Source organism: Pseudarthrobacter sp. NamB4 (assembly GCF_005796185.1).
Taxonomy (GTDB): domain Bacteria; phylum Actinomycetota; class Actinomycetes; order Actinomycetales; family Micrococcaceae; genus Arthrobacter.
Genome location: NZ_VAHM01000012.1, coordinates 57,672 through 113,354, shown reverse-complemented (window position 1 = coordinate 113,354; position 55,683 = coordinate 57,672). Strand labels below are relative to the sequence as shown.

52 protein-coding genes, 7 tRNA genes and 1 riboswitch (2 of these 60 running past the window's edge) are annotated in these 55,683 nt (G+C 65.9%); of the genes, 23 read left to right on the top strand and 36 right to left on the bottom strand.

What is annotated here, in order from left to right; genetic code table 11:
* The 4 genes from FDW81_RS12725 to FDW81_RS12715 form a co-directional block, all read right to left on the bottom strand.
* Positions 1 to 622, bottom strand: the 5' portion of a protein-coding gene (locus tag FDW81_RS12725) for a succinate dehydrogenase iron-sulfur subunit (RefSeq protein WP_138134552.1). The gene continues 155 nt to the left of window position 1, outside the view; 622 of the gene's 777 nt are visible here — the first part of the coding sequence; it begins with the start codon at positions 620 to 622; its stop codon lies off the left edge, out of view.
* A gap of 96 nt (positions 623 to 718) precedes the next feature.
* Positions 719 to 907 carry a hypothetical protein gene (locus FDW81_RS18140; protein ID WP_171027201.1) on the bottom strand — a complete coding sequence of 63 codons (189 nt, stop codon included), beginning with the start codon at positions 905 to 907 and terminating at the stop codon, positions 719 to 721.
* A gap of 727 nt (positions 908 to 1,634) precedes the next feature.
* Entirely contained in the window at positions 1,635 to 2,753 is a 1,119-nt protein-coding gene (locus tag FDW81_RS12720; protein ID WP_138134551.1) for a glutamate--cysteine ligase, read from the bottom strand.
* 287 nt (positions 2,754 to 3,040) lie between these two features.
* Positions 3,041 to 3,631, bottom strand: coding sequence for an alpha/beta hydrolase (locus FDW81_RS12715; protein ID WP_138134550.1), 591 nt, complete (start codon positions 3,629 to 3,631; stop codon positions 3,041 to 3,043).
* Positions 3,632 to 3,819: 188 nt separating this feature from the next.
* Here FDW81_RS12715 and FDW81_RS18135 point away from each other — a divergent pair, with 188 nt between their 5' ends.
* A complete protein-coding gene (locus tag FDW81_RS18135) occupies positions 3,820 to 3,966 on the top strand; it encodes a hypothetical protein (protein ID WP_171027200.1) in 147 nt (48 codons plus the stop codon).
* 11 nt (positions 3,967 to 3,977) lie between these two features.
* Here the strand turns inward: FDW81_RS18135 and FDW81_RS18220 are convergent, their stop codons facing one another.
* Complete coding sequence (locus tag FDW81_RS18220) at positions 3,978 to 4,169, bottom strand: hypothetical protein (protein ID WP_138134549.1); 192 nt, start codon at positions 4,167 to 4,169, stop codon at positions 3,978 to 3,980.
* Between the two features lie 1,131 nt (positions 4,170 to 5,300).
* Here FDW81_RS18220 and FDW81_RS12705 point away from each other — a divergent pair.
* Positions 5,301 to 5,849, top strand: coding sequence for a hypothetical protein (locus FDW81_RS12705; protein ID WP_138134548.1), 549 nt, complete (start codon positions 5,301 to 5,303; stop codon positions 5,847 to 5,849).
* A 215-nt stretch (positions 5,850 to 6,064) separates the two neighbouring features.
* Here the strand turns inward: FDW81_RS12705 and FDW81_RS12700 are convergent, their stop codons facing one another.
* Positions 6,065 to 6,409: a hypothetical protein gene (locus FDW81_RS12700; RefSeq protein WP_138134547.1), complete on the bottom strand. Its 345-nt coding sequence runs from the start codon at positions 6,407 to 6,409 to the stop codon at positions 6,065 to 6,067.
* 1,068 nt (positions 6,410 to 7,477) lie between these two features.
* A tRNA-Leu gene (locus FDW81_RS12695) sits at positions 7,478 to 7,559 on the bottom strand.
* 204 nt (positions 7,560 to 7,763) lie between these two features.
* On the opposite strand from FDW81_RS12695, the gene FDW81_RS12690 reads away from it, so the two are divergent.
* Positions 7,764 to 8,369 carry an ANTAR domain-containing response regulator gene (locus tag FDW81_RS12690; protein ID WP_138134546.1) on the top strand — a complete coding sequence of 202 codons (606 nt, stop codon included), beginning with the start codon at positions 7,764 to 7,766 and terminating at the stop codon, positions 8,367 to 8,369.
* A gap of 128 nt (positions 8,370 to 8,497) precedes the next feature.
* Here the strand turns inward: FDW81_RS12690 and pyk are convergent, their stop codons facing one another.
* From pyk to hisI, 11 genes are all read right to left on the bottom strand, one after another.
* Positions 8,498 to 10,000 (bottom strand): pyruvate kinase, encoded by a 1,503-nt coding sequence (pyk, locus tag FDW81_RS12685; protein ID WP_138134545.1) that lies wholly within the window; start codon positions 9,998 to 10,000, stop codon positions 8,498 to 8,500.
* Between the two features lie 64 nt (positions 10,001 to 10,064).
* Positions 10,065 to 11,522, bottom strand: coding sequence for a glutamate synthase subunit beta (locus FDW81_RS12680; RefSeq protein WP_138134544.1), 1,458 nt, complete (start codon positions 11,520 to 11,522; stop codon positions 10,065 to 10,067).
* Positions 11,515 to 16,128, bottom strand: coding sequence for a glutamate synthase large subunit (gene gltB / locus FDW81_RS12675; protein ID WP_138134543.1), 4,614 nt, complete (start codon positions 16,126 to 16,128; stop codon positions 11,515 to 11,517). The genes FDW81_RS12680 and gltB overlap by 8 nt, the downstream gene beginning before the upstream one ends.
* A 263-nt stretch (positions 16,129 to 16,391) precedes the next feature.
* Complete coding sequence (lgt, locus tag FDW81_RS12670) at positions 16,392 to 17,558, bottom strand: prolipoprotein diacylglyceryl transferase (protein WP_138134542.1); 1,167 nt, start codon at positions 17,556 to 17,558, stop codon at positions 16,392 to 16,394.
* A 4-nt stretch (positions 17,559 to 17,562) separates the two neighbouring features.
* On the bottom strand, positions 17,563 to 18,372 hold the full coding sequence (trpA, locus tag FDW81_RS12665; RefSeq protein ID WP_138134541.1) for a tryptophan synthase subunit alpha: 810 nt from the start codon (positions 18,370 to 18,372) through the stop codon (positions 17,563 to 17,565).
* Positions 18,369 to 19,688, bottom strand: coding sequence for a tryptophan synthase subunit beta (trpB, locus tag FDW81_RS12660; protein ID WP_138134540.1), 1,320 nt, complete (start codon positions 19,686 to 19,688; stop codon positions 18,369 to 18,371). The genes trpA and trpB overlap by 4 nt, the downstream gene beginning before the upstream one ends.
* A 152-nt stretch (positions 19,689 to 19,840) precedes the next feature.
* The gene (gene trpC / locus FDW81_RS12655) at positions 19,841 to 20,662 is read right to left on the bottom strand and encodes an indole-3-glycerol phosphate synthase TrpC (RefSeq protein WP_138134539.1); all 822 of its coding nucleotides are present in this window, start codon (positions 20,660 to 20,662) and stop codon (positions 19,841 to 19,843) included.
* Complete coding sequence (locus tag FDW81_RS12650) at positions 20,662 to 20,949, bottom strand: HGxxPAAW family protein (RefSeq protein WP_138134538.1); 288 nt, start codon at positions 20,947 to 20,949, stop codon at positions 20,662 to 20,664. Before FDW81_RS12650 ends, trpC begins: the two co-directional genes overlap by 1 nt.
* A 106-nt stretch (positions 20,950 to 21,055) precedes the next feature.
* Positions 21,056 to 21,691, bottom strand: a complete 636-nt coding sequence (locus FDW81_RS12645; protein ID WP_138134537.1) for a Trp biosynthesis-associated membrane protein — start codon at positions 21,689 to 21,691, stop codon at positions 21,056 to 21,058.
* On the bottom strand, positions 21,691 to 23,253 hold the full coding sequence (locus FDW81_RS12640; RefSeq protein WP_138134574.1) for an anthranilate synthase component I: 1,563 nt from the start codon (positions 23,251 to 23,253) through the stop codon (positions 21,691 to 21,693). Before FDW81_RS12640 ends, FDW81_RS12645 begins: the two co-directional genes overlap by 1 nt.
* 135 nt (positions 23,254 to 23,388) lie before the next feature.
* Positions 23,389 to 23,829 carry a phosphoribosyl-AMP cyclohydrolase gene (hisI, locus tag FDW81_RS12635; RefSeq protein ID WP_138134536.1) on the bottom strand — a complete coding sequence of 147 codons (441 nt, stop codon included), beginning with the start codon at positions 23,827 to 23,829 and terminating at the stop codon, positions 23,389 to 23,391.
* Positions 23,830 to 23,940: 111 nt separating this feature from the next.
* On the opposite strand from hisI, the gene FDW81_RS12630 reads away from it, so the two are divergent.
* A complete protein-coding gene (locus FDW81_RS12630; RefSeq protein ID WP_138134535.1) occupies positions 23,941 to 24,585 on the top strand; it encodes a TIGR03085 family metal-binding protein in 645 nt (214 codons plus the stop codon).
* 25 nt (positions 24,586 to 24,610) lie between these two features.
* Here FDW81_RS12630 and hisF read toward each other — a convergent pair whose 3' ends face one another.
* The 14 genes from hisF to FDW81_RS12560 all read right to left on the bottom strand — a co-directional run bounded on the left by hisF (position 24,611) and on the right by FDW81_RS12560 (position 35,827).
* Complete coding sequence (gene hisF / locus FDW81_RS12625) at positions 24,611 to 25,387, bottom strand: imidazole glycerol phosphate synthase subunit HisF (protein ID WP_138134534.1); 777 nt, start codon at positions 25,385 to 25,387, stop codon at positions 24,611 to 24,613.
* A gap of 44 nt (positions 25,388 to 25,431) precedes the next feature.
* The gene (gene hisG, locus FDW81_RS12620) at positions 25,432 to 26,292 is read right to left on the bottom strand and encodes an ATP phosphoribosyltransferase (RefSeq protein WP_138134533.1); all 861 of its coding nucleotides are present in this window, start codon (positions 26,290 to 26,292) and stop codon (positions 25,432 to 25,434) included.
* A gap of 89 nt (positions 26,293 to 26,381) precedes the next feature.
* Positions 26,382 to 26,645, bottom strand: coding sequence for a phosphoribosyl-ATP diphosphatase (locus FDW81_RS12615; RefSeq protein WP_009358176.1), 264 nt, complete (start codon positions 26,643 to 26,645; stop codon positions 26,382 to 26,384).
* A gap of 104 nt (positions 26,646 to 26,749) precedes the next feature.
* A complete protein-coding gene (ribH, locus tag FDW81_RS12610) occupies positions 26,750 to 27,238 on the bottom strand; it encodes a 6,7-dimethyl-8-ribityllumazine synthase (protein ID WP_138134532.1) in 489 nt (162 codons plus the stop codon).
* A 16-nt stretch (positions 27,239 to 27,254) separates the two neighbouring features.
* The gene (ribA, locus tag FDW81_RS12605; protein WP_138134531.1) at positions 27,255 to 27,986 is read right to left on the bottom strand and encodes a GTP cyclohydrolase II; all 732 of its coding nucleotides are present in this window, start codon (positions 27,984 to 27,986) and stop codon (positions 27,255 to 27,257) included.
* Positions 27,983 to 28,660: a 3,4-dihydroxy-2-butanone-4-phosphate synthase gene (gene ribB / locus FDW81_RS12600; protein WP_138134530.1), complete on the bottom strand. Its 678-nt coding sequence runs from the start codon at positions 28,658 to 28,660 to the stop codon at positions 27,983 to 27,985. The genes ribA and ribB overlap by 4 nt, the downstream gene beginning before the upstream one ends.
* Complete coding sequence (locus tag FDW81_RS12595) at positions 28,657 to 29,298, bottom strand: riboflavin synthase (RefSeq protein ID WP_138134529.1); 642 nt, start codon at positions 29,296 to 29,298, stop codon at positions 28,657 to 28,659. The genes ribB and FDW81_RS12595 overlap by 4 nt, the downstream gene beginning before the upstream one ends.
* On the bottom strand, positions 29,298 to 30,467 hold the full coding sequence (gene ribD / locus FDW81_RS12590) for a bifunctional diaminohydroxyphosphoribosylaminopyrimidine deaminase/5-amino-6-(5-phosphoribosylamino)uracil reductase RibD (RefSeq protein ID WP_138134528.1): 1,170 nt from the start codon (positions 30,465 to 30,467) through the stop codon (positions 29,298 to 29,300). Before ribD ends, FDW81_RS12595 begins: the two co-directional genes overlap by 1 nt.
* A gap of 189 nt (positions 30,468 to 30,656) precedes the next feature.
* A riboswitch (FMN riboswitch) is annotated at positions 30,657 to 30,804 on the bottom strand.
* Positions 30,805 to 30,843: 39 nt separating this feature from the next.
* A complete protein-coding gene (gene rpe / locus FDW81_RS12585; RefSeq protein ID WP_138134527.1) occupies positions 30,844 to 31,524 on the bottom strand; it encodes a ribulose-phosphate 3-epimerase in 681 nt (226 codons plus the stop codon).
* A gap of 88 nt (positions 31,525 to 31,612) precedes the next feature.
* Entirely contained in the window at positions 31,613 to 33,214 is a 1,602-nt protein-coding gene (locus FDW81_RS12580; protein ID WP_138134526.1) for an RsmB/NOP family class I SAM-dependent RNA methyltransferase, read from the bottom strand.
* Positions 33,211 to 34,131 (bottom strand): methionyl-tRNA formyltransferase, encoded by a 921-nt coding sequence (gene fmt, locus FDW81_RS12575; RefSeq protein WP_138134525.1) that lies wholly within the window; start codon positions 34,129 to 34,131, stop codon positions 33,211 to 33,213. Before fmt ends, FDW81_RS12580 begins: the two co-directional genes overlap by 4 nt.
* Entirely contained in the window at positions 34,128 to 34,727 is a 600-nt protein-coding gene (gene def, locus FDW81_RS12570; protein WP_138134524.1) for a peptide deformylase, read from the bottom strand. Before def ends, fmt begins: the two co-directional genes overlap by 4 nt.
* Positions 34,728 to 34,789: 62 nt before the next feature.
* Positions 34,790 to 35,650: a cytochrome gene (locus FDW81_RS12565; protein WP_138134523.1), complete on the bottom strand. Its 861-nt coding sequence runs from the start codon at positions 35,648 to 35,650 to the stop codon at positions 34,790 to 34,792.
* Between the two features lie 105 nt (positions 35,651 to 35,755).
* A tRNA-Val gene (locus FDW81_RS12560) sits at positions 35,756 to 35,827 on the bottom strand.
* 341 nt (positions 35,828 to 36,168) lie between these two features.
* Here FDW81_RS12560 and FDW81_RS12555 point away from each other — a divergent pair.
* The 7 genes from FDW81_RS12555 (at position 36,169) to FDW81_RS12525 (ending at position 38,598) form a co-directional block, all read left to right on the top strand.
* Positions 36,169 to 36,241: transfer RNA gene (locus tag FDW81_RS12555), tRNA-Gly, on the top strand.
* 47 nt (positions 36,242 to 36,288) lie between these two features.
* Positions 36,289 to 36,359, top strand: a tRNA-Cys gene (locus tag FDW81_RS12550).
* Positions 36,360 to 36,396: 37 nt separating this feature from the next.
* Positions 36,397 to 36,471: transfer RNA gene (locus FDW81_RS12545), tRNA-Val, on the top strand.
* A gap of 57 nt (positions 36,472 to 36,528) precedes the next feature.
* A tRNA-Gly gene (locus FDW81_RS12540) sits at positions 36,529 to 36,601 on the top strand.
* Positions 36,602 to 36,641: 40 nt separating this feature from the next.
* Positions 36,642 to 36,713 (top strand) — tRNA-Val (locus FDW81_RS12535).
* Positions 36,714 to 36,949: 236 nt separating this feature from the next.
* The gene (locus tag FDW81_RS12530; protein WP_138134522.1) at positions 36,950 to 37,213 is read left to right on the top strand and encodes an antitoxin; all 264 of its coding nucleotides are present in this window, start codon (positions 36,950 to 36,952) and stop codon (positions 37,211 to 37,213) included.
* Between the two features lie 161 nt (positions 37,214 to 37,374).
* The gene (locus FDW81_RS12525; RefSeq protein WP_138134521.1) at positions 37,375 to 38,598 is read left to right on the top strand and encodes a benzoate/H(+) symporter BenE family transporter; all 1,224 of its coding nucleotides are present in this window, start codon (positions 37,375 to 37,377) and stop codon (positions 38,596 to 38,598) included.
* Between the two features lie 12 nt (positions 38,599 to 38,610).
* On the opposite strand, the gene zapE is transcribed toward FDW81_RS12525, so the two are convergent.
* On the bottom strand, positions 38,611 to 39,648 hold the full coding sequence (gene zapE / locus FDW81_RS12520) for a cell division protein ZapE (protein ID WP_138134520.1): 1,038 nt from the start codon (positions 39,646 to 39,648) through the stop codon (positions 38,611 to 38,613).
* A 215-nt stretch (positions 39,649 to 39,863) separates the two neighbouring features.
* Here zapE and FDW81_RS12515 point away from each other — a divergent pair, with 215 nt between their 5' ends.
* The 3 genes from FDW81_RS12515 to ybaK are packed head-to-tail and all read left to right on the top strand — an operon-like array spanning position 39,864 to position 41,801.
* Complete coding sequence (locus tag FDW81_RS12515) at positions 39,864 to 40,790, top strand: sulfurtransferase (RefSeq protein ID WP_138134519.1); 927 nt, start codon at positions 39,864 to 39,866, stop codon at positions 40,788 to 40,790.
* A gap of 31 nt (positions 40,791 to 40,821) precedes the next feature.
* Positions 40,822 to 41,283 (top strand): SufE family protein, encoded by a 462-nt coding sequence (locus FDW81_RS12510; protein ID WP_138134518.1) that lies wholly within the window; start codon positions 40,822 to 40,824, stop codon positions 41,281 to 41,283.
* 11 nt (positions 41,284 to 41,294) lie between these two features.
* The gene (gene ybaK, locus FDW81_RS12505) at positions 41,295 to 41,801 is read left to right on the top strand and encodes a Cys-tRNA(Pro) deacylase (RefSeq protein ID WP_138134517.1); all 507 of its coding nucleotides are present in this window, start codon (positions 41,295 to 41,297) and stop codon (positions 41,799 to 41,801) included.
* Here ybaK and FDW81_RS12500 read toward each other — a convergent pair.
* A complete protein-coding gene (locus FDW81_RS12500) occupies positions 41,778 to 43,064 on the bottom strand; it encodes a S9 family peptidase (protein ID WP_138134516.1) in 1,287 nt (428 codons plus the stop codon). The genes ybaK and FDW81_RS12500 overlap by 24 nt on opposite strands.
* 116 nt (positions 43,065 to 43,180) lie before the next feature.
* On the opposite strand from FDW81_RS12500, the gene FDW81_RS12495 reads away from it, so the two are divergent.
* From FDW81_RS12495 to FDW81_RS12455, 9 genes are all read left to right on the top strand, one after another.
* The gene (locus FDW81_RS12495; protein ID WP_138134515.1) at positions 43,181 to 43,672 is read left to right on the top strand and encodes a hypothetical protein; all 492 of its coding nucleotides are present in this window, start codon (positions 43,181 to 43,183) and stop codon (positions 43,670 to 43,672) included.
* Between the two features lie 14 nt (positions 43,673 to 43,686).
* Positions 43,687 to 44,226, top strand: coding sequence for a peptide-methionine (R)-S-oxide reductase MsrB (msrB, locus tag FDW81_RS12490; RefSeq protein ID WP_138134514.1), 540 nt, complete (start codon positions 43,687 to 43,689; stop codon positions 44,224 to 44,226).
* Positions 44,227 to 44,369: 143 nt separating this feature from the next.
* Positions 44,370 to 45,737 (top strand): DUF6421 family protein, encoded by a 1,368-nt coding sequence (locus tag FDW81_RS12485; RefSeq protein ID WP_138134513.1) that lies wholly within the window; start codon positions 44,370 to 44,372, stop codon positions 45,735 to 45,737.
* The gene (locus FDW81_RS12480) at positions 45,734 to 46,450 is read left to right on the top strand and encodes an SDR family oxidoreductase (protein ID WP_138134512.1); all 717 of its coding nucleotides are present in this window, start codon (positions 45,734 to 45,736) and stop codon (positions 46,448 to 46,450) included. The genes FDW81_RS12485 and FDW81_RS12480 overlap by 4 nt, the downstream gene beginning before the upstream one ends.
* 70 nt (positions 46,451 to 46,520) lie before the next feature.
* Positions 46,521 to 47,642: a low specificity L-threonine aldolase gene (locus FDW81_RS12475; RefSeq protein ID WP_138134573.1), complete on the top strand. Its 1,122-nt coding sequence runs from the start codon at positions 46,521 to 46,523 to the stop codon at positions 47,640 to 47,642.
* Between the two features lie 55 nt (positions 47,643 to 47,697).
* Positions 47,698 to 48,348: a DUF3000 domain-containing protein gene (locus tag FDW81_RS12470; protein ID WP_138134511.1), complete on the top strand. Its 651-nt coding sequence runs from the start codon at positions 47,698 to 47,700 to the stop codon at positions 48,346 to 48,348.
* Between the two features lie 78 nt (positions 48,349 to 48,426).
* Positions 48,427 to 49,761 carry an HRDC domain-containing protein gene (locus FDW81_RS12465; protein WP_138134510.1) on the top strand — a complete coding sequence of 445 codons (1,335 nt, stop codon included), beginning with the start codon at positions 48,427 to 48,429 and terminating at the stop codon, positions 49,759 to 49,761.
* A 262-nt stretch (positions 49,762 to 50,023) separates the two neighbouring features.
* Positions 50,024 to 51,304: an acetyl-CoA C-acyltransferase gene (locus FDW81_RS12460; protein WP_138134509.1), complete on the top strand. Its 1,281-nt coding sequence runs from the start codon at positions 50,024 to 50,026 to the stop codon at positions 51,302 to 51,304.
* A complete protein-coding gene (locus FDW81_RS12455; protein ID WP_138134508.1) occupies positions 51,301 to 53,460 on the top strand; it encodes a 3-hydroxyacyl-CoA dehydrogenase NAD-binding domain-containing protein in 2,160 nt (719 codons plus the stop codon). Before FDW81_RS12460 ends, FDW81_RS12455 begins: the two co-directional genes overlap by 4 nt.
* Positions 53,461 to 53,478: 18 nt before the next feature.
* On the opposite strand, the gene FDW81_RS12450 is transcribed toward FDW81_RS12455, so the two are convergent.
* Both FDW81_RS12450 and FDW81_RS12445 read right to left on the bottom strand, forming a co-directional pair.
* Entirely contained in the window at positions 53,479 to 55,128 is a 1,650-nt protein-coding gene (locus FDW81_RS12450; RefSeq protein ID WP_240720251.1) for an ABC transporter ATP-binding protein, read from the bottom strand.
* A 2-nt stretch (positions 55,129 to 55,130) separates the two neighbouring features.
* Positions 55,131 to 55,683, bottom strand: partial view of an energy-coupling factor transporter transmembrane protein EcfT gene (locus FDW81_RS12445; RefSeq protein ID WP_138134507.1) — the 3' portion only. Its footprint extends 191 nt past the window's final position; the window shows 553 of its 744 coding nt (coding positions 192-744); its start codon lies beyond the right edge, outside the window; the stop codon is at positions 55,131 to 55,133.

Genomic DNA, 55,683 nt, shown 5'->3' with positions numbered 1-55,683 from the left:
CGTCTCGGGAGTCGAAAATGAACCGGTGGGCGTTCACGATCGCTGCTGGCCCGAAATATTGCCCGTCGTTCCAGAAAACCGGGCACGACGAGGTGCACGCTGCACAAAGGATGCATTTAGTTGTGTCGTCGAAACGTTCCCGTTCTGCAGGGGACTGCAGCCGTTCCCGGGTTGGTGCATGTCCTGTGCTGATGAGGAAGGGAACGATCTCTCGGTAGGACTGGAAGAACGGTTCCATATCGACGATCAGGTCTTTCTCCACCGGCAAACCCTGCAACGGCTCGACCGTGATGGGTTGGGCTGGATTCAGGTCTTTCAGCAGGGCTTTGCAGGCCAGCCTGTTCCTGCCATTGATCCTCATCGCGTCCGAACCGCACACTCCGTGGGCGCAGGACCGGCGGAAAGAAAGGGACCCGTCGATTTCCCACTTGACCCGGTGCAAGGCGTCAAGGACACGGTCAGTGGACAGCATCCTCAATGGGTAGTCTTCCCATCGGGCGGCCGGCGAGACTTCCGGGTCATAGCGACGGATTCTGACGGTAACGTCCAGGGTCGGAACCTCCTCGGTAACCGACTGCGGGAGATCCACTTTTGAGGCAGGTTCATTGGATTCAAACTCCATAGCAAGGACAACTCCTCGTTTTAAACAGATAAATGAGGCGGCGGGCCGGCAAAGCGGCGCGGTGTGTGCTGGGCCTGGGTGGGATGACGACTGCGCTTATTCGGGCAGTTCCATCTGGAAGCCGCACCGGCAGCGCAGTACCCGCGTCGTCATGTAGACATCCAGGGTTTCCGTTTCCTTCTGGTCACCGTCGGTGAAGGCAGGTGCGCTCAGCCGCCGGAGTTCAGAGCCTATCTTCTCCATGGGGTGGCCGCAGTGGATGTAGTGCCCGCCAAAGGCGAGCACATTGGTAGGGCTGCCGTCAGGAGATCGATTGGCGGGTTCAGGGTCTCGATGGAGTGCAGCCCGAGGTTCTGATCGGTGCCGCAAGCCCTGCACCCGACGGCTTGATCTTCGTCCGACTCTCCGAAAGGGAGGGTCAACGCTCCGGCGCCTCCGGCCCTGAATGTCCAGCCCGGCCCGCCGCCCCGCCCCACAGACACTACGGTTCTGAGGCACCTCCATGCCTTGGCGCGTACAGCAGCAACGGTACATGCCGGAGAGGGATCCAGCGGATTTAGGGGAATTAGTATCAGAGCTCTGAATCGTAGCTTCAGGAGGAAATTTTTTGGGATGCGAGGTGGCCATCATGGCTCGCTTTCGCTGTCGTGCATCCAGCCGCCGTCTTGCTACAGCGGGTCTCCTGCCGGCCCTGCACATGACCGGAAAAGGGGAAGCACCACAAGATGTGATGCCTGCCACTACGGAATTTACGCATAACCTGTGCGACTGTCCAGCCGTATCCGGGCCGAAGGCGTTCTCGGCTGGTTTTCCTGGAATGCCTGTTTCGGTGCTTGAGGACAACAGGGGATGAGGTGGGCGTTCTTTATTTTCACAGAAGTTGATCGGTCAGTGGGGGCATCAGCACTGCCTATGCGGGTCTTGGGCGCCTGCCCAAGCTACGGCGCGGCGATCCCTTCCGGAGGGATCTTCGAGCCGCTGGGTCGGACCGGTCGCCCGAGCTGAGGTCTATTCAGATGGTGCTCCGTTCTGCAGCATCCAAGATGACTTTGCGGAGGTTACCGCCGCTGTTCATGATGGTTCTCTGCCTGCTCGCCCCTGTCCCGCTGGCCAGGATTTGCCGAACAGTTCTCTCCACCAGCGTCCGGTCCCCGGTCTCCGAGAGTGCCGGCTCGACGTGATTCAGGAGAGCTTCCACGCTTTCTTTCGCCGGGCGGGGCCGGTTCAGCTCAGGATGGATGAGGTCATCCTCAATGCCGTACCTACTGGCCCGCCAAGAGGCCAGGCGCAGCATCTCGGCAGGAACCGCAGGAGGTTGCTTTCCCTCGGCCCAGTCTTGAGCTGCCGTCTCGACCAAGGCCCGGACAATGGCAGCCAGGGCTACGGCATGGGCAGGATCGGTGCATACGTCCGGGACGCGGATTTCGACCGTTGGGTAGGTTGCTGAAAGGCGGGCATCGAAATAGATCTGACCACGGTCCAGGAGGACGTTGCAGGAGAGCAGCATTTCCACCAGGTCCTGGTACGCCCGTGCCGAACCAAATATCTCGGTCGGTCCTGCTGTTGGCCACCGTCTCCACACCTGATAGCGGAAACTTGCATAACCGGTATCCTTGCCCTGCCAATAAGGGGAATTCGCCGAAAGGGCGATCAGGGTGGGCAGCCAAATTCTGATCCTGTCCAGGACCGCTACGCCCTCATCGGGCGAATCGACGGCGACATGCACGTGGAAACCACACATCAGTTGTTCCCGAAGCGCTACGCCATAGCGGTCTTCCATGGCGCGATAGCGTGAAGTCTGGACCAGATGAGGCAACGCAGGAAGCGGTGAAGTTCCCAAAGCCGCGACTCTCGCTCCGAAGACCATTGCCTGGCGATTCGCTTCGGCCCGGCCTTCGTTAAGGGCGGTAGCAAGATCAGACAGACAGGTGAAAGGTGCGGTAACCGCTTCAACCTGCTCGCGCTGTACTTCCGTGGTCAGGAAGTTGCCTCGCGTTGCCGCTGGACGGCCGCCTCGCCTTGTGGCGCTCCTGTCGTTCTGGGCGGCGATCAGGTCTTCACCGACTGCCGCGTGATTTCCAGTTTGGGCGTCAACGAGCAAAAACTCCTCTTCCACCCCGAAGCTTCGCATAACGCAAGTCTGCCGGGTCACTGAAAATTAGCCAATGAGCGGGGTATCGCCAGATACTTTCCGCATTCTTCGCCCTGCAGTGCAGGACAGGTGAGGGGCATGAGGCGGCCGTGGTGGCCCTGGCGATTCCCTTCCCCGAAGGAGCCTACAGCTCGCCCTGAATGTACGCCGGCGCCACCGCCACCCCAGGGCTGATGAGCGCATTTTGGGCCAGGGGCATCCCCCGCCGCTCCCGGCAAACGCAGCTCAATGACGGAGCCATCCTCTACGTCATGGATGAACTCCTTTCAATAGCGCGACCGCAGCAGGTCGAACACAGCCGGAAATGTCGTCACCCCATCTTTTGCCATGAAGTGTCCGGCTTCTGGATGGACCTGCAGCTGTGCATCGAGGCGTTTGGCGAGGTCATCCGATGCTGCTGGCGGAACAAAGGGGTCCGTTTCGGAGCGGATCACTGTTCGCGTTCGGATGTTCCTTGCCAGGCGTTCAACGTCAACGTCACTTGCCAGGTATCGGTCCAGTTCCGGCAATGCCTCCAGTGGTTCAACGAAGCCGGCCACCAAGACAACGCCGCCCAGCTCCCATGGCTCCGGCAGGGCCGCGAGCACCCGCAATGCAGTGACGGCACCGAGAGAATGGGCCACGATGACCGTCCTCCCATCGGGCACACCAAGCGCGGAACTGACAGCGTTTTCCCACGGTGCCCTTGCAGGATCGTCCGGGGCCGGGAGGGGAACAACCGTGACGTCGATGCCTTCGGCTTGAAGTTCTCCTTGTAGCCAGGGGAACCAGTTCGCGTCCGGCGAGGCCTCGTATCCGTGGACAATAATGACGTGCTGGACAAATCGAGTGGGGCCCGTGTTGGTTTCTTTGCTCATAGGCAAAGACCCTATGGGGTCACGACAGCCTGCGGGTTGAATAGGGCAAATGCACGGCCTGGAACAAATCCTCGGAGCCCCGCCAGCCCGTCCGCCGCAGCAACGTCATCGTTGACCCTGTGCATATTGGCCCGTTTGTGGTGGGATTGCCGGGCACGGCGCGAAAAGTAACTAGCAGGAGGAATATCGTGAGCAATCCCGGGAATGAAGAACAGCCCCTTGGCAAGCCCAAGGATGACCCTCAAACCGACAACCCGACCACGAAACCCGAAGATGACCGCCCCATCACGGAAGACACGGACGGCACGCCAGTTGAGAACCCCTCGGGAGGCTAAAAGGTCCCAAATCACATCGCTCTGGAGTTTTTATCACTGGCGCTGGCTGCTTCCACCAGAGCATGGACTCGGGCCATGAAGACCGGATGGCGGATCCTGGGAATCGCCGCACTGGTGGCACTCATGTTGCCGGCCGCGGGCTGCAGCACTGCCTGCCCGCCATCGGCTATGTCAGCGGCCTTGAGGTGAGACCAGAGTGACACAGCTGCCCGGCGGAGGCTTCTCCCCAGCGCCCCGGGCTGGTGAGCACTTCCCCCGCCGTCTTCCTGGTAGGTGAACAGTGAGGAGTTGTATCGTTAGCCGCCGGCGGTCCGGAGCTGCGACAATCTGCACCGCCATGCTTGTCGCGGCATTGACAGCCTGCGGGAGTCGGCCGGGGCCTCCTCCCGATGGTTCCAGCCCACCCACAGGGGTGGCCGTACTGCCCATCAAAACAGTCTCGCCACAGTACGGCGAACTCCCCGTTGACCCCACAACAGACCCTGTACCGACCGTGCCCTGGCAGTTGGTCAGGGTAGACCGTCCGGAGAGCCGGATTTACGTTTCGGCGTCCAGCTCGGGCTGCAGGCATCCGGGTAAAATCAGAGTCAACGAAACCGCCTCATTCATCCAAATCACCGTCACCGGCACAGGCGGCGGTGACCCCTGCAGTATGCAGCACGTCACCTTGATCGGCTATGTGCAGCTCGATTCGATTGGGGACCGGGAGATCACCGGCGCTGGCTGAGGGCCGAAACCATGCATACGAGTACGCCCGATTGCACGCTAGTTTGGCCGATGCAGGCCAAGATCGGTATGGTCCGGTGCACAGCAGTAGGAAATCTGATGAATGAATTGACCATTTCACGGCTCGAAAAGTGAACCGGGCATCGCAAATTCTTGGCGGTCTTAGCCGCGTAGCGTCCAAGGACTGCAACTGGCTGCGGTCCAATGCCGAATTGCACGCGGAAATATTAGGCCTTCAAAGCGAGCTAAGGGCAGCTGCTGCCCGTGTCACCGGGGACACCGATATGAGCGCGGACTTCCAAGACGCGCAGCAGGTGGGTAACCGCTTATGCGGACTGTTCCAAGCCGAGAAGAACCCTGAGTCCTAGCGGCTGCCTGGGACCGCTTTGTCTGTCCCGGCGTCGTTACCCGGCATCACGGTGGGGTTCAGAAACGGCACCGAAACGATTGCAGAGGGCGGCCAAAGGCCCTCGGATGCACTGGCGCGTGATCCGCCCGGGGCCTTCCTTACGGTTCCGCCCCGATGCGGTAACAACCCTCGTTTTTGGTGCCTGACACTCCCTAATCTTGAGCTGTCCCACCGCACCACCTCTCTGAATGGCACCCCAATGAAAAAACTCCTAGTCTGGCTGACGGCGCTTCTAGCGGCCGTTGGGCTGGGCATCCTGGCTCCGGGGCCCGCTTCGGCAGCCACTTCCTATTGCGGTCTCGCATGGGGATCTCAGGACAAGACCGCTCCCGAGATGAGCTCAGCATCCGTCGCCAACGTCCGGACTGGGCAGCAGTCCTGCTTCGACCGGATGGTGGTCGACCTCAGTGGCCCTGTGAAGGGTTACACGGTCCGGTACGTCCCGGAGATCATCCAGGACGGCACCGGCTTCAGGATCCCGGTCTACGGCAAGGCACGCCTGCAGGTCGTCGTGAACGCACCCTCCTATGACAGCCATGGCAACGTCACCTACAACCCGGCCGCGAAGGCCGAGCTGTCCAACGTGGCCGGCTACCAGACCTTCCGGCAAGTGGTCTATGCGAATAGCTTCGAGGGTTCCACGAGCATCGGCCTCGGTGTCCGCGCCCGGCTGCCCTTCCGGGTCTTCACCCTGGACGGGCCCGGGTCCGGTTCCCGGCTGATAGTGGACGTGGCCCACTTCTGGTGATGGAACAGAAAGGTGCCGCACACCGGTGATCCGGGGTGCGGCACCATTCTGTGTGCTGGGCTCAGTCCGCCACTGCCGTCAACGGTCCAGCGAGCGGGCGGCGGCGGTCAAGGCCAGAGCCAGACACGGATGAATGGTGGACCTTCAGTCAGACGGAGCGGGTAGTCGTATCCGGACCGTAGTGCGGGAAGGTCCGTTGGTGAGCCCTTCCAGCTTCAGGAATCACCGTTGTCTGGCCGGGTGCCTTTGTTTTCCGTCTCTGCGATGGCCTGGTTGGCAATCAGATCGACGCGGTCTGCCTGGGTGATGCTGTCATCGTTTTGGATAGCGGCAACGTCAGCGGCATCCACCACCCCGTCAGAAGCCTTCCCGGTATTTGTCTCTGGCTCATTCGGGTGGTGTTCATTCTTGTGGCGCGCTTCATCGAGGTGATGTTCCAGTTTTTGCTCTGCGTCGCGCCGGCGTTGGCCGACGGTTCGCATTTGCTGCGTGCTCGGTGCAGCGTCCCTGCGCTGTTGCGGGTTGGGGTCCCTCTGGTCCGAATTGGGATTGTCACTCATATCAGCATGGTCCCATCTGACACACGTCCCAGGAAGGCCACGACCGGCTTCCGGACGAATTGCGGTCCTGCCTCCCCTGGGGGCGAAACTCAAGATGGACACAATAAATCCCAAAGATGGACAAACTCGCTTCCGCTTTATCCCCTAAATTCGTAGAGTGTCCTGCAGGCAGCAGAAATGACTACGTCTGGGGGACGTACGAGCATGAGCAGTATCCCGTTCACGAAGGAACAGCAGGCTTCACCCGCGCCTGTCCCTGCTCCGCCAAGGACGCCGTTGGCCAGGCCGCGGCCGGTACAAAAAGCTCCCAGGGCTCGGGAGCACGAGGTGCAGCGGCTGATCCGCGACCTCGCTGCCCTGGCCGCCAGTCGTCGTGGGATCACGACATGACCGCCGGCATCTATACGTCCCCGGCACAATAGGAACAACCCATCGGCCTACCCGTCACCGGTTCATTGCGGTGCAGGTCAGGGGCCTCCGTGCAAGGTCATCGAGGTATTCTGCCGGCGGGCGGCAATTCCCCATCACCTACCTACCGACCCGCCACGGCCGGACCAAGGATCTGGATAAGGACCGTCCATGCAGGGCACACCTCGTCCTGGCCGCGGATGCCTTGGTGTAAAGAGCGTCCGACTGGGCTCGGTTTCTTCCTGTCTGACACTTGCGCCGGGAACCCATACATCCAAACGTGACTGAAGCCGGTCCATAATGCCACTCCAATACAAGCAGACGTAAGTGTGGACACAGTCCGCACCGCCTTCGACAAGACAAACTCACGACCACGACTCCCCCCGAGCCAACCAAACCCGACCCTCCAGGACCTTTCCGCGCCCGAATTCAGCCAGTCATGTCGCTCCCGCTCCCCTGGCCCATGAACAGGTGTAGGCCACCCCGGCCTACCCGACAGAAGCGGACCCACCAGCCAGGGCACTGAGCCCGCCACCCCACACACCTGCATAGGCTCCGCGGCAGCCAGGCCAAAGCCCGCACCAATATTGTCAGACGCGCATCAGCGCAAGCTTTGTACCTTGGTTAAAGCAAAAATCCCTCTGACGAGGGAATATGCTGTGCCCGAGGTGGGACTCGAACCCACACACCTTTCGATACCGCATTTTGAGTGCGGCGCGTCTGCCAATTCCGCCACTCGGGCGCGGAATACATGGAGCGACACAGTACGCCCACAGCTAATTGTGAGCAACGCGATCGCTTCACGTACGCGGAATTACTCTACATCCAGATAGGCTGAATTCCAGAATCGCGCCGCCGACGCCGCAAACCGACCATGCAGATCAAGTACAGCAGCGGGCGCACCTAAGATAGTGATGTCCCCGCCGTACCTTTCCAAGGAGATCCCGTGACTGAACAGACGGAGTCAAAACCAACGTCCCAGCCGGCGCGCCGCGTCATTGTGGCCGAGGATGAAACCCTCATCCGCCTCGACATCATCGAAATCCTGCGCGGCGAAGGCTATGAAGTTGTGGGCGAAGCGGACAACGGCGAGAAGGCCGTCCAGCTCGCCGAGGAACTGAAGCCGGACCTGGTCCTGATGGACGTCAAGATGCCCGTGACGGACGGCATTTCGGCAGCCGAAAAGATCGTCAAGGCCCGCATCGCCCCCGTTGTGCTGCTGACCGCCTTCAGCCAGAAGGAACTCGTGGAGCGTGCCCGTGACGCCGGTGCCATGGCCTACGTCGTGAAGCCCTTCACCCCCGCTGACCTCATCCCGGCGCTGGAGATTGCCCTGTCCCGGCACGAGGAGATTAAGGCCCTCGAAAGCGAGGTCTCCGACCTCCAGGAGCAGTTCGCCACGCGCAAGCTGGTTGAGCGCGCGAAGAGCCTGCTGACCACCAAGATGGGCCTGACGGAACCGGAAGCTTTCCGCTGGATCCAGAAGACCTCCATGGACCGCCGCCTAAGCATGCGTGAAGTGGCAGAAACCATTATCAACCAGGTCAACTAGCGCAGCTGGGCCCGGAAAGATTACGACGACGGGCCGGGCCTTGGACGGGTGAGTCGCCAGACCAGCCCAGTCACCACAGCGAAAAGGACCCCTGCCGGCCGGCAGGGGTCCTTCGCTTTGTCTGAAGACTAGGCCTGGACGGCCTGGTTCTTCTTCTTCTTTTCCGGCCAGGGGCCAAGCTTCTCCCTGTTGCTGGCCGTTTCGCCGCGCGTGGAGTCGGCGAGGTCGCCCACCTTGTGCACCTTGAGCGAGTTTGTGGAGCCGGCCTTTCCGGGAGGGGAACCGGCTGCGATGACCACAAGGTCCCCGTCGTCCACCAGCTGCATCTCCAGGAGGCTGCGGTCCACCTGCGCGGTCATTTCATCAGTGTGGTCAACCATCTGCACCAGCACCGGCTGGATGCCCCAGGTGAGCGCCAGCTGGTTCCAGACCTGCTCCACCGGGGTGAAGGCGAAGACCGGCTTGATGGGGCGCAGGCGGGACAGGCGGCGGGCGGAGTCGCCGGACTGGGTGAAAGCACAGATGTACTTGGCGTCCAGCTGGTCGGCGATTTCGACGGCGGCACGGGTGATGGCGCCGCCACGGGTCTTGGGCTTGGTGCCCAGCGGGGGGACGCGCTCCAGGCCGTGGACCTCGGTGGATTCGATGATCCGGGCCATGGTCTTGACCGTGTCGATGGGGTACTTGCCCACGCTGGTCTCACCGGACAGCATCACGGCGTCCGCACCGTCCAGCACGGCGTTGGCGCAGTCTGATGCCTCCGCGCGGGTGGGGCGCGGGTTGTCGATCATCGACTCAAGCACCTGGGTGGCCACGATGACGGGCTTCGCCCAGCGGCGGGCCAGTTCGATGGCGCGCTTCTGGACAATCGGCACTTCCTCCAGCGGAAGCTCCACGCCGAGGTCGCCACGAGCCACCATGATCGCGTCGAACGCGTCGATGATCTCCGGCAGCTGCTCAACCGCCTGCGGCTTCTCGATCTTGGCGATGACAGGCACGCGCCGGCCTTCCTCATCCATAATCTCGTGCACCCGGGTGATGTCCGAGGCATCACGGACGAAGGACAGGGCCACCAAGTCCACGCCGCGGCGCATTGCCCAACGCAGATCGTCCTCATCCTTTTCGCTCAGGGCGGGAACGTTGACGGCAACGCCGGGAAGGTTGATGCCCTTGTTGTTGGACACCATGCCGCCAACGGTCACCTCGGCAACGACCTTGACGTCGTCGACCGCCGTGGCACGCAGCGCAACCTTGCCGTCGTCGATCAGAAGGGCGTCGCCGACGTTGACGTCCTCGGTGAGGCTCTTCAGCGTGGTGGAGCAGATGTCCTTGGTGCCGGGAACGTCTTCCGTGGTGATGGTGAAGGTGTCGCCCACGGCGAGGGCGTGCGGTCCGTCGACGAAGCGGCCCAGGCGGATCTTGGGGCCCTGCAGGTCCGCCATGATGGCCACGGCCTTGCCCAGGTCGGCTGCTGCCTTCCGGACGTTTTCGTAGGTGTTGTCATGCACGGTGTAGTCGCCGTGGCTCATGTTCATGCGGGCGACGTCAACGCCGGCTTCCAGCACCGCGAGGGTGTTTTCGTAGCTGGCGATGGCCGGGCCGAACGTAGCCACAATTTTTGCGCGTCTCATATACCTACCCTATTGGTCTCTTGCATTGGTTAAGTTGTCGTGGAGGTAAACCCTCGATGCATGCCTAGAGCACGGCGATGGCGCGGTCCGTGGGGGCCACGGGAGCGGGAAGGATGGTGCTTCCCATCAGGTACTTGTCCACTGCTGCAGCCGCGGCGCGTCCTTCGGCAATGGCCCACACGATGAGTGACTGGCCGCGGCCGGCGTCGCCGGCAACGAAGACACCCTCGGTGTTGGTCATGTAGTAGCCATCGCGGGAGACGTTCCCGCGGCCGTCGAATTCCGCCTTCACCTGTTCGGTGATGCCTGCGGGTTCCGCACCGGTGAAGCCCAGGGAGAGGAACACCAGGTCGGCCGGAATGATGCGTTCCGTTCCAGCCTTGGGCAGGCGCCTGCCGTCGACAAATTCGGTCTCCGCAACCTTGACGCCGGTCAGCTTGCCGTTTTCGCCCACGAACTCAACGGTGGAGGCGAGGTAAGTACGCTCACCGCCTTCCTCATGGGCGCTGGCGACCTCGAAGAGGGTGGGGAACGTCGGCCACGGCTGGTGGCTGGCACGCTCGGCCGGCGGCTGCTTGCCGATGGCCAGGGTGGTGACGGACGCAGCACCGTGGCGGTGGGCGGTGCCGAGGCAGTCCGCGCCGGTGTCACCGCCACCGAGGATCACTACGTGCTTGCCCTGGGCGTTGATCTGGTTCTCAATCTGCTCCCCGGCGACAGCGCGGTTTGCCGGGACGAGGTAATCCATGGCGAAGTGCACGCCGTCGAGGTTCCGGCCCGGGATGGGCAGGTCGCGCGGAACGGTGGCGCCGGTGCAGATCACCACGGCGTCGTAGCGCCGCCGCAGCTGCTCCCAGGTCACGTCGGTGCCTACGGCGACTCCGGTACGGAAGCGCGTTCCCTCCGCCTTCATCTGCTCGATGCGGCGGTCAACCTGCTCTTTTTCCATCTTGAAGTCGGGGATGCCGTACCGCAGCAGGCCGCCGATCTTGTCATCACGCTCATAGACAGCCACGGTGTGGCCCACCCGGGTCAGCTGCTGCGCGACCGCCAGGCCGGCAGGGCCGGAGCCGACGACGGCGACGGTCTTGCCGGTCAGGCGCGCCGGCGGCAGGGGCTCAACCCAGCCGTTGTCCCAGGCTTCGTCGATGATGGAGACCTCAACCTGCTTGATGGTGACTGCGGGCTGGTTGATCCCCAGCACACAGGACGCCTCGCATGGGGCAGGGCACAGCCGGCCGGTGAACTCCGGGAAGTTGTTCGTCGCGTGCAGGCGCTCGATTGCTTCCTCGCCCTTGTCCCGCCACATCAGGTCATTCCACTCGGGAATGAGGTTGCCCAGCGGGCAGCCCTGGTGGCAGAACGGGATGCCGCAGTCCATGCAGCGTCCGGCCTGCGCCTTCAGGGTGCCCTTCTCCTGCGCCTCGTACACTTCCTTCCAGTCCATAATGCGAACGGGAACGGGACGGCGCGGCTGGGTTTCACGCTGGCGTACTTTCAGAAATCCGCGTGGATCAGCCACCGGTTACCTCCAGGATCCGAGACCATACTTCTTCGCCGTCAGGGTCAAGGCCCTCTTCGATGGCGTCGAGACGGGTCTGCAGCACGGCCGCGTAATCGCGCGGCAGCACCTTGGTAATGCGGGCGGCGGTGTCATCGAAGTTCTCGAGGAGGCGCGCAGCCAGCTGGGAATCAGTTTCTTCGACGTGCTTGACCAGCAGGCCGTGCACGATGTCGCGGTCCTCGGCGTCCAGCTCGCGGAGCTGGAGTTCGCCGGACTGCAGGGCTTCCTTGTTGACCCGGGCGGCGTCCAGGTCAAGGACGTAGGCGGTGCCGCCGGACATGCCGGCGCCGAAGTTCCGCCCGGTGCGGCCAATGATGAGCGTCTGGCCGCCCGTCATGTACTCGCAGCCGTGGTCGCCGATGCCCTCGACGACGGCGGTGGCGCCTGAGTTGCGGACCAGGAAGCGTTCGCCCACCTGGCCGCGCAGGAACATCTCGCCGCTGGTGGCACCGTAACCGATCACGTTGCCGGCGACGACGTTCGTTTCCGCCTTGAAGACGTTGGTCCGGTCCGGGCGGACGATGATCCGGCCGCCGGAAAGGCCCTTGCCCACGTAGTCGTTCGAGTCGCCGAACAGCCGCAGGGTGATGCCCGCGGGCAGGAAGGCGCCCAGCGATTGGCCTGCCGTTCCGTTCAGGGTGACGTCGATCGTGTCCGTTGCCAGCACGTCCGTACCGAAGGTCTTGGTGACCATGTGGCCGAGCATCGTGCCGACGGAGCGGTCCGTGTTGATCACGTCCACCGAGATCTTCACCGGGCTGCGGTCAGTCAGCGCTTCGGTGGCCATGGTGATCAGCCGCTGGTCGAAGTGCTTGTCCAACTCATGGTTCTGTCCGGTCATGTTCCGCAGCGGGGCGTCGTCGTCGAACTCCAGCCCGTGCAGGATCGGATCCAGGTCCAGGCCGTCGGCCTTCCAGTGGTCGATGGCCTCCTTGGCGTCGAGGACTTCGGCGTGGCCGATGGCCTCCTCCAGGCTGCGGAAGCCCAGTTCAGCCAGGATTTCGCGGACTTCCTCAGCAAGGAATTCGAAGAAGTTGACCACGAATTCGGGCTTGCCGCTGAAGCGGGCACGCAGCTCGGGGTTCTGGGTTGCAACGCCCACCGGGCAGGTGTCCAGGTGGCAGACGCGCATCATGATGCAGCCTTCCACCACCAGCGGAGCGGTGGCGAAGCCGAATTCCTCACCGCCCAGCAGCGCGGCAATCACCACGTCGCGGCCGGTCTTGAGCTGGCCGTCCACCTGCACCACCACGCGGTCGCGCAGGCCGTTGAGCATCAGGGTCTGCTGCGTCTCGGCAAGGCCGAGCTCCCACGGGACACCGGCGTGCTTGAGCGAGTTCAGCGGGGAGGCGCCGGTTCCGCCGTCGTGGCCGGAAACAAGTACGACGTCGGCCTTCGCCTTCGTGACACCGGCGGCAACCGTGCCGATGCCCACCTCAGAGACGAGCTTGACGTGCACCCGGGCTGAGGGGTTGGCGCGCTTGGCGTCATAGATCAGCTGCGCGAGGTCCTCGATCGAATAGATGTCGTGGTGCGGCGGCGGGGAAATGAGCCCGACGCCGGGGGTCGAGTGGCGCGTGCGGGCCACCCACGGGTACACCTTCTGTGCCATCAGCTGGCCGCCCTCGCCTGGCTTGGCGCCCTGGGCCATCTTGATCTGGATGTCGTCGGCATTGGTCAGGTACAGGCTGGTCACACCGAAACGGCCGGAGGCGATCTGCTTGACTGCGGAGCGGCGCTCCGGATCCATCAGGCGCTCCACGTCCTCACCGCCCTCACCGGTGTTGGACTTGCCGCCCAGCCGGTTCATGGCGATGGCCAGCGTCTCGTGGGCCTCCTGGGAGATGGAACCGTAGCTCATGGCACCCGTGGAGAACCGCTTGACGATGCTGGAGACGGGCTCCACTTCCTCGAGCGGAACCGGCGGACGCTCATTCTTGAACTTAAGCAGCCCGCGGAGGGTCATCAGGTTCTGTGACTGGTCGTCCACGCCCTTGGTGTAGGCCTTGAAGATGTCGTAGCGGCGCTCACGCGTGGCGTGCTGCAGCCGGAAGACCGTCTCCGGGTTGAACAGGTGCGGCTCGCCGTCGCGGCGCCACTGGTATTCGCCGCCGCCCAGCAGCGGGCGGTGCGGCTGCTCGATGCCGCCCTCGGGGTACGCCATCTGGTGCCGGGCCGAGACCTCGGCCGCGATGACGTCCAGGCCCACGCCGCCAAGCTGGGAATGGGTGCCGGCGAAGAATTCGTCTACCAGGTCCTGGCCCAGGCCCAGCGCCTCGAAGGTCTGCGCGCCGGTGTAGGAGGCCACAGTGGAGATGCCCATCTTGGACATGATCTTCAGGACGCCCTTGCCCAGGCCCTTGATCAGGTTGTACACGCCGTCCTGCGGGGTGACCCCCGTGACGTCGCCGGCAGCAATGAGCTGCTCCACCGACTCCATGGCCAGGTAGGGGTTGACGGCGGAGGCGCCGTAGCCGATCAGGACTGCCACATGGTGCGTCTCGCGGACGTCGCCGGCCTCGACCACCAGCGCCGTCTTGGTGCGGTTGGCGCTGCGGAGGAGGTGGTGGTGCACGGCGCTGACCAGCAGCAGCGACGGAATGGGTGCCCACTGGGCGTTGGAGTCGCGGTCGGACAGCACGATGTACTGCACACCACGGTTGATCGCGCCGGAGACCTGCTCACAGATTTCGGTGAGCCGGGCGCGCAGCGCGTTCTCGCCGCCCTCGGGGCGGTAGAGGCCGCGGACCTTCATGGCCACGCGGTTGCCCTCGGCGTCCTCGATGTTGGCGATCTTGGCGAGCTGGTCGTTGTTAATCACCGGGAACGGCAGCTGGACCTGCGGCTGGCGGACCTGCTTGGTGTCCAGGAGATTGCCGTTGGGCCCGATGGCACATGTCAGCGACGTCACCAGTTCTTCGCGGATGGCGTCCAGCGGCGGGTTGGTCACCTGCGCGAAGGACTGCACAAAGTAGTCGAAGAGGAGGCGGGGGCGCTTGGACAGTACAGCCACCGGAGTGTCGGATCCCATGGCGCCAAGAGGCTCGGCACCGGTGCGGGCCATGGGCCCAAGCAGGATCTTCAGCTCTTCAGTGGTGTAGCCGAAGGTGCGCTGGCGGATGTTCACGGACGCAGCAGTGTGGACCACGTGCTCACGCTCGGGGAGGTCGTTCAGGTCGATCAGGTTGTCCTTGACCCACTCCGCCCACGGGTTGGCGGCGGCCACCTCAGCCTTGACCTCTTCATCGTCGATGATGCGCCCGGCCTCGGTGTCCACCAGGAACATCTTGCCCGGAGACACGCGGCCCTTCTTGACCACCTTGGAGGGTTCGACGTCGATGACGCCCACCTCGGAGGCGAAGACGACCAGGCCGTCCTCGGTGATCCAGAAACGGCCTGGACGCAGGCCGTTGCGGTCCAGAGTGGCGCCCACGAGGTTGCCGTCGGTGAAGGAGACAGCCGCGGGGCCGTCCCACGGCTCCATCAGGAGGGAGTGGTACTCGTAGAACGCGCGGCGGGCCGGATCCATGGTGGCGTGGTTTTCCCAGGCCTCCGGGATCATCATCATGATCGAGTGCGTGATGGGCCGCCCGGAGAGCCACAGCAGCTCGGCCACCTCGTCGAAGGAGGCGGAGTCCGAGGCACCAGGGGTGCAGATGGGGTACAGCTCTTCAGGGGTGTCGCCCAGCAGCGGGTTGGCGAGCTGCGACTGGCGGGCACGCATCCAGTTCCGGTTGCCCTTGACAGTGTTGATTTCACCGTTGTGGGCGATGGTGCGGAACGGCTGGGCCAGCGGCCAGGACGGGAAGGTGTTGGTGGAGAAGCGCGAGTGGACGATCGCCAGCTTGGTCTTGAAGCGCTTGTCCGAAAGGTCCGGGTAGAACGGCTCCAGCTGGGCAGTGGTGAGCATGCCCTTGTAGACGATGGTCCGGGAGGACAGCGACGGGAAGTAGACGCCGAACTTGTTCTGGGCGCGCTTGCGGATCCGCCAGGCACGGGAATCCAGCTCATTGCGGGACAGTTCCTCACCCGTGGCCGAGGCCAGGAACGGCTGGGAGAAGTAGGGCATGCAGGCGCGGGCCATGGCGCCGACGAGGTCGGCGACCACCGGCACTTCACGCCAGCCGAGGACCTTCAGCCCCTCGTCAGCTGCCAGGCCCTCAATACCTGCCTTGGCGGCGTCGGCCTCACGCTGTTCAGCGGGGAGGAAAGCGGTGCCGGCAACGTACTGGCCGGGCGCGGGCAGTTCGAACTCCGTGACGGCACGGAAGAACTCGTCCGGGATCTGCATGAGCAGGCCTGCGCCGTCACCGGTGCCCTCGTCCGCACCCACGGCACCGCGGTGCTCAAGGTTGCGCAGGGCGGTGAGGGCGGCGTCGACAATGTCGTAGCCTGGCTCACCGCGGAGGGTGGCGATAATCGCAAGACCGCAGGCGTCCTTCTCCTGCTCCGGGTTGTAGAGCCCGGCGGCCTCCGGCAGGGCTGCGAAGCGCTTGAACGGCGACATGGCAGCCCCAGGCTGATCCGGTTCAGACCAGCTGGGAGTGTGAAGAGTTTGGGTCATGGGAGACGTCCTTCCTCCTGATCGTGCGTATGGAAGGGACACCGTTGGCCCCACTCGTCAGCGCCGCACTGCTGGGCACAACAAAGTGTTATTTACAGGAAATTGTAGGTCAGCGTGGCCTGCTGAACTAACAGTTACGCAGGCCCCTGCCCCGGACAACACCGGCCAGCAGCTCTAAGCTGGCCAGGGCGGCCCCGATGCCACGACGCTGTGGTGATTGGGCGCATCGAGCGGTGGCTCTGCTGCCCTGCCTGGCCTGCGCGCTACCTGGTAGTGCCGGCTTCCGGCGCGGTTCCTGTGGCTGTGCTGCCGGACTTTCCGGCAGCCGTTGCGTCCGGTCCGGGCGTGGGGCCCGCCGGCGCAGCCGAGGCGTCTTCCGTGGGGACGGAAACACGCCGGGAACCGCTTTGGTTATCAGGGAGATTATCACGGGATTCACTATCTGAGACAGCGGGGTCCGGATCACGGACCTCATCGGTCTCCGTGGCGATAGCCTTCGTTCCTTCTTCCTTCGCCGGTTCCCGGCCTGGAAGATACACGCTGTCCTGGCCGTTCCCCTTCTTCAGTCCCAGCAGGATGAACGCCGCAAGCGCTGCGAGGAACACGAAGATGCTGGTCCAGACGTTCAGGCGGGTAGTGATGCCGAACAGTGCGATCTGCTCCGCGTCGTCGATCCGCATTGCCTCGATCCAGACCCTGCCCAGCGTGTAATACATGGCGTAAAGCCAGAACAACCTGCCGCGGCGGAAGTTGAACCTCCGGTCCAGGGCCAGCAGGATGACGACGCCGGCCAGGTTCCACAGCGATTCGTACAGGAACGTCGGGTGGAACAGGGTGCCGGCCGGCGTACCGGCCGGGAAGTTGGGATTGTCCGCGTCGATTTGCAGTCCCCACGGCAGATCGGTGGGGCCGCCGAAGAGTTCCTGGTTGAACCAGTTGCCCCAGCGGCCAACCGCCTGGGCCAGCAGGAGCCCCGGTGCCGCAGCGTCCACGAAGGCGCTGAGCTTGACTCCGCTGCGGCGGCAGCCGATCCAGGCGCCCAAGGCTCCCAGAACCACGGCACCCCAGATACCCAGGCCGCCGCGCTGGATTTGCGGAATCAGGGACAGGTCCCCGGTGCCGTCGAAACCGGGGCCGAAGTAGGCGTCCGGCGAAGAGACCACGTGGTAGAGCCGGCCGCCGATGATTCCGAACGGAATCGCCCAGACGACGATGTCCCAGACACTGCCTTCAGGCGCTCCGCGCTTTGCCCAGCGGACCGACGTCAGCCACAGGCCAACCACAATGCCTGCCAGGATGCACAGGGCATAGGCGTGGATGCGCAGCGTTCCCCAGGGCAGTGGAATGTCGAAACCGGACCAGTCCGGGCTCGGGATGCTGGCGGGCACCAAGGCAGGAACCAGCGTGGCTGCCTGAAGGAGTGTCTGCATCGGATTAGGCCTCTTCCCGGGAGAGTCCGGTGCTCAGGTCCTTGGTGAGGGCTGCGACAGCGTCCACACCGCCCTCACCAAGGGTTTTCACCAGTGCGGTGCCCACGATGACGCCTTCGGCGTAGGCAGCGATTTCGCGGACCTGGCCGGCATTGGAGACGCCCAGCCCGACGCAGACGCGCTCGGCGCCGGCATTGTGGGCGGCTGCCACGACGTCCTTGGCGGCTGTGCTGACGGAGCTCCGGGCACCCGTGACGCCCATGATCGACACGGCGTAGACGAAGCCGCGGCTGGCGTCCACCGTCCGCTGCATCCGCTCGGCAGTGGAGGAGGGAGCTACCAGGAACACGCGGTCCAGGCCGTATTTGTCGGATGCTTCCATCCACTCGGCCGCCTCGTCCGGAATGAGGTCCGGGGTGATGAGCCCTGCTCCCCCGGCTTCGGACAACCGGCGCGAGAACTCATCCACGCCCATCCGGACCACAGGGTTCCAGTAGGTCATGACCAGGACTGCGGCATCGGTCTGGCTGGTGATGCCGCGCACCACGTCGAACACCTGGCTGACAGAGAAGCCCTTGGCCAGTGCCTCCGTGGTGGCAGCCTGGATGACCTGGCCGTCCATGACCGGATCGGAGTACGGGATTCCGATCTCAATCAGGTCGGCACCGTTGCGGGCCGCTGCGATGCCGGCGGCAATGGAGTCTTCAACGCTGGGGTATCCGGCCGGCAGGTACGCGATGAGGGCGGCGCGGCCTTCAGCGCGGGCCTTGTCGATGGCTGCCGCTGACTTGCTGATGGTCTGTGCAGTGCTCACAGCTGCTCCCCCTCTTTGCCGATTTCCGACTCTGCTGAGCCCTTGTCCAACAGATCGAACCATTCCGCTGCCGTGGCTACGTCCTTGTCGCCGCGGCCGGAGAGGTTGACGATCACGATTTTGTCCCTGACAGCCCCGGCGTCTTCAGCCGCGAGCCGCTGGCCCACCTTGACCGCGCCGGCCAGGGCGTGCGAAGACTCGATGGCGGGAATAATGCCCTCGGTGCGGCACAGCAGCCGGAATGCCTCCATCGCCTCGCTGTCGGTGATGGGCTCGTAGCTGACGCGGCCGATGTCCGCCAGGTAGGAGTGCTCAGGACCGACGCCGGGGTAGTCGAGGCCGGCCGAGATCGAGTGCGATTCGATGGTCTGGCCGTCATCATCCTGCATGAGGTACGAGCGCGCCCCGTGGAGGACACCCGGCTTGCCCAGGGTGATGGTGGCGGCATGGCGTCCCGTCTCCACGCCGTCGCCGCCGGCTTCGAAGCCATAGATCTTCACCGACGGGTCATCCAGGAAGCCGTGGAAGATGCCGATGGCGTTGGAGCCGCCGCCGATGCAGGCGCAGACTGCGTCCGGCAGGCGGCCTTCCTGCTCCAGGATCTGGGCGCGGGCTTCCTCCCCGATGACCTCGTGGAAATAGCGCACCATGGCCGGGAAGGGGTGGGCGCCGGCCGCCGTGCCCAGCAGGTAGTGGGTGTTGTCAACGTTGGCAACCCAGTCGCGCAGGGCGTCATTGATGGCGTCCTTGAGGGTCTGCGAGCCGCTGGTCACCGGGATAACGGTGGCGCCCAGCAGTTCCATCCGGGCGACGTTCAGCGCCTGGCGGCGGCAGTCTTCCGCACCCATGTACACCACGCACTCGAGGCCCATCAGGGCTGCGGCGGTGGCGCTGGCCACGCCGTGCTGTCCGGCGCCGGTTTCGGCAATGACACGCGTCTTGCCCATGCGCTTGGCAAGCAGCGCCTGGCCCAGCACGTTGTTGATCTTGTGTGAACCGGTGTGGTTGAGGTCCTCGCGCTTCAGGAAGACGCGCACTCCCCCGGCATGCTGCGAGAAACGCTTCGCTTCGGTCAGCAGTGAGGGCCGGCCGGAGTAGTTTTTGTTCAGGTCAGCGATCTGGGCCCGGAATTCGGGGTCGTCCTTGGCCTTGTTGAACGTTTCCTCGAGCTCGTCCAGGGCGGCGATCAGGGATTCGGGCATCCAGCGTCCGCCGTAGCTGCCGAAGTACGGCCCCGGGGCATGCTTCAGGGAGCCGCCCTGCAGGAATGCTTCCGCGGCGTAGTTGTCAGCGTTTCCTGAGGGTGCTTCAGCCATCAGTCCCGTCCTGTTCCAGTTGGTCGTTTCAAAAGAGTGTGGTGGTCCGGCAGGTGCCGGGCCTGCCCTGCAGGGGGCAGCAGCCCTGCCGCCAAGCCGGTCCGACAGCCGGCCCTGCAGGACAGCCAATCCTGCCGGACGGGCGGGCCGCATCAGCGCTGTGCAGCGATGGCGGCCGCGCCTGCGGCCTTGAATTCCGTGATCCGCTCCCGGGGAGTCGAGTGGCTGACCAGCGCTTCCCCCACGAGCACCGCGTGGGCGCCGCTGGCGGCATAGTGCGTGACGTCGTCGGCGTCCCGGACGCCGGATTCGGCGACCACCAGTGCCCCCGCCGGAATCCGTCCGGCCAGGGACGCAAACACTGAACGGTCGACGTCGAGCGTTTTCAGGTTCCGGACGTTGACGCCGATGATGCGCGCCTCTGCCGCTGCCGCGCGTTCGATTTCCTCTTCCGTGTGCGTCTCCACGAGCACGTTCATGCCAAGTTCGTGGCTGAGTGCGCTGAAGTCCGAGAGCTGGGCGTCGGAGAGCGCCGCGACGATGAGCAGGATCAGGTCCGCCCCATGGGCGCGGGCCTCCCAGATCTGGTACTCGTCCAGCGTGAAGTCTTTCCGCAGGAGCGGAACGTCGACGGCGGCGCGCACCGCGTCAAGGTCCGCCAGGGACCCGTTGAAGCGGCGCTGCTCCGTTAGGACGCTGATCACGGAGGCACCGCCGTCGGCATACTGCCTGGCGAGGGACGCAGGATCGCCGATGGCGGCGAGGTCACCCTTGGAAGGGCTGCGCCGCTTGATCTCCGCGATGACTTTCAGTTCATCACGTGTTGCCGAGAGGCCGCCGAGTGCTGCCCAGGCGTCACGGGCAGGGGCCGCTGCCTGGGCCAGGTCCTGCAGTTCCGCCAGCGAAACGAGCCGCTTCCTGGCCTCCATATCCTCCCTGACACCGGCATTGATGTCATCGAGAACAGTGGACATCAGTGGCCGGAGTTCTTCAGCTTGCTGCCGTCAACACCGTAGCCGGCCTTGCGCATGATGTAGCCGAGGATCAGGCCGAGCACCATCACGCCGGCACCGGCGATGAAGATCGGGGTGCTGGCGATGACGAAGGCGATCGACGCGATGAGCGCACCCACCAGCATGACGATGACGCAGGTCCAGGCTGCGGGGCTGTTGCCGTGGCCGAGTTCCTGGCTGTGGTCGATGGCGCCGGGGGCTACCTGGCGGGTGCCGGACTTGGAAACGGACGCAGGTGCTTTGCTCATGGAAAATCTCCTCAGGATGGATTCTGGTTTACATTCTGCCATTTTTTGGCGGTCGACCCGTTATCCGGGGACCCGCCGCCGGGCCCGCGCCCGAGCCCTGGCCGGTTCAGGTGGGGTCGTCACCCCGGGACAGCCGGTCCCAGCTGTCGATCTCATCAACGGGACCCGCGGCCGCAGCCCTGCCGGCCGCTCCGGGCGCGTCATATTTCGTGCGGGCTTTCCAGTGCCGGCCGGCAAGGGGGATGGCCAGGGCGGCCAGGGCCAACAGGCACCCGGCGGCGACGGCGAGTAGCGGGAAAGCGGTGACGGCAACCTGCGCCTGGCTGCCGGAGATGCCGGTGGCTTCAGCGATGGACCCCTGGGCGGCAGCCAGCGGGTTGGCCAGTACCGTTGCAGCCGCGACAACGATCCCTGCCGAGGCGAGGACGATGATGGCCGTGACGACCCACCGGGCGATCCTGCCTGCGATCGCTGCCGCCAGCCCGCCGGCGAGGGCCACCAGCGCAAGGGCAGTGACGGTGGTGGCCGCTTTGCTGCCCTGTACCTGAAGCGCCTCCGGCCCGGCGCCCACCTGGCCCGCCTGGCTGGGATCAAGAGTGACGGTCAACCACGTCTGGGTGGTGGTGCCGAAGACCGCCAGCGCCAAAACGGCAATGAGCAGTACCAGGGTGGACTTGCGGGCCCAGGCCGGTGTACCCGGCTTCTTCACTGCTCCCGCCTGCCCGGCTGCCGGTCCCGGCATCAGGAGCCCGTCCCGCCGGGCAGCGAGTCCGCGGAGATATTCTGCAGAGAACCGGCGGTGTGCACGGCACGGAGCGGAGCAGCGGCCTTGTTGACGGTTTCGAGTGCTTCGGTCGGGTTAACCGAGTCAGCCACAATGCCGCCGCCGGCCTGGACGTAGGCCCGGCCGTCCCTGAGCAGCGCGGAACGGATGGCGATGGCCATGTCCATGTCGCCGGCGAAATCGAGGTAGCCCACCACGCCGCCGTAGATGCCGCGGCGGTGCGGTTCCAGTTCGTCGAGGAGGCGCAGCGCCCGCGGCTTCGGGGCACCGGAGAGGGTGCCGGCCGGAAAGGTCGCCTTCAGGACGTCATACGCCTTGGCGTGCGGCGAGAGCCGGCCCACCACTGTGGATACGAGGTGCATGATGTGGCTGAAACGCTCCACCTCCATGAACTGGGTGACGTCCACTGTTCCCGCCACGCACACCTTGGACAGGTCATTGCGGCTGAGATCGACCAGCATGAGGTGCTCGGCGCGTTCCTTCTGGTCCGCCAGGAGCTCCTCGGCCAGGGCCTTGTCCGCCTCCACCGTTTTGCCGCGCGGACGCGACCCGGCGATCGGGTGGGTGATGACTTCTTCGCCGGTCACCGTGACCAGGGCCTCCGGTGAGGACCCGACAATGGAGTATTCCCGGCCCTCGGCATCCTCGAGGCTGAAGATGTACATGTACGGGCTGGGGTTGGTGTTCCGCAGGACCCGGTAGACATCCAGCGCTGAAGCCTTGCACTCCATCTCGAAGCGGCGCGAGATGACCACCTGGAACACTTCGCCGTCCACGATGGCTTCCTTGCCGCGGTCCAGGGCAGCCAGGTAGTCGGCCTCGTCCCAGCGCTCCTGGACACTGGAGGCGAAGTCCAGGGCGGCCGGCGCCAGCACCGAGACCGGCTGCGCGATGGGAGCGCTGACCTTGGCAAGGAGTGCTTTGACCCTGGCAACAGCGTCGTGCCATGCCTCGTCCACCCGCTCGGAACTGTCGTCAAAATTGATGGCGTTGGCAATCAGCAGCACCGTGCCGTCCACATTGTCGTGGACGGCCATGTCCGTCACCAGGTTCAGGGCCATTTCCGGCAGCTGCAGGTCGTCCTCCGGCGGGCTGACCAGGCGTTCCCAGTGCCTCACCGTTTCCCAGCCCAGGAAACCTACCAGGCCGGAGGTGAAGGGGGGCAGGCCCTCGAACCTGTCGGTCCGCAGGGCGTCGATCGTGTCGCGGATGGCGTCCACCGGGCTGCCCCCCACCGGGACCCCAACCGGCGGCTCCCCCAGCCAGTGGGCGTTCCCGTCCTTGGTGGTCAGCGTTGCCCGGGATTTGGCGCCGATGAAGGAGTAGCGGGACCAGGCTCCGCCCACGGCCGCAGACTCCATCAGGAAGGTGCCGGGCTGGCCCTGGGCCAGCTTGCGGTAGAGGCCGATGGGGGTCTCGGCATCCGCAAGCACCTTGAGCCGGACCGGAATGACGCGGCTGTGCCGGGCGAGCTCCCGGAATTCCTCGAGGCCCGGGGTAATGGTTCCAAGGTCCTGCATGGCTATGCTTTTCCGCCTGTTCTGATGAGGGCCGGCCATGCCGGACGCCTTGGGTGTGCGTGAAAACTTGAGTGGGCCTTACTGGCTTTCCGGACTGCAGGGGAACAACCGCCCCGTACCTGCGTCCGGCGGGACTCAGCCCGCCTGGACCGTGCTGATGTCCAGTTCCCTGCCGTCGAAGCAGGTGCGGGTGCCCGTGTGGCATGCGGCGCCCACCTGGTCAACCCTCACCAGCAGAGCATCGCCGTCGCAGTCCAGTGCCACTGACTTAACCCACTGGACGTGGCCGGAGGTGTCGCCCTTGCGCCAGTACTCCTGGCGGGAACGCGAGTAGAAGGTAACCCTGCCGGTGGTCATGGTCCGGTGCAGCGCCTCGTCATCCATCCAGCCAAGCATGAGCACCTCGTTGGTGTCGTACTGCTGCACGACGGCGGCCACCAGGCCAGCGGGGTCGCGCTTCAAGGCGGCTGCCACTTCGGCGGGAAGGGGACCCGGAGCGGAGGCGGCAGGACCGGGCGAAGGCGCCACAGGCGCGGTTGAACCCGGGTTTTGGACGGGGGCAGGCTGCTCAGACATCAGGTCAAGTCTAGTGCCTGCTGCACGCCCGGATCATGTGTGAACGACGGCACGCCAGCGGTGGCGGGCGTGCTGCCCAACTCTGCGCGTGTCGTGCTAGTTTCACAAGTGATGCATTTCGTCGAACCGTCCCGAGAAGTCCTGGCCGAGACCCTGCTTGCGGCCGGTCCTGATGCGCCCACGCTGTGCAAGGGCTGGCGTACCAGGGACCTTGCGGCACACCTTTACCTGCGCGAACGGAAAGCAGCCGTGGGGCTGGGCCTGCTCATCAAGCGGCTGGCCAAGGCCTCCGACCAGGCCACCGCCAGGCTGGCGGCGAAGCTGACCACTCCAGAGGAATACGCAAAGCTCGTCAACACCTTCCGGGCGGGGCCACCGGCATTGTCGCCGATGAACATCAAGGCCCTGGACGAGAGCTCCAACCTCATCGAGTACTTCGTGCACACGGAGGATGTGCGCCGGGCAGTGGACCGCTGGGCTCCCCGTGCACTGGACGAGGCCTACTCGGAAGCGCTGTGGGATGAACTCGTCAAGCGCGCCGCCATCCTTTACCGCGGCGTCGACCTGGGCATTGTCCTGGTGCGCCCGTCCGGGCCCCGGCATGTCGCCAAGCGCGCTCCCGTTTCGGTGGCGATCGTGGGCGAGCCGGGCGAGCTGCTGATGCACGGCCACGGCCGGACCCGGCACGCGCTGGTGACCTTCGAAGGCCAGCCCGACGCCGTCGCGCTTCTCCAGTCCGCCGAAGTAGGGCTGTAGCAACCGCCCGCTATGCGGGTGGCGTTCAACGGACCTCGAAGCCTGCGTCCCGGATGGCGTCCTTCACCTGCGACATCATATTGTCCGGCCCCCAGTGGAAGATGGACGCGGCCAACACGGCATCGGCGCCGGCGGCAACGGCGGGCGGAAAGTGTGCCGGCTCCCCCGCACCTCCCGAAGCGATGATGGGGACTTTCACGGCGGCCCGGACCATTTTGATCATTTCGAGGTCGAAGCCGTCCTTGGTGCCGTCGGCATCAATGGAGTTGAGCAGGATCTCCCCTACGCCACGGTCGGCCGCTTCCCTGGCCCACTCGATCGCGTCGATTCCGGTCCCGGTGCGGCCGCCGTGGGTGGTGACTTCAAACCCCGACGGCGTGGGCTGGGAACCCGGGCGGGTGCGGCGGGCATCAACGGACAGGACGAGGACCTGGGAACCAAAGTGCCGGGTAATTTCGTCAATGACGTCGGGACGCGCCACGGCAGCGGTGTTGATGGCCGCCTTGTCGGCGCCGTAGCGCAGGAGCTTGTCCACCTCGGCCACGCCGCGCACGCCGCCGCCGACACACAAGGGGATGAACACTTCCTCCGCCGTGCGGCGGACCACGTCGAAGGTGGTTTCGCGGTTGCCGGAGGATGCTGTGACGTCGAGGAAGGTCAGTTCATCAGCGCCGGCGTTGTCGTAGCGGTGTGCCAGCTCCACGGGGTCGCCGGCATCGCGGAGGCCCTCGAAGTTAACGCCTTTGACGACGCGCCCCGCGTCCACGTCGAGGCAGGGGATGACGCGTACTGCTACTGCCATGGAAGCTCCTGGATTCTTCGTTTGTTGCTGCTGCGCGGGCTGGATCAGATGCGGCAGGCGTGGATGCTGCTGACCAGGATGGCCCGGGCGCCGAGGTCGTACAGCTCGTCCATAATGCGGTTGGTTTCCTTCTTGGGGACCATGGACCTGACGGCCACCCAGTCGGAGTCGCGCAGCGGGGAGACGGTGGGAGATTCCAGGCCCGGCGTCAGTGCAGCGGCCTGTTCCACCAGTTCCTTGCGGATGTCGTAGTCCATGAGGACGTACTGGCGCGCCACCAGGACGCCCTGCAGGCGGCGGATCAGGACCTCGATCTCCTTGGCTGTGCCGTTGGCTGCGCCGCCCTTGCCGGTGCGGCGGATCAGTACAGCCTCGGACTTCAGGATCGGCTCGCCGAAGATTTCCATCCCGGCGGCCTTCAGCGTGTTGCCGGTTTCCACGACGTCCGCAATGGCGTCGGCAACGCCCAGGCGGACAGAAGATTCCACCGCGCCGTCCAGGCGTACCACCCTTGCGCTGATGCCGCGTTCGGCAAGGTAGCCGCGGAGGAGGCCGTCATAGCTGGTGGCGAGCCGCTTGCCCTCAAGCTCCTCCACCTTGGCGAAGTCCCCCACTGGGCCGGCGAAACGGAACGTGGAGGCGGCGAATCCCAAGGGAAGCAGTTCCTCCGCCTCCACCTCCGCATCCAGCAGCAAATCGCGGCCGGTGATGCCGACGTCGAGCGTTCCCTGGCCGACGTACACCGCAATGTCGCGGGGGCGGAGGAAGAAGAACTCGATGTCGTTGTCCGGGTCCACCATGACCAGCTCGCGGGAATCGCGGCGCTGGCGGTAGCCCGCCTCGGACAGCATGGCGGACGCGGCTTCGGACAGGGAGCCCTTGTTGGGGACGGCTACTCGCAGCATGGGGAAATCTTTCTTACTGGTGAAGGTCTAAATATCAGGCAGTGCAGGCCACGGCGGGCACGGCGGCAGGATACGCGCCGGACCGGTGGCTACAGATGCTTGTAGACGTCTTCCAGGGTGAGGCCTTTGGCGAGCATCAGGACCTGCAGGTGGTACAGCAGCTGGGAGATTTCCTCGGCCGCGGCTTCATCGGATTCATATTCGGCAGCCATCCATACCTCGGCTGCTTCCTCAACGACTTTCTTGCCGATGCCGTGGACACCGGACTCCAATTCAGCGACGGTGCGGGAGCCTTCCGGACGGGTGGCTGCCTTCTCGCTGAGCTCAGCGAACAGCGTCTCGAAATTCTTCACGCCCTCCAGCCTACTTGCTGCGGCCCGAAGGGCGCCTGTCGGGCCCTTGCGTGACGGGCGCGATGTGAGTGAACACACACCGCGCCCCGACCTCCTGCGGGTTGCTAGCTCCGGTACTGCTTGAGCGCGACGGCCGTGGCCAGCGCCGCAGTGACGGCCTCATGGCCCTTGTCTTCCTTTGAGCCGGGGAGGCCGGCGCGGTCCAGGCCCTGCTGTTCGTTGTCGCAGGTGAGCACACCGAAGCCCACCGGCACACCGGTGGACACGCTGACGTCGGTGAGTCCCGACGTCGCGGCCTGGCACACGTAGTCGAAGTGCGGGGTCCCGCCGCGGATCACGACGCCGAGCGCCACCACCGCGTCAAAGTGCGGTGCCAGCCGCGCGGCAGCCACCGGAAGCTCGAAGCTGCCGGGGACGCGCAGGACGGTGGGATCGCTGATGCCGGCGTCCTTGGCGGCGCGCAGGGCCCCGTCCAGGAGCCCGTCCATGATCTGGGTGTGCCAGCTGGCCGCAACGATGACCAGCCGCAGCTGCGACATTCCCGCCGGGTTGAGGGTGCTGAGGTCGATGTCGGGGGCGCCGTGTCCGCTCATAGGTTTGGTGTTCCGTTCAGTCTTGTTCGTGGATGAAGGTGTCGGGGGTGGTGACGGGCACAGGTGCCACGTGTGTGGTCAGGAGGAGGCGGTGCTCCATCCGGTCCTTCTTGGTCTGCAGGTAGCGGATGTTCTGGTCGCGGGACGGTACTTCAGTGGGGACCATCTCCACCACTTTCACGCCTGCCCTGGCCAGCCTGTTCTGCTTGTCCGGGTTGTTGCTCAGGAGGCGGACCTCATGGAGGCCCATCTCGGCGAGCACCTGGGCGGCGGCGTTGTAGGAGCGGGCGTCAACGGGCAGCCCCAGCTGCTCGTTGGCCTCGACAGTGTCGAAACCTGCCTCCTGGAGCGCGTACGCCTTGATTTTGTTGGCGAGGCCGATGCCGCGGCCTTCCTGCCCGCGCAGGTACAGCAGGGTTCCGCCCTGCTCCTGGATCAGTTCGAGTGCGTAGGCCAGCTGTTCACCGCAGTCGCAGCGGTAGGACCCGAAAACATCACCCGTGAGGCACTCCGAGTGCAGGCGGACCAGCGGCGCCCTCCCGTCCTGGGGCGGGTTGGGGGAACTAACGGCCAGGTGCTCCACCCCGGTGACCTGGTCGGTCCAGGCCTGCGCCACGAAGTCCCCGAAGGCGGTGGGCAGCTGCACCACCGGGCCCCCGCTGACCGGATGGGGAACCACGCCACTGCCGGTGCGTTCCGGGCGTTGGCCTTCCTGGTGGTGGCCATTGCCGGCTACGGACGCCGTCATCGTTTCTCCTTCTCCGTGACGTAGGCGACCAGGTCTTCGATGGAGACCAGCGGGCAGCCGTGCTCCGCCGCGAACGTCCGGAGTCCGTCCAGGCGCATCATCTCGCCGTCGTCGTACACCACTTCAGCGATCACGCCCACGGGTTCCAGGCCCGCGAGCCGGCACAGGTCAACCGCGGCTTCGGTATGGCCGGGACGTTCCCGCACACCTCCGTCAACTGCTCGGAGCGGGAAAATATGCCCGGGGCGGGTTACGTCCGCCGGACCTGCCTGCGGATCAGCCAGCACCCGGGCGGTCAGGGCGCGGTCGGTGGCTGAGATGCCGGTGCTGACGCCCACGGCCGCATCACAGGAAACCGTGTAGGCCGTGCCTTTGGCATCTTCGTTGACCGCCACCATGGGAGGCAACGCAAGGGCGTCGGCGCGCTCCCCGGACAACGGGACGCAGATGACGCCGGAGCTGTACCTGATGGTCCAGCCCATCAGCGCCGGTGTGGCGTGCTGGGCCGCAAAGATAATGTCCCCTTCGTTTTCGCGGTCCTCGTTGTCCACCACCAGGACCGGCCTGCCGGCGGCCATGGCGCGCACCGCCTCTTCGATGGGATCCAGGACCTGCCCCTGGGCTGCGGGAGTCACAGCAGCGGTCTCCGGTTCCACGCTGACGGCGGCGTTCATCGTGCATCTCCTGCCGCGGCGGGCGCTGCCGCGCGGAACGCCAGCAGGCGTTCGGTGTACTTGGCCAGGACGTCAACTTCCAGGTTGACCCGGCTGCCCGTGGCCTTGGCGCCGAGCCCGGTTTCGGCCAGGGTGGTGGGGATGAGCCCCACCTCAAACCAGGGCTCCTGCTCCGTGGCCGCACTGACTGCCGTGACCGTCAGCGAGACGCCGTCGATGGCGATGGAGCCCTTTTCCGCAATGTAGCGGGCAAGGTTGGCGGGGACACCGAAGCGGAGGCGCTCCCAGTTTCCCAGGGCCTCGCGTTCCAGCAGCACGCCGACGCCGTCCACGTGCCCCTGCACCACGTGGCCGTCCAGCCGGCCGCCTGCGGGGACGCAGCGCTCAAGGTTCACGGAGTCGCCCGGGACCAGTTCCCCGATGGTGCTGCGGACCAGGGTCTCCCCCATGACGTCCACGCTGAAGTCCTTGCCGTCGATTCCGGTTGCCGTGAGGCAAACCCCGTTGACGGCGATGGACCCGCCCAGGGCGAGGCCTTCGGTGCTGTGGGGCGCGTACAGGCGGACGGTGGCACTGGCGTCCCCGTCCCTTTCGACGGACAGAACGTGCCCTTGTTCGGCGATTATTCCGGTAAACATCAGTGGCCTCCCTGGGCTTGCTTCGCGCTGGCGCTGTTTGGTTTGGGGTCTAGGGCAACGGTCCGTTGCGGTCTTAGGTGGAGTCTGAGGTCCCGGCCCAGCGTGCGCACGGCGCCGCCGTCGGATCCGTCCCACTCCCATTGCTGGGCGTCGGAAAGGGTGGCGACGCCAAGGCCGTCCAAGGACGGGGTGCCGGAACCGAGAAGGGTGGGTGCCAGGTAGACGATCAGTTCGTCCACAAGGCCAGCCGTGAGGAACGCGCTCAGGATTCTTGAGCCTCCCTCCACCATGAGGTGGCGGATGCCGCTTCCGTACAGCAGTGACAGCGCCTCCCGGGGATCGCGCGTGCGAAGGTGGGTGATCAGTCCGTCACTGCCCCGGACGGCGGCATCGGCGGGGACATCCCGCAGCCCCATGACTGCCCGCAGGGGCTGCTTCGCTGCCGGCGCCCCCTGGGGACCGCGCGCAGTAAGCCGCGGGTTGTCCACCAGGACTGTCTGGGTTCCTACCAGGATGGCGTCGATTCGGGCCCGGATGGCGTGGTTGTCCGCGAGGGATTCAGGGCTGGAAATCCACTGGCTGGTGCCGTCTTCCGCCGCAATCCGGGCGTCCAGCGTTTGTGCGATGTGAAGGGTAACGAACGGCCTTCTTGCCGCCACCGCCTCAAACCATTGGCGGTTCAGCTCCAGGGATTCAGCGGCTCCAAGCCCGCTGCGGACGCGGATCCCGGCTGCGCGCAGGGTTGCTGCCCCACCCGCTGCCGGGTCATGGGGATCATCAACTGCGTAGACGACGTCGGTGATTCCGGCGGCGATGATCGCCCCGGCGCAGGGACCGGTCCGCCCCACATGGTTGCAGGGCTCCAGCGTGACCATCATGGTGCAGCCGGAAAGGTCCATGCCGGCGGCTGTTGCCTGGGCGATCGCGTCCGCCTCTGCATGCGCTGTGCCGGCCCCGCGGTGGAAACCGGTGACGAGGCGCCTGCCCTCAGGATCAATGACGACGGCGCCCACCAGCGGATTTGCGCCCCGTGGCCCGCGCAGGGCTGCTTCCAGGGCAACCTCCATGGCCTCGGTTTCGGCCGGGGCAAAAGCGGTGGTCACTCCCGTCGCGGGCCGGAGCGGGTGGTCCTGGTGGAGGGCAGCGCCGGCTCTGCCGGCAGAAGTCATGCGGCCCGCCGTCATGCCGCAACCACTGCGGCAGGTGTGCCCCCCGCTGAAGCGGCAGGGCATTCGGCATTGAAGAGCCATCGCTTGGGGTTCATTCCCGTGTCGTTCCTTCCCTCTCGAACCGCGATGGCTCCGGGGATCTACGACAGCAGAAGGCTGCGGAGCCGGGACGGCCCCACAGATACAGCTGTACGTGCTTCTCTCATCCAGACTTTAACTGTCGGTACCGGAATTCCACCGGTTCAACCGTCCGCCGGGGCTTCCAGGGAAACCACCGGCTCGCGGGTCGCGGACTGTCACCGCCGGTTCGGACTTACACCGACCCCGGAGCACGTATGTGTGTTGTTATTGTGCCACAACCGGCACTGGCACCCGGTTATTCCGCCGACGCCGGACGTAACGTCCGGCTCCCCTCCGCGCGCAGCCGCTTGATGGCGGCCTCCGGATCCTCCGCACCGTAGACGGCCGAGCCGGCAACAAAGACGTTGGCCCCGGCTTCGGCGGCGCGGACGATGGTCTCCTCGGTGATGCCGCCGTCAACCTGGAGGGCAACGTTGATCCCTGAGCCGTCGATGGCGGCGCGCGCCCGGCGGATCTTGGGCAGGGTGAGGTCAAGGAATGCCTGGCCCCCGAACCCGGGCTCAACAGTCATGATGAGCAGCATGTCCAGTTCGGACAGCATGTCCAGGTAGGGGTCAACGGGAGTTGCAGGACGAAGGGCCATGCCTGCTTTTGCTCCCCTGCTGCGAAGTTCCCGGGCGAGCTTGACGGGGGCGATGGACGCCTCCGCGTGGAATGTCACCGAGGACAGGCCTGCGTCGGCGAAGCCGGGGGCCCACCGGTCGGCGTCGGCGATCATGAGGTGCGCATCGAGGGGGACGGGGCTCACGGCCTGGATCCGCTGCACCACGGGCAGCCCGATGGTCAGGTTGGGGACGAAGTGGTTGTCCATGACATCCACGTGCACTGCGTCAGCGGTGCTGATGCGCTGCAGCTCGGCCTCAAGGTTCACGAAGTCGGCGGAGAGGATGCTCGGGTTGATGCAGCATTGCGTCACGGGACTGCCTTTCTCTGATTGCGGAAGCGGGTTTTTGAAGCGCAGTACGGCCGCCGCCACGGGTGCGGCGGTTTCGGGCCTGCTTCGTTCAGGCCTTCTTGCGGATGAGCGCGAGGAACATGGCGTCGGTTCCGTGGACATGCGGCCAGAGCTGGGCAGTGGAATCGTGGCCGGCGTCCAGCTTCCCAGGCAGGCTGACGGCATCCAGCGCAGCGCCGGCGTCGAGGAGTTCAAGATCGTCACGCTTGCGAAGGGCGTCTGACACGACGGCGGTGGTCTCGGCAGGATGCGGCGAACATGTCACGTACGCCACCACTCCCCCGGGCCGCACGGCAGCCAGGGCCGAAGCGAGGAGTTCGCGCTGCAGCGGACCCAGGTCCGCCAGGTCCTTGGGCGAACGGCGCCAGCGGGACTCCGGCCGGCGGCGCAACGCACCCAGGCCGCTGCACGGAACGTCCACCAGGACACGGTCAAAGGCTTCCGGCTGTTCCGAACCCACCTCGCGCCCGTCCCCCGTCCGGACCTGCCACGTTTCCCGCGGCACCGCCGCGAGGGCCTGGGTTACCAGCCTGGCCCGGTGGGGTGCCATCTCGTTGGCCAGCAGAGTGGCGCCCCGCTGCCTGGCCAGGGCGCCCAGCAGCGCGGCCTTGCCGCCGGGACCGGCGCACAAGTCCAGCCAGGTTTCGGGCCGGCCACTGTCCGGCCCGTCCGCACCGTGGTGAAGGTCGACGGCCGCCATGGCCCGGGCCACCAGCTGGGAACCGACGTCCTGGACGCGCATGGTCCCTTCCCGGACGGAGGGGAACCGCCCCAGGTCCCCGCCGCTGGAGAGGGCCGAATCTTCGACCAGTTGGCCGGGCACGGCGCCGTGTTCCAGCGCCTCATTCAGGTTCCCCAGGCCCGGAAGGGCTACGAGGTTCACCACGGGGGCTGCGTTGTCCGCCTCCAGAAGTTCGTGAATTTCTGCAGCCGACCGCCCGTGCGCCACCAGCGACTGGCGCATGGCGCGGACTATCCATTCCGGGTGGGCATGGCGCAGTGCGGCGACTTTGGTTTCGTCTGTTTCCCCGGAGACCAGCAGCTCCAGCCACTTGTCAAGGGTGTGGGCGGCGACTTTGCGCAGCACCGCGTTGATGAGGGCTGAGGGGCCGGCGCCGATGACGGCGCGTGCCAGGCCGACAGTCTGGTCGAGCGCGGCATGTGCCGGGACGCGCATGGCCAGCAGCTGGTGGACTCCGATGCGGAGTGCGTCCAGGACGGCAGGTTCAAGCTGGTCCAGCGGCCGGTCCACGCAGCGGGCGAGGATAGCATCATAGGTGCCTTGGCCGCGAAGGGCCCCGTAGGTGAGCTCGGTGGCGAAACCGGCGTCGCGTTTGTCCAGTCCGTGATGTCGGATCCGGGCAGGGAGCGCCAGGTTCGCATAGGCGTCCTCGGATGCAACTGCGCGCAGGACCTCGAAGGCCACCAGCCTGGCGGGATCAGCCCGGCGGGTTCGCTGGGATGGCGCATTCTCCGTATAGCTGCGCTGCGGACCGCGGTTGCGTTCGCGGCCCTTGGCATCGCGCCGGCTGTTGTCCCGGGGCCCTCCCTTGCCACGGCCGCCGCCCTGTCCGGCGTTGCCGCCGGCATTGCCTGGTCCCCCGCGTCCGGCGTTGCTGCGCCCGCCTGAATTTCCGCCGGACCCGCTCATTCGAACACCACGCTTTCAAGGGAAGCCATGCCGCGTGCCCAGTCGGCAGCAGCCATCATCTTTTTGCCCGCAGGCTGGATCCTGGTCAGTTCCACCGCGTGCGAGCCCGTGCCCACCAATACACTTTTGCCATTGACGGAGACGGCTCCGGGTGCAAGGCTGCTGATGTCGGGCCGGAGCCGGACCGGTTCCAGCTTCACGCGCTGCCCGTCCAGCAGAGTCCACGCACCGGGTTCCGGGGTGACGCCCCGGGCCTGCCGCCCGATGGCCAGCGCAGGATGGCGCCAGTTGAGGCGGCCGTCCTCCAGGGTCAGTTTCGGCGCCAGCGATACCTCACCGGACTGCGGCTGGGGCGAGGCCTTGCCCGCCTCTATGGCGGACAGTGTCTGCGCCAGGAGGACCGCGCCGCTGTGGGACAGCCGTTCCAGGAGTTGCCCGGCAGTATCCTCGGGTCCCACAGATTCAGTCACCGTTCCGAAGACCGGCCCCGTGTCCAGCCCTTCTTCGAGCAGGAAGGTGACTGCCCCGGTGACATCGTCCCCTGCCATGATGGACCGCTGCACGGGCGCAGCTCCGCGCCACGCAGGGAGCAGGGAGAAGTGCAGGTTGATCCAGCCGTGCCGGGGTACGCCCAGTGCAGCGGCGGGGACCAGCCCGCCGTAGGCAACGATGGCAGCGACGTCCGGCTCAACTGCCGAGATCTTCGCAGTTGTATCGGCGTCGATGCGGGCCGCGTGGATGACCTCAATCCCCAGTTCCGCAGCGCGTGCGGCCACGGGCGACGGCGTAAGCACGCGTTTCCGCCCCACCGGCGCGTCAGGACGCGTCAGCACCGCAGCAATGTCGAAGCCGGCTTTCGCCAGCGCGTCAAGGGAGGGGACGGCGACCCCGGGCGTCCCCGCAAACAGGACCCTCACCCTGCGGTACCGGCCGTCCCGGCACCGAAGCTGGAGCCGGGTGCGGAGCCGCCGAAACTGGAGCCGACCGTCTTGGCGCGCTTCGCCGTGGTCCGCTCAGTGATCGAATCGTAGTTGGCGTTGCGGATGGAGCGCAGGGCAGCCTTCCGGTCCTCGCCTTCGAGCCGATCGGTATAGAGGATGCCGTCCAGATGGTCATTTTCATGCTGGAAGCAGCGTGCCAGCAACCCTTCCCCCTCGACAGTGACCGGGTTTCCGTGGAGGTCCACCCCCGTGACACGGGTGGCACGGAAGCGCCGCACGGGAAAGCCAAGGCCGGGGATGGACAGGCAGCCTTCCACCTGGTCCGGCTGGAAGTCCTCGCTGTTCTCCAGCACAGGGTTGATTATGTGGCCTTCGACGCCGTCGATGCGGTACGTGAAGACCCGCTGGCTCACGCCTACCTGCGGCGCTGCCAGGCCCGCACCGTCCACGTCCTCCATGGTTTCGGTCATGTCCGCTACCAGCTTGGCCAGTTCAGGCCCGAAATCCGTCACGGGATCGGCCACTGTTCGGAGCACAGGATCGCCGATGATGCGGATATTCAGGATCGCCATGGACAGTATTTCCTCACGGTTGACGGCAAAGGGGGACAGTCCAGTTTAGGCGCAGCCCGGCGTTAGGCGGACTTCGCCTGTGCCAGCGGCGGCGGTGCGATGGGAAGCAGTGCAGCGCCGGCACTGATCGTGTCTGCCGAGAGCTCCCACACCCGCCGGAGCGCACAGAACTTCCACCAGTGATGCTTCAGGACTTCCGGGTTGGCCCGGACGGGACGGACTTCGGTTTCCCCGATGGCGACAGCCAGCAGGACAGGGTTCTCACCGTACTTCCACGGCTCCCAGCTTCCGGCCACCGGATCCACCAGGCTCTCCTCGGCCTTCATGCCGGCGACCAGCTGCATCACCACCTTGTCATCGAGCGGCTTGACCAGGCCGTCGCGGGTGGTTCCCTTGGTCTTGTAATCGATCAGGCAGATGCGCCCATTGATGCGGGCCACCAGATCGAGCGTTCCGGCGTAGCCCACGGCATTGTTCCAGACAGTGATTTCGGGCGCGATGGGTTCCACCCTGAACAGTTCCCACCATTCGTCGAACCGCACAGCGAACGCTTCCTCACCATTGGCTGCCAGGGCCTCCCGGGCTTCCTTCATGCTGTGCGGGCGGCCCAACGCGCGCAGTGCGACCTGCTCACAGTAGGTATGCACGCGGTCTCCGCGCTTCGCTGCCTCATCCCGGTAAGTCTCGGCGGCTTTGGCGGCACGGTTGACGGCCTGCTTGATCTTGGCGGGGCTCCCCAGGCAGTCCGACAGCAGGGGATCGTTGGCCAGGCTGCTCGCACCCATGTAGCCGAACCACCCGTCCAGCCCGTGCGGCTGCTGGCTGATAACGGTAGTGATGGACGGCACCGAAAACTGCTCCGACGTGGACCGGGCGTACATCCTGCCGTATTCGGTGGCATGGGCAAGAAGTGGATCAGTCATACAAAAGACTCTTTCACAGGGGGCCGACAAAATCTCCAGGCACAGGTCCGCATACAAAAAAGGTCCGTCTCCGCTGCGAACAAGCGGAAACGGACCTCTGTGCGGTGGGCGATACTGGGTTCGAACCAGTGACCTCTTCGGTGTGAACGAAGCGCGCTACCACTGCGCCAATCGCCCTGATGCATTTGAATGCTAGCGGACTCTGCACCCATTTCAAAAATCGGCCCGCCAGGCCCTGCAGGGCTTGCCCCGCCAGTGGCAAGGCAGGGCAGCAAGGCCGCCGGACGATACAGCCGGAAGCCGCAGGCAGACCTGCCAGCCACTCCTCAAGGTGCCATCCCGGCGTCGTGAATTACACAGCTGTAACTCCGCTGATTCCGCGCCAATGCTGGGAAGCAGGGTCCTGTCCCGCGGCACTGTTGCAGGCGATTTGGAGAATCCCTGAACCTCCTATATTGTTTTTACTCGTTGGAACGCGAGGAAATGCCGGGAACGGCAGGGAATCCGGCCTCCAAAATGCGGACGTAGCTCAGCTGGTAGAGCACCACCTTGCCAAGGTGGATGTCGCGAGTTCGAATCTCGTCGTCCGCTCGCAGGACACTGTCGCAGCAAAAGTTCTTCGGAACCGACGCTTACACGGTGGGTTGGCCGAGAGGCGAGGCAGCGGCCTGCAAAGCCGTATACACGGGTTCGAATCCCGTACCCACCTCGGTGAAAACCATGGTTTCCGGTCAACCGGATGCAATGGGCGATTGGCGCAGCGGTAGCGCGCTTCCCTGACACGGAAGAGGTCACTGGTTCGATCCCAGTATCGCCCACCAAGCAAGGAAACTTGCTTCATGCAGTACGCCCGGCCCCGGCCGGAACGCACTTCATACGCGGACGTAGCTCAGCTGGTAGAGCACCACCTTGCCAAGGTGGATGTCGCGAGTTCGAATCTCGTCGTCCGCTCTCTTACTTCTTACAATCCCAACAGCCGGTCTTCCGGTCCGGGCGATTGGCGCAGCGGTAGCGCGCTTCCCTGACACGGAAGAGGTCACTGGTTCGATCCCAGTATCGCCCACATCAAGCAGCTCCCCGGAGCTGCTTTTTTCGTGCCCAGACCCTCCCGGTGCAGTGTCACTCCTGGTCCCCAAACAGCGCCATGACAACCAGGACTGACAGGGCAAGCCCAACCCGGAGAGTGCATCCGCTGCTGGCGAACGCCCAAAGCCGCTGATTTCCTTGGCAGGCCATTCCCGCAGGCTTAAGATCGAATGCGGAGGAGCGACCTGGCTCCGCGATTGAAGGGAGGTGCTCGTGGGACTATTTGACGGCCTAAAGGGCAAAGCTCAGGGTCTCATCCACGGCAACGAGCAGGCCATCAAGAACGGCATCAGCAAGGCCGGCGATCTCGTCGATGCCAAGACCGGACGCAAGTACTCCGGTCACATCGACAAGATCCAGCACGGCGCTTCCAAGCTCATTGACAAGAACGGAACGCCGGGCCAGGCACCTGCCGCCGGGCAGGTTCCGCCGGTCCCTCCCGTCAACCCGGTTCCGCCGGCTGACAGGACTCCGTAAAGGATCAGTCCAGGGCTTTGCCCCCAGTGCGTCAACAGGGCGCGGGTCCCGCCGGGAGGCGGCACCCGCGCCCTTTGCGTTTAATCTGTCCCGCGGGCCGGCAGCGCCTTGAGTATCCACCCAATTGAAGGTTCGCCCGGCCGTGCCGGTAATCTGCCCGTATGGCGAAGTCCCCCGCACTCCTGAAGGCGCAGCAGTCCCCTGGGCAGCCAAAGCTTGACAGCAGGCCCATAGTGGCGGGCATCGTAACCGCCCTGGTTGGCTTTACCTCTTCCTTCGCAGTGGTCCTGGCAGGCCTGCAGGCAGTGGGCGCCGATCCGGCGCAGGCGGCGTCCGGGCTGCTGGCGCTGACGTTGGCAGTGGGACTTGGTGTGCTTTGGCTTTCCTGGCGGTCCAAGGTCCCGGTGACGCTGGCGTGGTCAACTCCCGGCGCTGCTTTGCTGGCAACGTCGGGAACGGCCGACGGCGGGTGGCCGGCTGCCGTCGGAGCTTTCCTGGCCGCCGGGGTACTCATTGCGATGACCGGCCTGGTCCCTGCGCTGGGGCGCCAGATGGCCGGGATTCCGGTGACCCTTGCCCAGGCGATGCTGGCCGGTGTGCTGCTGCAGCTCTGCCTCGCACCATTCAAGGCGCTGGGCAGCGTTCCGCTGTTCGTGGCGCCGGTCATCATCTCCTGGTTGCTGATGATGAAGTTCGCGCCCCGCTGGTCCGTGCCCACAGCCCTTTTGGTGGCACTGGCTGTGATCGGAATATCCCTTGCTGCCGGCGGCACAGCCCTGGACGCGGCCGGATTCCTCCCCGCCCTGGCCTGGACCGTACCGGCCTTCAGCCTCCAGGCGATGGCGGGCATCGCCCTTCCCCTTTTTGTGGTGACCATGGCGTCCCAGAACGTTCCCGGCGTGGCCGTCCTTCGTTCCTTCGGCTATAAAAGCCCATGGCGAGCGTCCATGCTGGTCACCGGCGCCGGAACAGCACTTGCTGCCCCGCTTGGCGGCCACGCGATCAATCTCGCCGCGCTCAGCGCCGCCCTGGCAGCAGGTGAAGAAGCGGGGCCGGAAAGGAACTGCCGCTGGGTTGCCGGCTTCACGTCCGGGCTTGCCTACCTGGTACTGGCCGGGTTCTCCGCGGCGCTGGTGACGCTGGTAGCAGCAGCGCCGGCAGGCATGCTGGAAGCTGTGGCCGGCCTGGCGCTCCTGGGGACATTGGCGGGCTCAGTTTCGGCCGCACTGGCGGACCCGGAGGACAGGATCGCCCCGGCCGTCACCTTCCTGATGGCGGCCTCCGGGCTTGCCTTCTTCAGCATCGGCTCCGCATTCTGGGCCCTGGCCGCCGGCCTGTTGGTCCGTGCGGTCCTGAAGCCGCGCCACCCCCGGCCCGGAGCCTGAACGGAACAGTTGCTAGGAAGGTTCGTGGTTCTGGCCTTCACGGGCCAGCGCGGTGAGGCGGGAGACGGCACGGAAGTACTTCTTCATGTAGCCCCCGGTCATCATTTCCTCGGTGAACAGGTGGTCGAAGGGGACGCCGCTGGCGAGGATGGGCACGTCCTTGTCATAGAGCCTGTCGGCGAGCACCACAAACCTCAGGGCGACCGCCTGCTCGGTGATGGTCTCAACATTGCGCCACACCACGCCGTCGATCCCGTCAATCAGCTGCCGGTAGCGGCTGGGGTGGACGCCTGCCAGGTGGTGGATGAGTGTGGAGAATTCATCCTGGGCAACCGTCTTGCCGTCGAACTCCGCCTTCATGTGCGAGGAAAGCTCACTGTTCTTGAGCGGCGCCGGGGCCGCGGGCAGTCCACGGTGGCGGAAGTCCTCGCCGTCGATCCGGATCACGTCGAACTGGTCCGCGAGCACCTGGATTTCCCGCTGGAAGTCAACGGCGGCAAAGCGGCCGTCGCCAAGGGAACCCGGCAAGGTGTTGGACGTGGCAGCAAGCTTGACGCCGGCGTCGGCCAGTTCGCGCATGAGCCGGGACATCAGGACGGTGTCGCCCGGATCATCCAGTTCAAACTCGTCGATGCACACGAGCTTGTAGCCGCTCAGGGCATCCACGGTCTTGCGGAACGACAGGGCACCCACCAGGTTGGTGTACTCCACGAAGGTGCCAAAGGCCTTGGGGCCCGGGGCAGCGTGCCACAACGAGGCAAGCAGGTGGGTCTTGCCCACGCCGAAACCGCCGTCCAGGTAGATGCCGGCACGGCTTTCATCCTTCTTGCCAAACAGCTTCTTGAAGAGCCCCCCGCCGTCACCGGATCCCACGCCCTCCGCGAAACCTTGGAGAGCCCGCACGGCGTGGGCCTGGCTGGGCTGCCTGGGATCGGGCCGGTAGCTGGCAAAGGAAACCTGGCCAAACCTCGGCGAAGGGTAGAAGCCCTGGAGGAGTTCATCCACCGAAACTGCCGGGGTGCGGGCGGCAAGCTGTTCGATCTGTACCAAGGTGGTCCGTTCTGCTGGTAGGAGGTCCCCAGAAAGGATACCGGCAATAAGAAGCCGTCCCCGGTTCCGCTGGCCATTGGCTGCCCGGCGTGATGAAGCCAACATTTCGTCCTGTTAACGGAATACGGACAGGGCCGGGGGGCGCTGGCTAGTGTGGGAGCAGGTCCCTATGCCGGTCCCGCGGATACCCGTGTTCTCAATGAAAGGCCAACATCATGCCCTACCCCGTTGAACAGAATGAGAAGTTCGCAGCCTACGCGCACCCGGAACGGCTCGTTTCCACCGAGTGGCTGGCTGCGGCAATCGAAAGCGGCGCCGCTGCCAACGGCGACCTGGTTGTTGTGGAGTCCGATGAGGACGTCCTGCTCTACGAAATCGGCCACATCCCCGGCGCCGTGAAGATTGACTGGCACACGGACCTGAATGACGAAGTAACCCGCGACTATGTGGACGGAGCCGCCTTCGCTCAACTCGCGGCCTCGAAGGGCATCTCCCGGGACAGCACCGTGGTGATCTACGGCGACAAGTCCAACTGGTGGGCCGCATACGCCCTGTGGGTCTTCACGCTCTTCGGCCACCAGGACGTGCGCCTGCTCGACGGCGGCCGGGACAAATGGCTTGCCGAGGGCCGGGAACTCACCAAGGACAAGCCGGCGCCAGCGCCCGGCAACTACCCCGTAGTGGAGCGGGACGACGCCCCCATCCGCGCTTTCAAGGAGGACGTCCTGGCGCACCTGGGCACGGGCCCGCTCATCGATGTCCGCTCCCCCGAGGAATACACGGGCCAGCGCACCCACATGCCGGCCTACCCCGAGGAGGGCGCACTGCGCGGCGGCCACATCCCCACTGCCGCTTCTGTGCCCTGGGCACGGGCAGCCAACGCCGACGGAACGTACAAGAGCCGTGAGGAACTCGAAGCCATTTACCTGGGCGAGGCAGGCCTCAGCGCGGGCGACGACGTGGTGGCCTACTGCCGGATTGGCGAGCGTTCCAGCCACACCTGGTTCGCCCTGAAGTACCTGCTGGGCTTCGAATCGGTCCGCAACTACGACGGTTCCTGGACCGAGTGGGGCAACGCGGTCCGTGTTCCCATCGTGAAGGGCGCGGAGCGCGGTTCCTTTCCCGTTGCGGTAGGAGTCTGACGCGGACTGCGTCCCGCGTAAACTTGTACTGATGACTACTCAAGCCTTGCCTTCCGCCCTGGCGGAGATCGTGGACGACTTTCAGGCCCTGAGCGAGCCCGAGCGGCTGCAGCTGCTGCTGGAATTCTCTGAAGGACTGCCGGAGCTGCCGGAGCGGCTCACCGACCATCCCGAGCTGCTCGAGCAGGTGGTGGAGTGCCAGTCGCCGTTGTTCCTTACTATCGAAACGGAAAAGAACGACGGCGGCCGGCCGGCTGCGGTGCGCCTCTTCTTCAAAGCCCCGGCCGAGGCACCCACCACGCGGGGTTTCGCCGGTGTGCTGCATGAGGGGCTCGACGGGCTCTCGCCCGAGGAGATCCTGTCCGTACCGGACGACATGCCCGAACTGCTCGGCCTCACCAGGGCGATCACGCCGCTGCGCATGCGGGGCATGACCGCGATGCTAGGGCGGATCAAGCGCAAGGTGGCTGCGGCCTCCGGCGTCCGCGCCTGACCCGGCACGGCGTGGCACGGAGGAGCACTGCCCAGGGAACCCCGGCCACAGCGGCACTTGCGGCGGCCGGGATTCCCTTTGTGCTGCATCCCTATGCCCACGATCCTGCCGCGGCAAGCTATGGTGCGGAGGCGGCGGAAGTCCTCGGCATCAACCCCGAGCGGGTCTTCAAAACGCTGATTGTGGAGGTGGAAGGCAGGCTGGCGGTAGGTGTTGTGCCGGTCAGCGGCAGCCTGGACCTGAAGGCGTTCGCAGCAGCGATGGGAGCGAAGAAAGCCGCAATGGCGGACCCTGCCGCAGCACAGCGGCGAACCGGCTACGTGCTCGGCGGGATTTCGCCGCTTGGTCAGCGGCTGCCCTCGCCCACGGTGCTGGATGCGAGCGCACTGGCACTGGAGACGCTGCTGGTCTCCGGCGGCAGGCGCGGGCTGGACATTGAACTCGCGCCCGCGGACCTGCTCCGCCTCACGGACGCCCTCACAGCACCGATCAGCTCATTGGTTCCGGGCGGCAAGTGAGCCGCCCAGCGCGCCGGGGTTCAGCCTGGGCGCCAGCTGCCGCCGCAGCCATGCTTTGACCCTGCCCTCCCATCGTTCCCGGTCAACATTCCATTCCTTGGTGTGCCGCGCCTGATGGAAGGGCTCGAAGGTCACCATCTCCGGGTTGCGCTCGGCGAGCATGGCGGAGGGTTCGTACGGCACGTATTCGTCATCGACGCTGTGCAGGATCAGGGTGGGAGTGCGCAGTTCAACCGCCCGGGACACCCAGTCCATCACCTTCAGGTCCACCGGGGCCGACAGACCCGTGAGCCGCCGCCCCAGCGGGTGGCCCAGCATAAGCTGCCCGTACCTGCCCACCAGGGAAGGAATCCGGTTCAGCTGCGCGTGGTGGGCAAGGACGTTGACCCAGTCCGTGACTGGAGCATCGAGCACCATCGCCCGGATCAGGTGACGGTAACGGGACAGGTCAGCGGTCTGCAGGCAGATGGCACCGCCCATCGACCACCCGAACAGCACGATCTCCTCCGCACCGTGGGCCAGGGCATATTCGATGGCTGCTTCGATGTCGCGCCACTCGGTGGTGCCCAGGCCATAACGTCCATCGTCTGCGGAGGGAGCCAGGCCGTCGTTTCGGTAGGAGACCAAGAGGCTGGTAAGCCCGAGTTCCAGGGCAGGGCCCACTGCACGCAGCGCCTCCTGGCGGGTGGCGCCGCGTCCATGGACCATCACTGCCCACGTGCGCGCTGTCCCCCCGGCCCTGACCAACCAGGCCGGGGCCTGTCCGCGCTCCACGTCGATCAGCACGTCCTCGTGGGGAATCCCGACGGCGGCAGGGTCAGGATAGACAGCGCCGCTCCACCAGCCGCGGCGGGCCGTGGAGAGGTCTCCGGCGTACACCGCCTCAACCTCACGGAGCACTGTCCGGTCCGCAGGCGAGTAGGAGACGATGCGGCCGATCCTCGCGTGCCCCTGGCCGCCGTCGAAAAAGAATCCGTACACACCGTCCACGGTGGTGTCGTCAGTAGCGGCAAAAATCGCCTGCTGCCGCTGGCCGTCCCGGATCAGGGCCAGCATCTCCTGGTCAGCAGCCCGCTGTCGGGCAGGGGTAATGACCCGCCTGGCGAAATAAACGGCAAGCGCCGACGAACCCGTTGCCAGGACGCCCGCCAGGCCGCCCCCTCCGATGGCACCGGCCAGCGCCCACTTTGCCTGCAGGGACATTCCGCCGGAATCCGAAGCGGTGGTGGCGGGGGCGGGGCGGGAGCGTTGGAAAGGTGCCATGAGACTATTCTTACCGCCCCGCCACCCAAGCCCGCATTCGGCGGCGGACACCCGGCCCGGTCAAACAGGTGAGCCGACCCATGCGCTGTGCTGCGCTGCAGGGCTAGGCTAGGCCCATGAGTGAACCCATCGTCATCCTGACCGAAGAGCCCCTGGGGGCGGACGACCGCCGGAACATCGAACGCCTCGTGGATGGGGCGGATACACGCCTGGTGGTGCTGGTGCCCGCCAACACGGAGCGGCACCTGCTGGTGGACTTCCTCGAAAACCTTTCCCTGCTCGACATCGCCAAGGCATTCCGCGAGCTGACCGCCCACGCACCGGATCCCAGCCAGGAGCGGGCGCAGGCGGCCGAGACCCTGGCCGTGTCACTGGCGGCACTGGAGGGACTCGGATCCGGTGTGACCGGGGAAGTGGTGGACGGCGGGGCAGTGAACGGGCTGGTGTCCAAGGTCCGTGAGACCGGCGCATCCCAGGCAGTGGTCATTACCCGGCCCCACGCCGTGGCGGACACCTTCCACACGGACTGGGCGAACAAGGCCCAGGACCAGCTGGGCGTACCCGTCCTGCATCTGTACGCAGGATCGGGATTTATCGGTGACTCGTGAGCGTTGGGGAGACTATGAGCATCTTCGGAAACAGCATTTTCGGAAACAATACCGCCGATACCTCCACCCCCGCTGAGGAAGCAGTGGCCGCTGATTCCTCCCCCGATTCCGCCGCAACGGCCAACAATGTTGCGAAGACCGATGAGCAGTGGCGCCAGGAACTGACGCCGGAGGAGTACTACGTGCTCCGCCAGGCTGGAACCGAACGTCCCTACACGGGCGAGTACTGGGACACCCATACTGCCGGTGTCTACCAGTGCCGCGCCTGCGGAACGGAACTTTTCACGAGCAACGAAAAGTTTGATTCCCACTGCGGCTGGCCGTCCTTTTGGGCTCCGCTGGCGGAGGGGAACGTCCGCTACATCCACGACCGCACCCTGGGGATGGACCGGATAGAGGTCCGTTGCGCCGCATGCGACTCCCACCTAGGGCACGTCTTTGAGGGTGAGGGCTACGGTACCCCCACTGACCAGCGCTACTGCATCAATTCAATCTCCATCCGGCTCGTCCCAACAGAAGAACCGCAGGTCAAGGAAACGCTGCCGGAGGCCTGATCCGCCAGGGAAGGACTCGCTCGTGCTTCCCTTCACAGTGCTGAGCCCAAGAATCTCTTAGGCTGGGCCCTTTCTGTCATTAGCCATTCTAATTGCTTGCTACGCTCCCCATAGTTAGCAAGCAACCAGAAAGGCAGGCGACGATGACCGAAACTTTGACTACCGCAGTGACCGGGATTTCGGCAGGAAACAAGGACTGGATGCGGCTCAAGGCCGCTGCCACCGGGCTCCAGGCCCTCCAGGTGCAGGACGGCTCCATCCCTGAGGCAGCAAACCATGCAGAAGCCACTGCCCTCGTCGGGACCATTATCGACGCCATCCGTGCCCTCACTCCCGCATTCCCGCATGACTCCGCCTATCTCGAGGCGGTCTGCACCGATTTCTCCACCTGGGCTGGTGCAGGATTCCCCGCACCGGATTTCCTGGCATCCCTCCTCGCGTTCCAGCCACAGGAACAGCGCCACGACGGACTCCAGCACCTGGTGGTCTTTCCCATGTACACCCAGAACGGCAGCAGCAACCGCCTCGTGGAGGCGGTGTTGGTGGAGGTGATCTGGCCCGAGTTCATTTCCGGGCTGGAGGCCGGGGAGTATTCAAACAAACTCTTCGTGCCCATCCGGTTCGTGGACTTCACCGCCGGCTACGACACCAACTCGGCAGTGCTCTTCCCCGAGACCGTGGCGGTCAGCACGACCCCCACCTTTACCTGGGGTGCGATATTTGCGGACCGGGAAGCGGCGAGGTTCCGCCGTGTCCTTAAGGCCGCTGCCGAGACCACCTCCCTCGAGCTGCCCGAGGGCGCCGCGGAGATGCTTGCCGACCAGGACCTGGCCGAGGCCACGTTCGTCATGTGGGACCTGATCCATGACCGGACCCACATGCGCGGCGACCTGCCGTTCGATCCATTCATGATCAAGCAGCGGATGCCGTTCTTCCTGTACTCCCTTGAGGAGTTGCGCTGCGACCTGACCGCCTTCCGCGAATCGGTGCGGATCGAGAAGGACGAGGACGCCGACCCGGAGGCCCGTCGCCACGCGAAGCTGGTGCAGTACGCGATCATCTTCGACCGCATCTTCCGCTTCGCAATCACCGGCAGCCGGGTCCGGAACTACGACGGCCTTGGTGGCCAGCTCCTGTTTGCCTGGCTGCACCAGCAGCACGTCCTGCATTGGACCGACACCCGGCTCAGCATCGACTGGGATGAAGTGGCCGGCGCCGTGATCGCACTGGGCGCCAAAATCGACGACCTGTACTGGCGCTCCATCGACCGCCCCAAGGCAGCCCACTGGCTCGCCGCCTACCAGCTGATCTCCGCTACGGTCACGCCCCACCCTGCCTCCGTGTGGGCGAAAGGTCCGGAGGCGCTGCCGCTGGCCGGCCCACCCCGCGGCCTTACGGACCAGGTGCTTGACGACGAATTCCCCCTGTCCATGTTCTACGAAGCACTGGAGAAGAAGATGCGCCCGGTCATCGAGTCCACCGCGGGCATTACCGGGGCCACGGCGCTGTGAGCCAACACGCCAACGTCCTGGTGGCAGGCGGCAGCGGGGCCTCCGGCATTGCCGTGGCCCGTGCCCTGCGGGGTGCGGGCCACCGCGTCTTCACCGTAGGTTCTGACCGCACCAGGATCCACGCCGCCGCAGAGCAGGCGGGCGACGGCGTTGCCCCCTATGTGTGCGACCTCGCGCGGATGGAGGACGTGCGGCAGTTGCGGGCCGGCATCTCCAGGGCTGCCGGGCCCATGGACGCCGTGATCCACCTGGTGGGTGGCTGGCGGGGCGCACGGGGCATCACTGACCAGTCGGACGAGGACTGGGACTTCCTCGAGCGCGGGGCCATCACCACGCTGCGCAATGTGTCACGCGTCTTTTATGACGACGTCGCCGCTTCCCCGAACGGACGGTTTGCCATGGTGTCCTCCACCGCCGTCGGCAAGCCTTCCGCGGGCACGGCCAGTTACGTTGCCGCGAAGGCCGCCGCCGAGGCGTGGACCACGGCGGTCGCCGACGGATTCCGGCGGGACGCCGGCGCGAACGGTGGCGGTCCGGCAGCCGCCGTCGTCCTGGTGGTGAAGGCACTGGTGGACGATGAACTGCGCCGGACACACCCGGAGCGCTCCTTCCCGGGGGCAACGGACGTGGCTGACCTGGCGGGCGCCGTCGTCGGGCTCTTCACGGCCCCCGCCGCTGAACTCAACGGCAGGCGGCTGCTGCTGGCGGCGTGACTCCAGGGCCTGACTGGACGGCCGCCTGCGGGGCCCTGACATTACTTAGACTGAAAGCGTGAGCAAAGCCATGACAACCACTGCCGAAACCGCCGCCGGGATCCGCCTCCACGATCCGAACGTGCGCGGGTTCGCCTCGGACAACTACTCCGGCGTCCATCCCGAAGTCCTCGCCGCCCTGGCAGCAGCCAACGACGGCCACCAGGTTTCCTATGGCGAGGACGACTACACCGCCAGGCTCCAGGTACTGATGGAGGACCATTTCGGGCCCGGCATCGAGTGCTTCCCGGTCTTCAACGGCACCGGCGCCAACGTCCTTTCCCTGCAGTCCCTGCTGCCGCGGTGGGGCGCCGTGGTGTGCGCGTCCACCGCACACATCAACATGGACGAGAACGGGGCACCTGAACGCATCGGCGGCATCAAGCTCCTGCATGTCCCGACGCCGGACGGCAAGCTCACGCCGGAGCTGATCGACCGCGAGGCATGGGGCTGGGGGGACGAGCACCGCGCCCAGCCCCTCGCTGTCTCCATCACGCAGACCACCGAACTTGGCACCTGCTACACGCCGGAGGAGGTCCGCGCCATCGCGGAGCACGCCCACGCCAAGGGGATGAAGCTCCACATGGACGGCGCGCGGCTGGCCAATGCAGCGGCCCACCTTCAGGTCCCGCTGCGGGCCTTCACCCGGGACGCCGGGGTGGACATCCTGTCCTTCGGCGGCACCAAGAATGGCCTGCTTTTTGGTGAGGTGGTGGTGGCACTGAACCCGGAGGCAGCCCACGGGCTGGTCTACCTCCGCAAGATGAACATGCAGCTGGCATCCAAGATGCGTTTCATGTCCGCACAGTTCATCGCACTCCTCGAGGGTGACCTGTGGGTCCGGTCGGCAGCCCACGCAAATGCCATGGCCGCACGGCTCCGCGCCGCCGTCGACTCCATCGACGGCGTCCATCCCACCCAGGAGACCGAGTCCAACGGCGTGTTCGCCATCCTCCCCGAAGGGGTGGCGGACAGGCTGCGGGGATCCTTCCGGTTCTATGACTGGAACGAGGCCACCCGGGAGGTGCGCTGGATGTGCTCCTTCGATACCACAGAAGAGGATGTGGATTCCTTTGTTGCCGCAATCCGCCATGAGCTGCAGGTCCTCCGGAACGGACAGCCCGCCGGACGCCCCGACGGGCAGCCCGCGTAGCCGGCGGGCGGCGAGCCTACCCGCCCCGCCCGCCCCCGTTGCGTAGTCTGCCAAGGTGAACGCACTTGACCAGGTTCCCCCGGATTTTCTCCACGCCTTGGGAACCCTCAGGAAAGCCCAGTGCCGCCAGGAACTCAGCCTGGCGGAGATTCCGGCGCCGGCCCGGCTTGCTCCCTTCGCCGTGGCCCTGGGCGCCGAGGTTTTTGCGCCCGGCGCCAACAGCTCCGCCACTCCCCTGCATGGTCCTGCCGCCATGGCACTGGCTGCCGCTTCCGGAACCGAAGACGACGGCGGGACGGAACTGGCAACGGGACGTTTCATCCTCCTCCACGATCCCGAGGGTTCCGAGGTCTGGGACGGCGAGTTCCGCATTGTCACCTACATCCGTGCGGAGCTGGAACCGGAGATGGGCAACGACGAAATGCTGGGAACAGTCGCGTGGACCTGGCTTTTGGAGGCGTTGGAGAACCACAAGGCTCCCTACCGGGCGGCCGGCGGCACTGCCACCCGGGTCCTGTCGGAGAGCTTCGGCACCCTGGCGGAACGGCCCGGATCCATCGACATCGAACTCCGTGCCTCCTGGACCCCCGCAACGCCGGACGTTCAGGCCCACCTGGAAGCCTGGTCCGAGATGGTGTGCACCTTCGCCGGCCTGCCGCCCCTCCCGGACGGCGTGACCCCGCTGCCGCACCGGCGCCGGAACTGACGCCGGCCAGGCCATGCGAACAGGAACCCCGGGGCTGACGTCCGGCGGGAACGGGCCGGCCGGTAAACTTGAGGCACCATGACCGCTAACATTCCGGAAAACACCACGGCCGGCGTCCCGGCTGCTGACACCGCACCCCACATCACGGTGGAGGGCTTTGACAGTCCCATCCCCGAAATCATCGAACTCGCGTCGCCCCGGGACGGCGTTCCGCTGGTCATCGAAACGCAGTCTGCCCTGGAGCGGTGCGCCGCCGCCATCGCAGCAGGAACCGGACCCGCCGGCGTGGATGCTGAACGGGCCTCCGGCTTCCGCTACGGCCAGCGGGCCTTCCTGGTCCAGATCCGGCGCGAGGGTGCCGGCACCTGGCTGATCGACCCCGAGCCTTTCGAGAACCTGGACATCATCAACGACGCCCTCCGCGGTGTTGAGTGGATCCTGCACGCCGCAAGCCAGGACCTTCCCTGCCTCTCGGAGCTTGGCATGTGGCCGGACAAGCTCTTCGACACCGAGCTCGCCGCGCGGCTCGCCGGGCTCCCCCGCGTGGGCCTGGCCGCCGTCATTGAACAGCTCCTCGGCTTTGGACTCGCCAAGGAGCATTCGGCAGCGGACTGGTCCACCAGGCCTCTGCCCGAACCATGGCTGCGCTACGCCGCGTTGGACGTCGAGGTCCTGACCGAGCTGCGGGAAGAACTGATAGAGCTCCTGCAGGCGGACGGAAAGCTTGAGTACGCCGAGCAGGAGTTCGCGGCCATCCTTGACGCCGGCATCGCCCCGCCCCGGGTGGATCCGTGGCGGAAAACCTCGGGCCTCCACCAAATTCGCGACCGGCGGCAGCTCGCAGCCGTCCGGGAGCTGTGGCTGGAGCGGGACTCACTGGCGCAAAAGCGGGATGTGGCTCCCGGACGGCTGATTCCGGACTCCGCGCTGGTGGCAGCAGCCAAGGCCATGCCGGCCACCGTGCCGCAGCTGCTGGGAACCAAGGGCTTCCACGGGCGTGCTGCCCAACGTGAAGCACCCCGCTGGCTGCGCTGCATTGCAGCGGCCCGGGATCTGGAGGACCTCCCCCCGCTGCACCTGCCCACCAACGCGCCGCCCCCGCCCCGCGTCTGGGCCGACCGCGACCCGGAGGCCGCCGCACGGCTGGCCACGGCCCGGCCCCTCCTGCAGGCAAAGGCCGACGCGTTGAGCCTGCCGCTGGAGAACCTGCTGACCCCGGATTACCTCCGCCGGGTGGCGTGGCGGCCGCCGTCGGAGATCACCGAAGCCTCAGTTGCCGCCGAACTGCGCGCTTTGGGAGCACGCGAGTGGCAGGTGGAGTTGGCGGCTCCCCTCATCACCGAGGCGTTCCTGAATCCGCAGCCGCTGCCCGCCAAGGAACCCAAGCAGGACGCAGCGGCAGCCGGCCAGTAGGTCCCGCTGGTGGCGACGGGCTGCCAGACCGAATCGCAAACGCTCTCTCCATTGACGCGCAAATATTGGCAACGCTCTTTCACTTTCTTGACGAGAGTGAGAGAGCGTCGGCCAAAAATAGGCATTAAGTGAGAGAGGGCCCCTTCCATCCGGGGCCTTGCGGGCTAAGTTACTCACGAGTAACATCGGGGGTATTGCCGCTGTCACGCTGCCGCGCTGCGGCCTGCCACCGGCGCTACATCATCTCGATGAGGAGTTATACGTGAGCCACCAGGAAAGCGGCGCAGCCTCGCGCACTGTCCGGGACGTCGTCTTTGTGGACGGCCTCCGCACACCGTTCGGCAGGGCCGGGGACAAAGGCATCTACGCCGGCACCCGAGCTGACGATCTAATAGTGAAATGCATCCGGGCGCTGCTCCGCCGGAACCCCTCGCTGCCGCCGCAACGGATTGATGAAGTGGCGATCGCAGCCACCACCCAGATCGGCGACCAGGGCCTCACCCTGGGGCGAACGGCCGCCTTGCTGGCCGGGCTTCCCAGGACCGTTCCCGGCTTCGCCATCGACCGGATGTGCGCGGGCGCCATGACGGCAGTCACCGCTGCTGCCGGCGGCATCAGCTTTGGCGCTTACGACGTGGTGCTGGCCGGCGGTGTGGAGCACATGGGGCACCATCCGATGGGCTCCGGAGCCGACCCGAATCCCCGCTTCATGTCCGAGCGGCTGGTGGACCCGGCTGCACTGAACATGGGAAATACGGCGGAGAACCTCCATGACCGTTTTCCGTCCATTACCAAGGAGCGTACGGACGCCTATGCCGTCGCCTCCCAGGCCAAATTCGACGCCGCCCGCCGCGGAGGCAGGATCCAGCCGGACCTGGTGCCGGTGGCAGCCCTGAAGCCCGGCCAGGGCTGGACGCTCAACACCGTTGACGAACCGCCCCGCCCCGGGACCACCATGTCCGGCCTTGCCGGGCTCCGCACTCCCTTCCGCGCCCACGGCCGGGTCACGGCAGGAAACGCTGCCGGCCTGAACGACGGCGCCACCGCGGCGCTCCTCGCTTCTTCCGATGCTGCCGCGGAACTTGGGCTGTCCGTCAGGATGCGCCTGGTGGCCTACGCCTACGCCGGCGTTGCGCCTGAGGTCATGGGCATCGGTCCCGTGCCCGCCACCGAGAAGGCACTGAAGCAGGCCGGGCTCAGCATCGGGGACATCGGCCTGTTCGAGATCAACGAGGCTTTTGCCGTCCAGGTCCTCAGTTTCCTGGAGCATTTCGGCATCGCCGACGACGACCCGCGGGTTAACCGCTACGGCGGAGCCATCGCGGTGGGGCATCCCCTGGCCTCCTCTGGAGTGCGGCTGATGACGCAGCTGGCCCGGCAGTTCGAAGAGGACCACACCGTACGGTACGGCATCACCACTATGTGCGTCGGCCTGGGCATGGGTGCCACCGTGATCTGGGAAAACCCGCACCACGCCGACTACAGCGGAGTCCGTCCGCAGGATTCCGCCGCTGCCGAAACCACCTCCGAAGGAGCCGCATGAGCGCCGCCGACTTCACCAAGCTTGCCGACCTGTTCCCCGACGAAACCGTCACGCACACTTACGTCCAGGACATCGAACTGCCGGTTCAGGCCGGGAAACCCAGCCCCGGCACGTTCGCCCTCATCACCCTGGACAACGGACTGGACCACTCCAGGCCCACCACCCTGGGACCCAACACCTTGGTAGGACTGGGCACGGTGCTGGAGGGCCTGCGGGAGCGCGCCGCCCGGGGTGAAATAGTCGGCGTCGGAATTACCGGGAAGCCGCATTACCTAGTGGCGGGCGCTGATCTTTCCGCCGTCAAGAACCTGGAAAAGCGCGAACACGGCCTGTGGATGGCACAGCTGGGCCACGACGTGTACGGCACGCTGGCCAACCTCGGCGTCCCGAGCTTCGCCTTCATCAACGGGGCAGCCCTGGGCGGCGGCCTTGAAATCGCGCTGCAGTCCAGGTACCGCACCGTGTCCACGGGGGCCGGAGCGCTGGCGTTGCCCGAAGCGTTCCTTGGCCTGGTCCCGGGATGGGGCGGCGTGTACCTCCTGCCGCGCCTGATAGGTCCCGGCAATGCTGTGAAAGTGATGATCGAAAACCCGCTCAGCAACAACCGGACCCTGACGGGATCCCAGGCCTTCAGCCTCGGCATCGCCGACGCCCTGTTCGAGCCCGCGGACTTCCTCGAGCAGTCCCTGGCCTGGGCTGCGGAAGTCATCTCCGGTGAGGTGGCTCCGGAACGCGCCAGCGCCGTCGACCCCGCCGACCCGGAAACGGCGGAAAAGTGGGCGGCCGCAGTGGCGGCAGGACGGGACTTCGTGGAGGCGAAAACCTCCAATGCGGCACCCGCTCCCGGCAGGGTCCTGGACATCATGGCGGCGAACCGCACCATGACGCAGGCGGAATCCGCTGCGCTGGAGTGCGAAACACTTGCGGAACTGATGCAGTCAGATGAGTTCCGCGCCACCATCTACGCCTTCCTGGACCTTGTCCAGAAGCGTTCCAAGCGTCCGGCCGGGGCCCCGGACCGCAAGCTGGCCCGGCCGGTCACCAAGGTGGGCGTGGTGGGCGCCGGGCTGATGGCGAGCCAGCTTGCACTGCTGTTTGCCCGCCAGCTCAAGGTCCCCGTGGTGATGACGGACATTGACCAGTCCCGGGTGGACAAGGGAGTGGGCTACGTCCACGCCGAAGTGGACAAGCTCCTCGGCAGGAAGAAGATCAGCCAGGACGCAGCCAACCGGACGAAGGCGCTGGTGACGGGCTCGGTATCGAAGGACGTTTTCGCGGACGCGGACTTCGTCATCGAGGCCGTTTTTGAAGAGCTCAACGTCAAGAAACAGGTCTTTGCGGAACTGGAGGCAATCGTCACGCCTGACTGCATCCTGGCCACCAACACCTCCTCGCTGTCCGTCACCGCCATGGCGGAGGACCTGCAGCATCCGGAACGCGTGGTGGGTTTCCACTTCTTCAACCCGGTGGCCGTCATGCCGCTGGTGGAAATCGTCCGTGCCCCGAAGACAGACGACGCCGTACTCGCCACCGCCTTTGAACTCGCCAAGGGACTGAAGAAGACGGCGGTGCTGGTCAAGGACGCGGCAGCCTTCGTGGTCAACCGGATCCTGCTGCGGCTGATGGGTGAGGTCACCGCCGCCTTTGATGAAGGGACCCCTGCGGAGGTTGCTGACAACGCGCTCCGCCCCATGGGCCTGCCGATGACCCCCTTCACGCTGGGCGCGATGGTGGGACTGCCGGTGGCCCAGCATGTCCAGGAGTCACTCCACGCCGCTTTCGGCGAGCGCTTCAAGGTATCCGCCAACCTTCAGAAGCTCATCGACAACGGCGTGAAGGGTTTGTGGGCGACCGGCCCGGACGGGTCGAAGGAGATTCCTGAATCCACCCTGGCCCTGCTGTCCTTCGGCACCTCACCCTCCACCTCGGAGCAGGTGCTGCAGCGGACCCAGGACGCCCTGGCGGAGGAGATTGGCCTGATGCTCGCGGAGGGCGTGGTGGCCGGGCCGGAGGACATCGATCTCTGCATGATTCTCGGAGCCGGCTGGCCCATGTTCCTGGGCGGCATCACCCCGTACCTTGACCGGGTGGGCGCCTCCGAACGTGTCAACGGCCGGCGTTTCCTGCAGCCCGGGGCGGCATCCCGCCCGGCCTGACCGTCAAATTCACAGCGGTCACGGGAGCAGTTGGCCGCCTTCGAGCGTCACCACCCGGTGCGCCATCCTCCGGGCATAGGTGAGGTCATGGGTGACCAGCACGACGGCGGCACCCTCCTCCGCCGCGGCGCCGACGGCGGCGTCCAGCCGGGCCAGGCCGTTTCCGTCGAGCGCCACGGTGGGTTCGTCCAGTGCCAGGACGGACGGGTTGCGGGCGAGCACCGTGGCCAGGGCCAGGAGCCGCTGGCTGGAGGCAGGGAGTTCCACGGGGTGCCCGTGCGCTGATCCTGCCAGTCCAACGGTTTCCAGCGCTGTGCTGGCACGTTCACCGGCTTCAGTGGAGCTGTACAGCTGGTCAAGGCCGAAATGCACCTCCCGTAGGGCGGTCCGCTCGAACAGCTGATCGCGTGGTTGCTGGAACAGCAGGCCCACCCGCTGGGCGACCACGCCTGCCGGCGTCCCCGCGATCTCCACTCCCCCGACGAGGATCTGCCCCGAAGTTGGCCGCAGCAGTCCGTTCAGGTGCCGCAGGAGGGTCGACTTCCCTGCGCCGTTGGGGCCGGTTACTGCCACGATCTCCCCGGCGTGGACTGCCAGGCTGATCCCCTTCAGCACCTCTGGCGGGGGCGTGCCCTGGGGCTCGTGCGCCGCGCCCCGGCGACGGATCCGCCGCCGCGGTGTCCTGTCGCCGGCACCATAGCTGAAGGAGAGCTCCCGAAGCTCCAGTGCCGGGGCCGCCGGCGTTGCCTGGCGCCGCGGCTGCACGTGCGGCTTTAGTGGGGCTGTCGGGGGCGCCTCGTCCTGCCCGGGCCCGGAAGGGCCCGACGGGTAGCGGATGCCCGCCGGGAGCATCCCGGGGCGGGCGAGCAGTTCTGCCGGGGTGCCGCCGGCCCGAATGCTCCCCTCGGCCAGGACAAGCCAGGTCCCCGCTTCAAGGAGCGGTGCGTCCACCACCTGGCTGAAAATGACGACGGCGGTGCCGCGCTTCACGAGCTTCCGCACCAGGCCTGCCAGCCGGGCGGATCCGGCGCTGTCCAGCGACGCGAAGGGTTCGTCCATGATCAGGATGCGCGGCCCGGCGATGACGGCGCAGCCGATCGCGAGGCGGCGGAGCTGGCCGCCGGAAAGCTGGACGGGGTTATGCTCCAGGAGCTCCGTCAGGCCCACCAGCGCGGCGGTCTGTTCCACAGCGGCTGTCATCGCGGCCCGTCCCACCGCCGCGTTCTCGAGGCCGAACGCAAGTTCTTCGGCCACTGTGGCTTTCACCGTGCTGAGCACCGAGGCCGGGTCCTGCGGTACGAAGCCTACCTGCCGGCCCCAGGCCGAGGGATTGATCCGGGGGCCCGGTGGATGGTCAGCGCCGCCGAAGTGCAGCCGGGTGCCCGCGAGTTCAAGGAAGCCGTGGAGCGTTCCCCCTCCTCCGGGAGGAAGCCACCCGGCGAGCAACCGGCCCAGCGTGGACTTCCCGCTTCCGGAGGGTCCGAGAACGACGGTGAGCGTCCCGGGGAGGAAGGCGAGGTCAATCCCCCGGAGCACGGGGACCCCGTCATCGGGGAACGTGAAGGTCCGGATACCCGCTGAGAGTATGGGCTGCGCCGGGTCCTGGGCATCCCCGTGATCCTGGATACCTTCGCTGTTGTGGGCTTCCGCCATCCAGGTTCCTGCCATATCTACGTTCCTGCCCGGCCCAGCCAGAGCCGGGCAGCAACAGCGGCCGTGGCAGCCAGGACCAGCACGGCGCGGAGAGTGCGCTGAAGCCGCGAATCGGGAACAGCCCGGTAGCTGGTACGCGGCCCGGTATTGCTGAAGCCGCGGGCCTCCAGCGCCGCCGCCCGGGTACCGGCTTCCTCGATGAGGGACAGGACCAGCGGTACGGCCTGCAGCCGGAAGGCCGTTGCCCGGTGCAGCAGGCCGGGGCGGATCACCAGCCCGCGGGATTCCTGGGCCTGCCGGATCCGGTGCACGCGGGACGTGACGGCCGGCAGCAGGGTGAGGGTGGACGCCAGCACGAAAGCGAACCTGCCCTGCACGCCCCGGGCTGACAGCGCCGCCACCAGGTCCGGCACATGGACGCTGAAGGAGAACACCAGGAGTGCAAGGACTGCTGCGGCGATCTGGGCTGCCCGCTCCAGGGCGAACGCCAGGCCCTCCACGGTGATGCGCGCCGGCCCCCACTGGACCAGGACTGTCCAACCTTCGGGAAAGAAAAGCCCGTGCATGATG

Excerpts from the sequence above, each read along its gene's own strand:
- FDW81_RS12720 (WP_138134551.1), bottom strand. The coding sequence starts at position 2,753 with ATGCGAAGCTTCGGGGTGGAAGAGGAGTTTTTGCTCGTTGACGCCCAA.
- FDW81_RS12715 (WP_138134550.1), bottom strand. The coding sequence starts at position 3,631 with ATGAGCAAAGAAACCAACACGGGCCCCACTCGATTTGTCCAGCACGTC.
- FDW81_RS12705 (WP_138134548.1), top strand. The coding sequence starts at position 5,301 with ATGAAAAAACTCCTAGTCTGGCTGACGGCGCTTCTAGCGGCCGTTGGG.
- FDW81_RS12700 (WP_138134547.1), bottom strand. The coding sequence starts at position 6,409 with ATGAGTGACAATCCCAATTCGGACCAGAGGGACCCCAACCCGCAACAG.
- pyk (WP_138134545.1), bottom strand. The coding sequence starts at position 10,000 with ATGAGACGCGCAAAAATTGTGGCTACGTTCGGCCCGGCCATCGCCAGC.
- gltB (WP_138134543.1), bottom strand. The coding sequence starts at position 16,128 with ATGACCCAAACTCTTCACACTCCCAGCTGGTCTGAACCGGATCAGCCT.
- lgt (WP_138134542.1), bottom strand. The coding sequence starts at position 17,558 with ATGCAGACACTCCTTCAGGCAGCCACGCTGGTTCCTGCCTTGGTGCCC.
- trpB (WP_138134540.1), bottom strand. The coding sequence starts at position 19,688 with ATGGCTGAAGCACCCTCAGGAAACGCTGACAACTACGCCGCGGAAGCA.
- trpC (WP_138134539.1), bottom strand. The coding sequence starts at position 20,662 with ATGTCCACTGTTCTCGATGACATCAATGCCGGTGTCAGGGAGGATATG.
- FDW81_RS12650 (WP_138134538.1), bottom strand. The coding sequence starts at position 20,949 with ATGAGCAAAGCACCTGCGTCCGTTTCCAAGTCCGGCACCCGCCAGGTA.
- FDW81_RS12645 (WP_138134537.1), bottom strand. The coding sequence starts at position 21,691 with ATGCCGGGACCGGCAGCCGGGCAGGCGGGAGCAGTGAAGAAGCCGGGT.
- FDW81_RS12640 (WP_138134574.1), bottom strand. The coding sequence starts at position 23,253 with ATGCAGGACCTTGGAACCATTACCCCGGGCCTCGAGGAATTCCGGGAG.
- hisI (WP_138134536.1), bottom strand. The coding sequence starts at position 23,829 with ATGTCTGAGCAGCCTGCCCCCGTCCAAAACCCGGGTTCAACCGCGCCT.
- FDW81_RS12630 (WP_138134535.1), top strand. The coding sequence starts at position 23,941 with ATGCATTTCGTCGAACCGTCCCGAGAAGTCCTGGCCGAGACCCTGCTT.
- hisF (WP_138134534.1), bottom strand. The coding sequence starts at position 25,387 with ATGGCAGTAGCAGTACGCGTCATCCCCTGCCTCGACGTGGACGCGGGG.
- hisG (WP_138134533.1), bottom strand. The coding sequence starts at position 26,292 with ATGCTGCGAGTAGCCGTCCCCAACAAGGGCTCCCTGTCCGAAGCCGCG.
- ribH (WP_138134532.1), bottom strand. The coding sequence starts at position 27,238 with ATGAGCGGACACGGCGCCCCCGACATCGACCTCAGCACCCTCAACCCG.
- ribA (WP_138134531.1), bottom strand. The coding sequence starts at position 27,986 with ATGACGGCGTCCGTAGCCGGCAATGGCCACCACCAGGAAGGCCAACGC.
- ribB (WP_138134530.1), bottom strand. The coding sequence starts at position 28,660 with ATGAACGCCGCCGTCAGCGTGGAACCGGAGACCGCTGCTGTGACTCCC.
- FDW81_RS12595 (WP_138134529.1), bottom strand. The coding sequence starts at position 29,298 with ATGTTTACCGGAATAATCGCCGAACAAGGGCACGTTCTGTCCGTCGAA.
- ribD (WP_138134528.1), bottom strand. The coding sequence starts at position 30,467 with ATGACTTCTGCCGGCAGAGCCGGCGCTGCCCTCCACCAGGACCACCCG.
- FDW81_RS12580 (WP_138134526.1), bottom strand. The coding sequence starts at position 33,214 with ATGAGCGGGTCCGGCGGAAATTCAGGCGGGCGCAGCAACGCCGGACGC.
- def (WP_138134524.1), bottom strand. The coding sequence starts at position 34,727 with ATGGCGATCCTGAATATCCGCATCATCGGCGATCCTGTGCTCCGAACA.
- FDW81_RS12565 (WP_138134523.1), bottom strand. The coding sequence starts at position 35,650 with ATGACTGATCCACTTCTTGCCCATGCCACCGAATACGGCAGGATGTAC.
- FDW81_RS12525 (WP_138134521.1), top strand. The coding sequence starts at position 37,375 with ATGGCGAAGTCCCCCGCACTCCTGAAGGCGCAGCAGTCCCCTGGGCAG.
- FDW81_RS12515 (WP_138134519.1), top strand. The coding sequence starts at position 39,864 with ATGCCCTACCCCGTTGAACAGAATGAGAAGTTCGCAGCCTACGCGCAC.
- FDW81_RS12510 (WP_138134518.1), top strand. The coding sequence starts at position 40,822 with ATGACTACTCAAGCCTTGCCTTCCGCCCTGGCGGAGATCGTGGACGAC.
- FDW81_RS12500 (WP_138134516.1), bottom strand. The coding sequence starts at position 43,064 with ATGGCACCTTTCCAACGCTCCCGCCCCGCCCCCGCCACCACCGCTTCG.
- FDW81_RS12495 (WP_138134515.1), top strand. The coding sequence starts at position 43,181 with ATGAGTGAACCCATCGTCATCCTGACCGAAGAGCCCCTGGGGGCGGAC.
- msrB (WP_138134514.1), top strand. The coding sequence starts at position 43,687 with ATGAGCATCTTCGGAAACAGCATTTTCGGAAACAATACCGCCGATACC.
- FDW81_RS12485 (WP_138134513.1), top strand. The coding sequence starts at position 44,370 with ATGACCGAAACTTTGACTACCGCAGTGACCGGGATTTCGGCAGGAAAC.
- FDW81_RS12475 (WP_138134573.1), top strand. The coding sequence starts at position 46,521 with ATGACAACCACTGCCGAAACCGCCGCCGGGATCCGCCTCCACGATCCG.
- FDW81_RS12465 (WP_138134510.1), top strand. The coding sequence starts at position 48,427 with ATGACCGCTAACATTCCGGAAAACACCACGGCCGGCGTCCCGGCTGCT.
- FDW81_RS12455 (WP_138134508.1), top strand. The coding sequence starts at position 51,301 with ATGAGCGCCGCCGACTTCACCAAGCTTGCCGACCTGTTCCCCGACGAA.
- FDW81_RS12450 (WP_240720251.1), bottom strand. The coding sequence starts at position 55,128 with ATGGCAGGAACCTGGATGGCGGAAGCCCACAACAGCGAAGGTATCCAG.